Source organism: Beduini massiliensis, from assembly GCF_000829905.1.
GTDB lineage: Bacteria > Bacillota_I > Bacilli_A > Erysipelotrichales > Coprobacillaceae > Beduini > Beduini massiliensis.
Window position 1 is genome coordinate 1 of record NZ_CDPP01000003.1, and the last position, 57,671, is coordinate 57,671.

The following is a 57,671-nucleotide window of genomic DNA, read 5'->3' on the forward strand; positions in this document are numbered from 1 at the left end:
TATCATGGAGAGTTTGATCCTGGCTCAGGATGAACGCTGGCGGCGTGCCTAATACATGCAAGTCGAACGCATCACCTTGGTGATGAGTGGCGAACGGGTGAGTAAGACATAAGCAACCTGGCTGTACCAGGGGGATAACGCGTGGAAACATGCGCTAAGACCGCATAGGCTTTAACTAAGCATTTAGATAAAGTTAAATATCCTAAGGGATAGGGAACAGATGGGCTTATGGTGCATTAGCTAGTTGGTGGGGTAAAGGCCTACCAAGGCGACGATGCATAGCCGGCCTGAGAGGGTGAACGGCCACACTGGGACTGAGACACGGCCCAGACTCCTACGGGAGGCAGCAGTAGGGAATTTTCGGCAATGGGGGGAACCCTGACCGAGCAACGCCGCGTGAAGGAAGAAGGCCTTCGGGTTGTAAACTTCTGTTATAAAGGAAGAACGGCTAATACAGGGAATGGTATTAGAGTGACGGTACTTTGTGAGGAAGCCACGGCTAACTACGTGCCAGCAGCCGCGGTAATACGTAGGTGGCAAGCGTTATCCGGAATTATTGGGCGTAAAGAGGGAGCAGGCGGCAATGGAGGTCTGTGGTAAAAGGCTGAAGCTTAACTTCAGTAAGCCATGGAAACCAAATAGCTAGAGTGCAGAAGAGGATCGTGGAATTCCATGTGTAGCGGTGAAATGCGTAGATATATGGAGGAACACCAGTGGCGAAGGCGACGATCTGGTCTGTAACTGACGCTCAGTCCCGAAAGCGTGGGGAGCAAATAGGATTAGATACCCTAGTAGTCCACGCCGTAAACGATGAGTACTAAGTGTTGGGGGGACAAGCCTCAGTGCTGCAGTTAACGCAATAAGTACTCCGCCTGAGTAGTACGTTCGCAAGAATGAAACTCAAAGGAATTGACGGGGGCCCGCACAAGCGGTGGAGCATGTGGTTTAATTCGAAGCAACGCGAAGAACCTTACCAGGTCTTGACATCTGGATAAAGACTCTAGAGATAGAGGGATAGATATATCCAAGACAGGTGGTGCATGGTTGTCGTCAGCTCGTGTCGTGAGATGTTGGGTTAAGTCCCGCAACGAGCGCAACCCTTGTCGTTAGTTACCAGCAGTAAGATGGGGACTCTAACGAGACAGCCGGTGACAAGCCGGAGGAAGGCGGGGATGACGTCAAATCATCATGCCCCTTATGACCTGGGCTACACACGTGCTACAATGGACGGATCAAAGGGAAGCGAAGAGGCGACTTGGAGCGAAACTCAAAAACCCGTTCTCAGTTCGGATTGCAGGCTGCAACTCGCCTGCATGAAGATGGAATCGCTAGTAATCGCGGATCAGCATGCCGCGGTGAATACGTTCTCGGGCCTTGTACACACCGCCCGTCACACCATGAGAGTTGATAACACCCGAAGCCGGTGGCTTAACCGAAAGGAGAGAGCTGTCTAAGGTGGGATCGATGATTGGGGTGAAGTCGTAACAAGGTATCCCTACGGGAACGTGGGGATGGATCACCTCCTTTCTAAGGAGAAAAAGGTTCTGTTCAGTTTTGAGTGGAGACACTCAAGGAAAAGAGATCATTGAAAACTGGATAATAAGATGAAAAGAAATATTAGAAAGATCAGGAGAAATCAAGGATCTTTCCTAATAGTCGAAAAAACTAAGAAAAAGTAACAAAAGCAAATCTAGGATAAGAAAAGAAGAGCGTATGGAGGATGCCTAGGCACAATGAGGCGAAGAAGGACGCAGCAAACGGCGAAACGCAGCGGCGAGTGGTAAGCACACGCAAGAGCCGCTGATATCCGAATGGGGGAACCCACTATCTACGAGATAGTATCCATGCATGAATACATAATGCATAGGAAGCAAGACGCAGGGAACTGAAACATCTAAGTACCTGTAGGAGAAGAAAATAAAGAATGATTTCCTGAGTAGTGGCGAGCGAAAGGGAAGGAGCCCAAACCAAGAGTTATCTTGGGGTTATAGGACAGTCAAGAAAGGCAAGACACTTTACAGAAGAAATACATGGGAAGGTATGCGAGACAGGGTGAGAGCCCCGTATTCGAAGTAGAGCGAAGCCAAGACTGATCCTGAGTACGGCGGGACACGAGAAATCCTGTCGGAAGGATCGAGGACCATCTCGAAAGGCTAAATACTCCATTGTGACCGATAGTGAACCAGTACCGTGAGGGAAAGGTGAAAAGAACCCCGGGAGGGGAGTGAAAGAGAACCTGAAACCATATGCTTACAAGAAGTCAGAGCCCGTTAAGGGGTGATGGCGTGCCTTTTGTAGAATGAACCGGCGAGTTATGATAGTCAGCGAGGTTAAGCAGGAGATGCGGAGCCGAAGCGAAAGCGAGTCTGAAAAGGGCGAATAGTTGGATGTCATAGACCCGAAACCGAGTGATCTAGCCATGACCAGGTTGAAGTTGGGGTAAAACCCGATGGAGGACCGAACCGACCCCCGTTGAAACGTTGGCGGATGAGTTGTGGCTAGGGGTGAAATTCCAAACGAACTCGGAGATAGCTGGTTCTCCCCGAAATAGCTTTAGGGCTAGCGTCAGGGTAAAGTAGCGTGAAGGTAGAGCACTGAATATGTGATGGCCCCATCCCGGGGTACTGAACATAATCAAACTCCGAATGTCACGAAAACATACCTGGCAGTCAGACAGTGGGTGATAAGGTCCATTGTCAAAAGGGAAACAGCCCAGACCATCAGCTAAGGTCCCAAAATTATTGCTAAGTGGAAAAGGATGTGGAGATGTCCAGACAACTAGGAGGTTGGCTCAGAAGCAGCCACCCTTTAAAGAGTGCGTAACAGCTCACTAGTCGAATGACTCTGCGCCGAAAATTTACCGGGGCTAAGCAATATACCGAAGCTATGGATTGACATTGAAAAATGTGAGTGGTAGGGGAGCGTTCTATCATCGGAGAAGCATGATCGTAAGGACATGTGGAGAGGATAGAAGAGAGAATGCCGGTGTGAGTAGCGGAACGTGGGTGAGAATCCCACGCACCGAAAACCCAAGGTTTCCAGAGGAAGGTTCGTCCGCTCTGGGTAAGTCGGGACCTAAGGCGAGGCCGAAAGGCGTAGTCGATGGACAACAGGTGGAGATTCCTGTACCTAATAAAGAGTGATGGAGTGACGGAGAAGGCTAGACAGGTCCGGCGGATGGAAGAGCCGGAGCAAGCGGGATATCTGGTGTGTAGAAAAATGCGCATACCGCAAGGAGAAGACGTGAAGCGTATGGAAAGGGGCGACCCAAGTACAGAAGCTGTCGAAGCAAGCTTCCAAGAAAAGCTTCTAGCAAATTTTTATTAGCCCGTACCGATAATGGACACACATGGGTGAGGAGAGAATCCTAAGGTGAGCGAGAGAACTATGGCCAAGGAACTCTGCAAAATGACTCCGTAACTTCGGGAGAAGGAGTGCTTATGAAAATAAGCCGCAGTAAAACGGCCCAAGCGACTGTTTATCAAAAACACAGCTCTATGCGAAGCCGCAAGGCGAAGTATATGGGGTGACGCCTGCCCGGTGCTGGAAGGTTAAGAGGAGTTGTAAGATCGTAAGGTCGAAGCAATGAATTGAAGCCCCAGTAAACGGCGGCCGTAACTATAACGGTCCTAAGGTAGCGAAATTCCTTGTCAGGTAAGTTCTGACCCGCACGAAAGGCGTAACGATTTGGGCGCTGTCTCGGCTGTAGACTCGGTGAAATCTTAGTACCTGTGAAGATGCAGGTTACCCGCGACTAGACGGAAAGACCCCATGGAGCTTTACTGTAGCTTGATATTGGACTTTGATGAAGGATGTACAGAATAGGTAGGAGACAGGGATACATGCACGCCAGTGTGTGAGGAGTCGACGTTGGGATACTACCCTTCCTTGATTGGGGTTCTAACCGGATGCTTTGAAGCAAGCAACGGGACAGTGTCAGGTGGGCAGTTTGACTGGGGCGGTCGCCTCCCAAAGAGTAACGGAGGCGCCCAAAGATACCCTCAGCTTGGATGGAAATCAAGCGCAGAGTGCAAAGGCAAAAGGGTGTTTGACTGCGAGACAGACAAGTCGAGCAGGGACGAAAGTCGGGCTTAGTGATCCGGCGGTACCGAATGGAAGGGCCGTCGCTCAACGGATAAAAGCTACCCTGGGGATAACAGGCTGATCTCCCCCAAGAGTTCACATCGACGGGGAGGTTTGGCACCTCGATGTCGGCTCATCGCATCCTGGAGCTGAAGTCGGTTCCAAGGGTTGGGCTGTTCGCCCATTAAAGCGGTACGCGAGCTGGGTTCAGAACGTCGTGAGACAGTTCGGTCCCTATCTGTCGTGGGCGCAGGAAGTTTGAGAAGAGCTGTCCTTAGTACGAGAGGACCGGGATGGACACACCAATGGTGGACCAGTTGTCACGCCAGTGGCACAGCTGGGTAGCTAAGTGTGGCAGGAATAAACGCTGAAGGCATCTAAGCGTGAAATCCCCTTCAAGATGAGACTTCCGGACGCAAGTTGGAAGACCCCTTAAAGACGATAAGGTAGATAGGTCAGGAGTGGAAGTATAGTGATATATGGAGCGGACTGATACTAATAGGTCGAGAACTTAACCTAGAAGAAGAAAGAACTTATTATCCAGTTTTGAGTGAGAGCTCAGAGGAATCCGGTGATGATGGGGATATGGAGACACCTGTAACCATCTCGAACACAGAAGTTAAGCATATCAACGGCGAAGATAGTGAGCGATCGCGAAAATAGCAGATTGCCGGGTAAGAGAAGGAGGAGTTCCTCCTTTTTTTATGTATTGGAAAGAGACATGTCTATAGAGAGAGAAGAGAGATTTCTACTCTTTTTTGTGTACTATTTCTCTTTTTTTGTGTATAATAATAGTAACGAAGGGGGAATATTTATGAAACTCGTTATCGCAATTGTTAATAAGGATGATAGCTCTGCTGTTGCTTCTACTCTTAACAAAGCTGGTCATTATGTTACAAAATTGGCTTCTACCGGTGGTTTCTTAAGTAAGGGAAACGTTACATTATTGATCGGAACAGATGAAGATAAAGTAGATGCTGTTATTGAGTTAATCAAATCTGAAGCTAAACAGAGAGTAGAAAAAATGCCTACAATGAACTCTTTAGCTTTACCAGAAGTTTCTTTAGCCACTATGATTGATGTTGTCGTAGGGGGAGCTACAATCTTTGTAATTGATGTTGATCAATTCAAAAAATTCTAATAATAGACTTCTATTGGGCATATACCTTCGCGTGTATGCTCTTTTTCTTGTGCTCCATTTAAAATATAGTATAATAGGGCATATGAAGGAGGGAGTATATGCCGATAAATAGAATCAAACTCAAAGACAATGCTAAAGATTTTTTAAGAAGTCACTATATCTTCGCTACAATTATTTGTGCGATTATTCTTATTATATGTGGGAACGATACATTTTTATCGATTCGCTTTGATTGGAATACAAACCAAGTTATATATTTTTCTTTTAGCGGAATATTGTTGTTTCTTACAAGAATTATTTTTTCGATTATCACTTGGGTGATCATTTATATTTTGCGAATTTTTGTTTTTAACCCGCTTTTGGTTGGAAAAGCACGTTATTTTACAGGTGGGAATTATGACTCTGTAGGAGATCTGTTTTACGCATTTAGCGGCAGTCATTATTTCAATATTGTAAAGACGATGTTTGTCAGAGATATTATGGTCTTTGTATGGACTTTATTCTTTGTAATCCCGGGAATTTATAAAATGTACCAGTATAGAATGGTAGTATATCTGCTGGCTGAAGATCCCAGCATGGATACCTTAGAAATTCTGCGTCTTTCTAAAGAGATGACGATGGGCAGAAAGATGGAAATCTTTTATTTAGACTTATCTTTTATCGGTTGGCGCTTTGTAGGATCTTTTTTAGGTGGATTACTGTTGTTTTTTATCCAGCCATATTTCGATGCTACGTATGCCCAGCTTTACTTTGAACTGTGTGATGAGAGAGACTATATAGCTTATTAATAGAAGAAAGGATACAGGTGAACGAGATATGTTATTTATTGAATACCCAAAATGTTCGACATGCCAAAAGGCAAAGAAGTTTTTAATAAACCATGGAGCAGACTTTGATGATCGTCATATTGTAGAAAACACACCTATAGCAGCGGAATTGAAACAGTGGATCGAAAGATCAGGATTGCCAACTAAACGTTTTTTTAATACCAGTGGCAATGTTTATAAAGAAATGAATCTAAAAGAGAAAGTAGATTTGCTGACAATCGATGAAGCCTGTGAATTGCTCAGTCAAAACGGAATGTTGATTAAGCGTCCATTGTTGATTACAGAAGATACCGTCTTAGTCGGGTTTAAAGAAAGTGAATACGAAATGATCATAAAATAATAAGGGAAGTGTTTCTCTTATTATTTTTTTAAAAAAATATTACTTTTCACTTTACATCTGTAAAATTTATGATATACTAATAAATGTAATAAATAGTAATGATTACTATTAATAAAGAGGAGGAAAAAATAATGGCAAAATATGTATGTTCAGTATGTGGATATGTTCATGAAGGAGATTCAGCACCAGAACAATGTCCAATTTGTAAAGTAGGAGCTGATAAGTTCGTAAAACAAGAAAGCGGAGAAATGACTTGGGCTGCAGAACACGTATTAGGTGTAGCTGAAGGGGCTCCTGAAGATATCATCATGGGATTAAGAGCAAACTTCGAAGGAGAATGTACAGAAGTTGGTATGTACTTAGCTATGGCGAGAGTAGCACATAGAGAAGGATATCCTGAAATTGGTCTTTACTATGAAAAAGCAGCTTGGGAAGAAGCAGAACATGCTTCAAAATTCGCTGAATTATTAGGTGAATGTGTAACTAACTCAACTAAGAAAAACCTTGAATTACGTGTAGATGCTGAAAATGGAGCAACTGCCGGTAAAGTTGAATTAGCTAAACGTGCTAAAGAAGAAAACTTAGATGCAATTCATGATACAGTTCATGAAATGGCTCGTGATGAAGCACGTCATGGTAAAGCATTTGCTGGATTATTAGAAAGATATTTCGGAAAATAAAAATGTATGAAAAAAGATCGGATCTGTTAGATTCGATCTTTTTATTTATCTGCAAAGTGAGGATAAATCACTTTGCTTTTTCTGTTTCAAAGAGATATTGGATCTATAATAATGGCAAATTATTAGAGAAACAGAAAGTTAGTCTAAACTAACTGTAAATTCATATTAAAACATTATTAATATAAAGTCAATAGTTTAATTGGTAAAAAATGAACGTAATAGGTAAAATGACGTTGAATTAAAAAAATTAAAGAATATAATAAAAGTAGATAAGTATGTTTTTATGTTTGCTTAAAGTAATCATGGAGGTAAGCGAGAATGAAACGGTTTTGTCGATGGGGAATTGCGTTTGTTTTAGTGCTTAGTATACTGTTTACTCTTATAAGAGTACCGATATATGCGAATGATGCCAATATTACTGTGGAAGGCAGTACAATTTATGCAAATGGGACATCTTTTCGCTTGAAAAAAGATAATGATGGAAAAAATTATATATACGATCTTAAAGGAGAGACCAAATTATTGGACACCGCAGTAAATTGTTCAACGATTTATGGTGGGAGTAAAAACAATAGTGTAAATGGTAATATTGAAATGATTGTGGAGGGTGTCTATGTAAGTACGATTTATGGTGGTGGTTATAGTGATGGAACAGGAAATGCTGATGTGAATGGCAATGTTACAATACGTGTTATTGGAAATGTAAACGGTGGCAGCATTTATGGCGGTGGCTATGCCAATGCACTTAAAGGAAATGCTCAAGCAAATGTTACAGGGTCAGTAAAAGTAGAAGTATCTGCAACGCCGACTTCTAATCATGGGAATATTACGTGTGGCGGATATGCTTATACAAATGGCGTTTATCAGGCCGTTGCCCAGACAGGAAGCACAAATGGTTATGTGACAGAAAGAGTATATTCCATTCGTGGCGGTGGTAATGCAAGTTCTGAAGCCAGTGGCTATGCCAACGCAGATGTTAATGGCAATGTCACACTGAATGTTGACCATGCCGATATTCGTGAAGTATACAGTGGCGGATATGCATCTGGGAATGCACAGGCAAATGTTAACTTAGTGACAACGAACATTTATAATAATACGGAAATCATGATTCTCCAAGGGGGAGGACAAGCCAGCCAAGGGATAGCTAATGTGAATCAAGTTGTTTTATCATTAAACGATTGCAGCAATATATACGGCTATATTCGCGCCGGAGGGACTGCATACAGCGGAGGGCAAGCAAATACAAATTCAACGAATCTTAGTATTCAAAATTCAGTCATCCCCGCTGATACACAAGGGAGTAATATTGTCGCTGCAGGAATCTATGGCGGTGGTGCAGCCAATGGAGCAGGATCAACGGCAACAGTAGGATATGTTTCTATGGATATCGGCAATACCAGTACGGCAGGTACCTTTTACAGTGGCGGAGAGGCAAGTGATGGTGGGAATGCAGCGGTAACCTCGGCAAATGCCAGCTATCATCAATTAACCGGAAGCCTATTTAATGGTGTTACTTATTATTCAACTGTAATTGCCGCAGGAAGTGGGGCTGACGTTAATGCTATTGATATATCCGATACACAGGTAAGTGTTCAAGGCAGCGTTTTGGATAATATTTGGGGTGGAGGAGAAAACAGAGGAAATCCACTCAGTTTGAGCGGAAATGCAGATTTGATCCTCTATGATGAAATGACATTGCAGTCTGTTGCCAATTTTGATTCGATTACATTAAAAGCAGCCCTGCATGTCACTATGTTAATGGGAAAAACATTAGAGATGTCAACGCTTTTAGTTGCAGATGATGATCTGACAGTGGGGGCACCACTAGTCTATTGTGATGATACGGTGGGAATGGAAAATACGTTCTTGTTAAATAACGGCAAATTAGAGTATGTGATTGAAGAAAATAAATCTGTTTGGAAAGTAGGGATTATGACCTACACGATTGAAACGAAAGCAAACAGCGGTGGAAAGATTACGGAAACACAAAGCGTCAATAAAAATGAGTCATCCAAAATAGAATGGGTGCCTGACAATGAGTATGAAGTTATAAGCGTAATGATCGATGGTCAGCCTTATGATATCAACGAAAAATCTTATACCTTTACAACTGTCAGAGAAAATCATCATGTTGAAGTTACGTTTAGAAAGATACCGGGGATTATTAAGGAACAGGTAGAAGTAGAAAAAGGAAACAACTTGGCACTTCCTGATCTTCAAGTTCACTTAGACCAAACTTTGGCAACAGAGTTATTAGATGAAGAAGATAAAGCGGCTGTGGCTGATGGTAAGGATGTGGAATTTAACCTTAAAATGGATGAAGTCACTAAGATTCCTAATTCGGTTGTACAAGGCTTAAAAAACGTAATAGATGAAAAGAATGTATTGGTAAACTTGGATCTGACATTTTTTAAAAATGTTGCCGGCACGATTTCTTCAATACATCAGACGTTAAAACCCATCAGAATTACTATAACGATTCCCCAAACGTATTTAGACCAAAGCAATGGACGTGAATTTGCGGTGATTCGCAGTCATGCAAATGCGGATGGAACGATTATCACGGATATTCTCAAAGACCTAGATGATGATCCTGCAACGATTACTTTTGAAACTGATCGTTTTTCAATCTATACATTAATCTATGATGAGCCAAAAACGGATCAGCCTATGCAGCCATCAGAACCGGATAATAAGGAAGAAGTTCCTCATCGAAGTGGAGAAAGTGATGCAAATATGGATGTAGAAACTGATCCGACTTCTTTAAAAAATGGAGAAAATACCCTTCCTTCTTCCATTGATACTGGGGATCAAATCCAGTATAAAGGGTATATGGGGCTTTGCATTGGATCGCTTATCTTGTTTGGTCTGCTTATAGTGGGGTCTAAAAAGCGTTCGATAAAGTAAAATAGCGGTATAACAGAAATCTGTTATACCGCTTTCTTAATGATGGGCTAATTCATTTATTAAAAACTGTTTAATATATGGATTGCTTTCTTGACTTAAAGTTGGCATAAATGCCATGAAACGACACTTTTGGTATTGTTCATTGTCAAATGAAAAGGTATATCCCATCGCACACTTTTGATTGCAGTCATCCGGATTAATTAGCCGCTTGCAGATCGAAGCTTTACTAATCTCTTTTTTCATTTTCTTAGGCAGACTATTTAAAAATTCTTGATATTGTCCAATATGATCTGCATAGATACGCAGTTTGATACCACTCTTGCGAAATACAAAATTAGCTAAGGTTTTTTTAGTATTCAAGAAAACATAAGACACTAAATAACCGCTTTTAGCCGGCTTGATTTCACATTTGCATTGATTTTCTGTTAGAAGATTATGCAGGTCTTGGACAAAATCTTGATATTGTGCTTCTACACTGTTAAGAAATAAGTTAAAGTTATCATTCATCTTTCGTTCTCCTTTATTCCATGATTGGAATCCAAATTTGACTCAAATAGTTTTCATCGTAACTGTTTCCATCACTGTACCATTCCAGTTCAGGGCAATCGGCATGCTGAAAAGGGTATTTAATGACCCATTCTTCAAGCAGGTAGCGCCAGCCATTTTGAATAGCCTGTGGGGTAGGTCCCAGACAATCAAAGATCGCCCAAGTTTCTGCGGGAATGATGATTTCTTCAAATCCGTCCGGCAGTTCCTTATCAGATATGACCATGATCGCGTAATCGATGTCTTCTATCAGAGGATCGGCAGCACTAAATAAGCCAAAGATTCCTCTTTTATTTGCGGTGTCTAATGAAATCAATTTTGCAAAAACACCATTTCTTTGACACTCACTCCAAAATTCGGGAATCTTAGAATAGTGCTCATTATTTTGACGACTTACTTTGATTTTTTTACCGATTAAACGAAATGCGTTCTTTTGCTTTAGTCGCCAGGCATACTGTTGTTTCGAATGCAGCTGCATTTTAGGATATACTTTTAATTCGACATCTTTATTTCTGGCTTCTCTGGGTGATACCCCATGAAACTGCAAAAATGCTTTGGTGAAAGAAGTAGGTGAATCATAGCCGTATTTATAAGAGATATCCACCACTTTTAGATTCGTACTTTTGATATCATAACCCGCTAATGTTAATTTACGAAAGCGAATATATTCCGCAAAACTGATTTTATTCATATAGGAAAACACTTTCTGAAAAAAATCAAAGGAACATCCGGCAATCTGTGCAATTTCATCATGATCAATCGGGGCCTCATCTCTTTGTAAATGATTTTCGATATAGTCAATAATAGTTTGAAGCAATGCATTCCAGTCCATTGGATTCCTCCTTATTTGTTTGACTGATCCTATTTTAGCATTTATAAAACGGGAGTGCATCTTATTTTTGGTACTGATTGGATAGATAATAAAAAGATGACAAAATTTGTCATCTTATTTGACTTTATATTCTCTTAGATTCATTTCTCCTGAAAAGTGAGAATCAAACTCACGTTTAAATTGAAAATCTAAACTTTCATATAAATGATTCAGTTTTTCATTATGACGCCGACAATCCAAGCGCAGATAATCTTTATGTTCCTGCTTTGCATATTCTTTGATTCTTTCCATGATCTTTCCCGCATAACCACGCCCGTTAAACTGAGGCAAAACAAAGAGTTTATGAACATAATATGCATTATCCTGATTTTCTTCTATCGTCCAGTAAGAGTAGTCTTTTTCTAATAGTAGAAAGCCGCCAATCACATTCTGATCTTCATAAACAAGATAAGTTTCATACGTATCATAGACTTCTTCTAATCCCTTTATCGTTAATGACTCATCGCTCCACATTTTTTGCGGTAAGCTGTCATTTTTTATTTTAATATGTGTTAAAAAAGATTCAGGAGAGGCTAGTTTAACGATCTCCATGTTGTTCTTCCTCCTTTTTTAATAAATCATCGATACATTCACCAACACTGCCGACGAAATGATTCACATGTTTTTTTAATGCCGGTTCGATATGTTCAAAAGAATAAGCGTGATCAGTGACATCAAACATTGAAATATCGTTTAAAGAATCCCCGATTACCGCAATATCCTCTTTATCAATATTGAAATGTTCCGCAATCATCAGTACGCCGTTTCCTTTAGAACACCCCTTTGATACAACATCGACATTAATCGTATTACGGTATGCGATGATTTCATCGGAGAAGTGGGCATTGATAAAATCAACGGCTTTTTGAGCCTGATCTTCTTCCCCCTCCATAAACTTAATCGCCATAAACGAATAATCTACGTCTTCTAATTCATTAATATCTTCGATGAGTTTAAATGCACGATTGGAAACAGCACGATGAATCACAACCGCTCCTTGTTCTGTAAAGAACATATATTCCTTTGGACATTGAGTGGCATTATAAATACGAGTCACAATATCTTTGTTTAAAGGGCGATCAAAGAGGATCTGCCCGTTTTTTCCTATAAGCTTTGAACCACTGGCTAACACTAAAAAATCTAAATGAATGCCATAAGGATCAGTGACATGCAGAATGCCGTCTAAATTGCGTCCGGTTGACATTCCAAATAGATTTCCGGCTTCTTGGAATTCTTTGATTTTTTTAATATCACTTTCTTTGATTTCATTATTAAAGGCTAATGTACCATCAAAATCACTTGCTAAAAGTTTCATTTTATACCTCCATACTTGCTTATTTTATCATTTATTTGGCAGGAGCGGATAGGAGTATCAAAAAATGAAAAAAGTTTAGCTATATCGCTAAACCATGGAGACGATCTTTTTGCGTTTTATATTGATACAAGTAAATGGCACATAAAGTTTCTTTAGAAAACATTGGCATGATCCAATTGGATTCCCATAATGTTTGATCAACAAGTTTTAGATAGATGAAGCAAATCAGTTCTTCCGAACCTAAATCGGTTAAAAATTTAGTTAAACGAGTTACTGAATACCCTTTTGTCTGAAAGATATCACAACATGCTTTCAAGGTGGTTTCAAATTTTTCAACAATCATTTCATTAATAACGTTGAATTGATAAATCTGATAAGGATCTATTTTATATAATTCTGCCAAAATATCCAAAATAATCAAAGTATAATCGGGAATATCTAACGACAGTTTATTCACATGCTCTAACAGAAGATGCGTAAACGGTACGATATCAAAAATACGAATACGTTTTTTAATCGATTCACGATTAATCTTGGCTTCATAACCGAGAATACTGTAGTAGATATGCTGACACAATATGTCATCAATTTCGGGATACAAGGTATACTTGAACCCTAAATAATGCCCATACGCCTTCATCGTGTCATAATAGCCCATAAGCCGGCGATGTGCCAATACATCACTGTCAAAATCCAGAAATCCGCCATTATCATTTAGGGGAGCAATATATTTAATATTAGGACGATGTGTATATTCCTCATGAGTAAACGTTTTGGCATTCAATTCTACGGCAATGATTTCCGTCGCCCCCATCTTAAAAGCAAGATGAATGGGCAGATTATCATAATATCCGCCATCTATATAGCCATGATCATTAAAATAATGAATCGGAAATGCAGGAAAACAAGAAGCAGAAGCAATCAGGTAATCCGCTAATTGTCCCTGTGGGATTTGTTTCTTCGTTATTTCTATTGGTTTAAGGGAAGGATATTCTACTGTGACTAAACCAAAATCAATGGCAGATTGATTTAATTTATCTTGATTGGCCAGACGATGTACCATCTTAATCAAAGGTTCGATATTTGCTCCTTTAGAATTAATATAGGATTTAAAAAAAGGAACGATTAAGTTTGTATTGGAAATAAGGGAATCTAACGAAAAATCTGTACTGAATCCATCTTTTACGACTTGTTCCACCGTCATATTCTGCCATAACTCCAACAATTCATTATAATCTTTTTGAGCGATCATACACCCATTCAGCGCCCCAATCGAACTGCCGGTTACAATATCCGGATAAATCCCCAATTCATCCATCGCTTTAAGAAAACCGGCTTCATAAGCTCCTTTTGCCCCACCACCGGATAATACGAATGCTCTTTTCATAAAATCAACTCCTTAACTCCATTATACTACAAATGTTATATATTTATTTCTTAAATTCATTTCAATAGTGTGTATATAAAAAGAGAATGCAAATACATACGTACAGTACTTTGCATTTTCATGAGAAGATAGAATAAAAAAATATAAAATATTAGCACTCAATACTTGACGGTGCTAACCAGATGTATTAAAATAGCTTTAGCACATGTGATAAAAGAGTGCTAGGAGGATAATAGATATGAGTAAAAAACAATTTAAAGCCGAATCAAAACGTTTATTAGATCTAATGATCAACTCTATTTATACGCATAAAGAAATCTTTTTAAGAGAATTAATTTCAAATGCTTCAGATGCATCTGATAAACTGTATTATAAAGCCTTAACGGAAAACTTATCAGATATTAATAAAGAAGATTTGAAGATTGAAATTAAAATCGATAAGAACGAACGCAGTTTAACATTGATCGATCATGGGATCGGGATGAACAAGGAAGAATTAGAAGAAAACTTGGGTACGATTGCCAAGAGCGGCTCTTTATCATTTAAAGAAGAACTTAAGAAATCAGAAGAAAACAATAGCGATGTCGATATTATCGGTCAATTTGGAGTTGGCTTCTATGCTGCTTTTATGGTGGCCAGCAAAGTCACTGTCTTATCTAAAAAATACGGTGAAGATGAAGCCTATTTATGGAGCAGTGAAGGAGAAGAAGGGTATTCATTGGAAAAATCAATGAAGAGTGATCATGGAACTACGATTACCCTATATTTAAAATCCAATACAGATGATGAAAACTATGATGAATATTTAGATGAATATACATTACAGTCTTTAGTTAAAAAATATTCAGATTATGTTCGTTATCCGATTATGATGGATATGACAACTTCTAAAAAGAAAGAAGACAGCGATGAATATGAAGACATCATTGAAACAAAAACATTAAACTCAATGGTACCATTATGGAAACGCAGTAAATCTGATATTACCGCAGAAGAATATAATGAATTCTATAAAGACAAATTCAATGATTATACCGATCCGTTAAAAGTTATTCATACGAGTGTAGAAGGAAATGTCTCTTTTGATGCTTTATTATTTATTCCTTCAAAAGCGCCAATGAACTATTATTCTCAAGATTATGAGAAAGGATTGCAGCTTTATTCAAGAGGGGTTTTCATCATGGATAAGGCAAGTGAACTGATTCCTGAACATTTCCGTTTTGTGAAAGGGTTAGTGGATTCTCAAGACTTATCTTTAAATATTTCACGTGAGATGTTACAGCATGACCGTCAGTTAAAAGTCATTGAAGGACGTATTGAAAAGAAAATCAAATCTGAACTTGCTAATATGCTGAAAAATGACAGAGAACACTATGAAGAATTTTATAAGAACTTTGGTTTACAGTTAAAATATGGTATCTATCAGTCTTATGGAATGAAAAAAGATCTGCTTCAGGATTTATTGATGTACTATTCTGCTAATGAAGAAAAGATGATCACTTTAAAAGAATATGTTGAACATATGAAAGAAGATCAAAAACATATTTATTTTGCTTCCGGTGAATCAATCGAAAAAATCTCTAAATTACCGCAATGTGAGTTATTAAAAGATAAAGGCTATGATCTTTTATACATGGTGGATAATGTTGATGAATTCTGTATTCAGATGATGCAAGAATTTGAAGAAAAAACATTTAAAAATATCGCTCAGGGAGATTTAGATTTAGAAACGGAAGAAGAAAAGAAGGAATTAGAAAAACAAAACGAAGAAAACAAAGAAATGTTGGAATCCATCAAAACAGCATTAGGTGATAAAGTCGTTGATGTTAAAGTGTCTTCACGTTTGAAATCACATCCTGTTTGTTTAGTCAGCAGTGATGGTATCTCATTTGAAATGGAAAAAGTACTGTCACAAATGCCAGGACAGGAAGATATGCCGATGAAAGCCGGAAAGATTTTAGAAATCAATCCAAACCATCCGATTTTCAATGCTTTACAAGAAATGAAAGATGAAGAACAAATCAAAGATTATTCACAATTATTATATGATCAGGCATTATTGATCGAAGGATTTGATGTGGAAGATCCAATCGAATTCTCTAACAAGATTTGTGAATTAATGATTAAGGCAAAAGTCGCACAGTAAAAAACCTACCATTTATTAAAAAGTGTGCTATAATGTTTTCATAAGAATTTAAGGAGGATAAACACATGAAATCTACATTATTTAAAGTGGCTTCAATTGGAATCACAACGATGATCGGTGCATTTTTATCTATTAAATATCTTGAAAACGAAATGGATAAATGCTTTAACGAAAGAAGAAATTCAGGTGAATAGATGAATAAAGGACTGTAACCCATTACATTTGGGGAAGTCCTTTTTTATTACACGGAAAAGGGAGGAAAAGAGATGGATCAAAATTTAAAAACATTGATGGATCTAAAGATAGAAAAGACTAGAAATGCATTGATTAAAAATAATATGGAGGCACATATTGTAGAAAATGCAGAGGATTTAAGATCATTAATAAGCAAATTGATTAAACCGGGAACATCTGTCAGTGTGGGGGGAAGTCAGACTTTATTTGAAACAGGCATCATCGATCAGTTAAGAGGGATGCCGATTACCTTTAATGATCGCTATGAACCAAATTTATCAGCCAAACAGATCGATGAGGTGCATCGTCAGGCTTTTTTTGCGGATTACTTGATTACCAGCAGCAATGCCATCACCGAGGATGGTCTGCTTTATAATGTTGATGGAAAAGGGAATCGTACAGCTGCTTTGATTTTTGGTCCTAAACATGTCATTGTGGTGGCAGGAATGAATAAAATTGTTTCTGATTTAGAAGCCGCTATTCAGCATGTGGAAAACGTGGCGGCACCGGCAAATGCTATTCGTTTAAATAAGGAGACACCTTGTACAAATTTTGGTCACTGCGCTCATTGCAAATCAAAAGACCGTATCTGTTCTCACTATGTGGTGACTGGGCGTCAAGGGACTCCCGGACGTATCAGTGTGATTTTAGTAAAAGAAAGTTTAGGCTACTAACCTGAACTTTTTTTATAAACACGCAGATGGGATTTATGGTATAATGGAACAAATCAGTGTGAAGACAAGCATTATGCAAACCGATGATCCTAATCATACTGAAAGAAATAACAAAACAACTAAAATGCTGACCTCGTGATCATCTCACTAATGAGGAAAAGCAGGTATAAAAATGATTTAAAGGAGAAGAAGTATGTTGAAGTTAGAAGAAGAAATCTGTAAAAGAGGAAAGATCATGAATGGAGAAATATTGAAAGTCGATTCTTTCTTAAATCATCAGGTTGATCCGAAGCTGATGGAAGCGATCGGAGAAGAATTCTATCATTATTTTAAAAAATATCCAATTACAAAAGTAGTGACGATTGAAACAAGCGGGATTGCGCCGGCTTTGATGTGTGCTTTAAAATTAGAAGTTCCGATGATTTTTATCAAGAAAGCACAACCTTCGACGATGCAGGAAGCGTATGTATCCCATGTTTTTTCATTTACAAAAAATAAATCTTACACAATTTGCTTATCTAAGCATTTAATTGATAAAGAGGATCATATACTATTTATAGATGACTTTTTAGCAAACGGTCAAGCATTTTTAGGGGTAGAACAAATCATCCGTGAAGCTGGGGCTGTTATCGATGGGGTTGGAATTGTCATTGATAAAACGTTCCAAGATGGTCATCTGCTGATTAAAGAAAAAGGATACGATCTGTATTCGTTAGCTAAAATAAAAAGCTTAGATGAAAATGGGGTAATATTTGATGAATCATTATAAAACATTATTGTTTGATTTAGATGGGGTAATCTTTGATTTTAAAAAAGCCGAGGAACACTCTTTCATTGAAACCTTTAAGAAAATTGGCATTGAGGTTGATGAGACGCTGTTTAAACGTTATCATCAGATTAACGATCAGTTATGGAAAGCATTTGAACTGGGGCAGGTGACAAAGGATGAAGTGACGATTGGGCGCTTTAAACAACTGTTTGAACAGTTAGGCGTGGACTATCCTTATGACCGTTTTGCCAATGCGTATCAAGAGGGTTTGGCAGATGGCTATTTTTTAATACCACACGCTAAAGCAACATTGGAAACCTTATCTTCTTCTTATCGTTTATTTGCAGTGACCAATGGGGTATCGAAAACAGCTTTTAAGCGTTTGAAAGGAACAGAGACGTTACAGTATTTTCAAGATGTTTTTGTGTCAGAAGATCTGCATGCACAAAAGCCAAGCATGGACTATTTTAATCAAGTCTTTTCAAGAATCGAAGCATTTGATCCCAAGACAACATTATTGATTGGCGATTCACTGACATCCGATATACAGGGCGCAAATAATGCCGGATTAGACAGTTGCTGGATCAATACCACTCAACAACCGTTGACGGGGACTGCGATTCCAACCTATCAAATCACACATATCGAAGATATATTTGAAATATTAGTTAAACGCGCCTAAAACAGTTTGAAGCGTTTAACTTTTTTTGCTATAATAGGGCAAAGGGGTGAAATTATGACGTTAGATTTAGTACAGCCGGGAACAAGTGCGACCGTCGAAGCCGTCGGGGGAGAAGGCTTATTGAGAAAAAGATTACTTGAGATGGGATTGACTCCGAATACTTTAGTAAAGGTGAGAAAAATAGCACCGATGGGAGATCCGATCGAAGTTTATTTAAGAAGCTATGTATTAACAATCAGAAAAGAAGATGCAGCTAAGATCACAGTGAAGGGGGTAAAATAGTGGAACATTTGATTGCTTTAGTCGGAAATCAAAACTGTGGGAAAACCACTTTATTTAACCAACTGACCGGATCAAATCAGCATGTGGGGAACTTTCCGGGAGTTACCGTTGAAAAAAAGATGGGAACGATGAAGCGTCATAAAGACATTACGATCGTCGATCTTCCGGGGATTTATTCTTTAACTCCCTATACATCAGAAGAGATTGTAACAACGGACTTTTTATTGAAAGATCGTCCTGAATTGATTATTGATATTATCGATGCGACCAATATCGAAAGAAACTTATATCTGACTTTACAGATGATGGAGTTAAACATACCGATGGTCATAGCATTAAATATGATGGATGAAGTTGTGGGAAGTGGCAACAGCATTGATGTTTCCGGTTTATCCGAAGCGTTGGGAATACCGGTTTATCCGATTTCAGCCAGCAAGGGAGACGGGATTATTGATTTAGTGAATCAAGTGAATGCAATGCTCAAGAATCAGCCGCCGGTTCATCATGTGGATTTCTGTTCGGGTGAAATTCATCGTGCAATCCACGCTATTCGCCATTTAATTGAAGACCATACCGAGCGTTTGCGTTTGCCTAATCGTTATGTGGTGACACGTTTAATTGAAGGAAATGAACAGCTGGAACAGGAATTAGGGCTAACCGATGAAGAATGCCATATTATTCATCATATAGTCGAAGAAATGGAAAAAAATTTGCAAACCGATCGTGAAGCTGCGGTCGTGGATATGCGTTATAATTATATTGAGAAAGTTTGTCAGCAATGCGTCTTTAAAGAGGGCGAAACAAATGAACAGATTCGTTCGGAAAAGATTGATAAATTACTGACCAATAAATATTTAGCAATTCCGATCTTCATTGGGATCATGTTCCTAATCTTTTATTTGACTTTCAGTGTGATAGGCGGACCGCTTCAGGAACTGTTAGAAAGTGGTATTGATCAATTCAATCAAATGCTATCAGGATTACTGCAAACTTGGCAGGTGAATGAGCTGCTTCAATCATTGATTATTGATGGAATTTGCAGTGGGGTAGGAAGTGTCTTATCTTTCATGCCGATCATTGTAGTCTTGTTTTTCTTCTTATCCTTGTTAGAGGATAGTGGCTATATGGCACGTGTTGCTTTTGTCATGGATAAGTTTTTAAGAAAACTGGGATTATCGGGACGTTCGTTCGTTCCCATGCTGATCGGATTTGGCTGCAGTGTACCGGCAATCATGGCGACACGTACTTTATCCTCTGAACGTGATCGTAAAATGACTATTGTGCTGACACCTTTTCTTTCATGCAGTGCTAAACTGCCAATCTATGGAATGATTACAGCGGCATTCTTTTCACAAAAAGCAGCCCTTGTTATGATTACGATCTATTGCATTGGCATCTTTGTCGCAATCCTATCCGGATTACTATTAAAAAATACTGTGTTAAAAGGGGAACCGGTTCCTTTCGTACTGGAACTGCCGGCATATCGTATTCCCTCATATAAAAGTGTTTTGATGCATATGTGGGAAAAAGCAAAAGACTTCATCAAAAAAGCATTTACGATCATTTTTATTGCTTCGATGGTAATTTGGTTCCTACAGTCTTTTTCATGGAATCTTACTTTGGTAGCCGATAGTTCAAACAGTATTTTAGCTTCTATCGGAAATTTCGTTGCCCCGATCTTTAAACCGATGGGCTTTGACGACTGGCGTGCTTCTACGGCGCTGATTACCGGGATTACGGCAAAAGAATCGGTTGTATCGACGCTGACTGTTCTGCTTGGAAGCGACAATTCAATGATGTTAAGTCAAATGCTGCAAACGATCTTTACCCCTCAGAGTGCCTTTGCTTTTTTAGTGTTTACGGTTCTCTATATGCCTTGTGTCGCAGCCTTTGCGGCTACTAAAAAAGAACTGGGATCCTTAAAGGAAGCCCTGTATTGTGCCTTGTTTCAAACCGGTACAGCCTATGTGGTTTCACTCGTCGTTTATCAGCTTTCATCCCTGTTGATGTAGCTTTCTAGTTTAGAAAAAATGACAAAATAATAAAAATATATGTTACATTGTACTTGCTAACATAAGTATATAAAAAAGAGATGCCAGTGCATCTCTTTTACTTTATGATTCTTGTCCACTGATATGGATCTTCTATTTTTCCCCATTGAATACCTGTTAATGTATCATACAAACGTTGTGTCAACGGTCCGGTTTTAAAATCGTTAATAGTGACGATATCCCCTTGGTAATTCAGTTCGCCAACCGGAGAAATAACGGCTGCGGTTCCGGTTCCGAACACTTCTTTTAAAGTGCCGTTATGTCCGGCTTCCATAAGGTCATCGATGCTTAATTCTCTTTCAGAGACTTTGTATCCCCAGTCTTTAAGCAGTCTCAGCATAGAATCACGTGTTACTCCCGGAAGTACCGAACCATCGATTGGAGCAGTGATAATCTCATCACCGATATAAAACATAATATTCATCGTTCCGACTTCTTCTACATATTTACGATGAACACCATCCAGCCATAATACCTGCGTATAACCGTTTTGTTCTGCTTTGACTTGTGCTGCTACGCTGGCCGCATAGTTCCCACCGCATTTTGTAAAGCCGGTTCCGCCTTTGACCGCGCGTACATACTCATCTTCTACCCAGATTTTAATTGGATTGACCCCTTCTGGATAATAAGCACCTACCGGTGAAAGGATAATGATGAATTTATAGCTGTTTGCCGGATGCACACCGACACTTGGCTGAGCGGCATACATAAATGGACGAATGTAAAGTGATGTATCCGGTGCGGTAGGAATCCAGTCCTGTTCATATTTAACGATTGCTTCAACCGCTTCAATAAACATTTCCTCCGGTAAAGCCGGCATACACAAACGAGCATTGGAATTAATCATTCTTCGTGCATTCATTTCCGGTCTAAACAGTAAGATATCGCCGTTTGGATTACGATAAGCTTTTAATCCTTCAAAAGTTTCCTGTGCATAATGCAGCACCATAGCGGCAGGGTCCATAGCGATCGGTTCATAAGGCGTAATTCTGGCATCGTGCCAGCCTTGTCCCTCATCCCAATCAATCGTCAGCATATGATCGGTAAAATAATTTCCAAAACCAAGATGATTCTGATCTGGTTTATCTTTTAAATGTGTACTGCGTGTTATCTTGATATCCATATATAATCCCCTTTTTTAATGATTATAAGTAATAATACGCTTTTTTATTAGACTTTTCAATAGTTTATTCCTATTATCTAAATATTTTTATAATATTTCGCTTTCTCACAAAAAATATCTGTTTTAATTAATTTAAAAGCTTGCTATAATGGGAAGTAGGGGTGAAGATATGGACAAAGAATTACGTCAGGCAAAAGTTTTAGAATTGATTAGAGAGACAAAAGCACCTTTAAGTGCCGGAAAACTAGGAAAAATGCTGGGAGTCAGCCGTCAATTGATTGTTGGGGATATTGCTTTGCTGCGAGCAAGCGGAGAAAAGATTTTTGCGACCCCACGCGGCTACTTATTAGAAGAAGTTAAAGAAGAAGGAATTACCGCTCAAATTGCCTGTATTCATACTCGTGATGAAATGGAAGAAGAATTAAATATTATTGTCGATGAGGGCGGAGAAGTGGTCGATGTTCTTATCGAACATGCCCTATATGGCGAACTGCGTGGTAATCTTCATTTAGTGACACGTCATGATGTCCGAGAATTTATTGAAAGCTGTCAGGCTCAGGAAGCACCGCTTCTTTCCAATTTGTCTAATGGGGTTCATCTTCATACGATCCGTGCCAAAGACATAGAAACACTTCAGCGTATTGAAACCCATTTGCGCCAATCCCATTTGCTCTATGAAAAAGAGGAATAGTGAAACATTTTTTCGATTAATTTAGAGATCATATTATTAAACGGCATGATGGCAATGATGGATACCAGATTGAATAGGGCATGAAAGATGGCCAACTGCATTTTCACGGGAACAACAAAGGTTAAGATATAGTTATAGATCGGAATATAGAAGATAATAAAGACAACTGCGCCGATCAAGTTAAAGAGAAAATGGTACATTGCTGCCATTTTGCTTTCTTTGCTGCCGCCAAGACTGGCAATATAGGCGGTGATGGTCGTTCCTACATTGCTGCCGGTAATCATGAATAATGCGATCGGTAAATTAATGATATTCAAAAAACATAACTGCTGAATTAACGCAACAAACGCACTTGATGACTGAATGCACGTTGTCAGCAGAATACCGAAAATGAATGAAAATAACTTATGTTGAGACATCAATAGAATTAATCCTTGAATTTGAGGAAATTCAAGAATCTTAACGAGTTCACTTTCCATCAATGTGATTCCAAAAAATAAAAGACCAAAATAGAAGATTCCTAACGCAAGTTTGGAGTCTTTTTTTATCATATAAAAAGCGATGCCTAAAATCAAACAAAGCGGAGCTAAACCTTGAATCTCGATACCGGTGATAAATGCTGTCACTGTTGTTCCCAGATTGGCTCCCATGATAAAACCTATGCTTTGCTTAAAGGTAACGATATCAGCACGAATCAAAGAAATAATGATTGCCGTTGTCCCCGAACTGGATTGAATTGTGCCTGTTAATACAGTTCCCGCTAATAATGACAAGAAAGGATTATCAGCATATTTTGAAATTTTTAATTTGGCAGAATCTGTTACACAACTTTTTAAGAGTGATGAAATTTGAGTAATACTAAATAAAAATAACGCTAACCCGGATAAAATAGATAAAATAAACATAGGGCACCTCCTTTATTCATTATATGTGAGAGGTACCTAAATATTTTGTGAGGTTATGTTGATATTTGCTTTAAAATCTTGTAAAATGTATCCAGTAAACAGGGGAGGGAAAAATGTGAAGAAATTTAAGAAATTTATCTCTTATTATCGACCATATAAAGCTTTATTTATCGCTGATATGATATGTGCCAGTATTGCCGCAGGCGTGACCTTGGTATTCCCAATGGTCACACGCTATATTACCGGAACCATCTTGCAGACAGAGCCAATCGAATTCAATACCATCTATAAACTTGGTATCTTTATGATTGTTTTAGTAGCTGTAGAGTATATTTGTAACTACTTTATCGCATATCAAGGACATGTCATGGGGGCTAAAATGGAACGTGATCTGCGTTCCGAATTGTTTGCTCATTATCAGAAACTATCTTTTAGTTTCTATGATGATCAAAAAACCGGGCAGTTGATGTCACGTTTAACTAATGACTTATTCTCATTGACAGAGCTGTATCATCATGGACCGGAAGACTTACTGATCTCATTGATTAAATTTATCGGGGCATTCATTATCTTGATGACTATCGATGTTCAATTAACACTGATCGTCTTTGCTTTCTTGCCGATCATGGTCATCTTTGCTTCTTATTTTAATAAGAAGATGAATCAAGCCTTTACCAACAATAAACGTAAGATTGGGGATATCAATGCCCGTATTGAAGATAATCTTTCCGGGATACGTGTCGTACAGTCTTTTGCGAATGAGGAAAAGGAAAAAGAAAAATTCGCTTACAACAATAATCAGTACGTATTAAGCAAGAAAAACAGTTATAAGTATATGGGTGGCTATCATTCAGGGCTAAGTGCTTTTATCAGTATGATTACAGTCACTGTGATTATTGTCGGGTCTGTTTTAATTGGGAAACAACAGATGTCGACGCCGGACTTGATTGCTTTCATTTTATATATCAATAACTTGATCGATCCGGTAAAAAAACTGATTAACTTTACTGAACAGTTTGCTGAAGGGATCACTGGATTCAATCGTTTCTTGGAAATGTTGGAAATTGAACCAGATATTCAAGATCAGCCGAATGCAATCGAATTAAAACAAGTCAAAGGTGAAGTCACTTTTGAACATGTCGGATTCAAATATAAAGAGGGATTGGACTATGTTTTAAAAGATATCAATCTGCATGTTGAGTGTGGAGAATACATTGCCTTAGTAGGATCTTCCGGAGCCGGGAAAACAACAATCTGCAGTTTGATTCCACGTTTCTATGAAGTGAGTGAAGGACAAATTTTGATCGATCATCAAAATATTAAAGACGTCACTTTAAAATCCCTGAGACAAAATATCGGAATCGTTCAGCAGGATGTATATTTGTTTGCTGGAACAATCATGGATAACATTCGCTATGGTAAACCGGATGCAACTGATGAAGAAATCATTCAAGCCGCTAAAAATGCAAATGCACATGATTTCATTATGGAACTGCCGGAAGGATATAATACGGACTGTGGTCAGCGTGGCGTAAAATTATCCGGCGGACAAAAACAGCGTTTATCGATTGCCCGTGTATTCTTGAAGAATCCACCGATCTTAATTTTTGATGAAGCAACCAGTGCTTTGGATAATGAAAGCGAAAGAGTAGTACAGGAATCATTGGAAAAACTGGCACAGAATCGTACAACATTTGTAATTGCCCATCGTTTGTCAACGATTAAAAACGCCAAACGTATTATCGTATTGACAGAAGACGGTATCGCTGAACAAGGCGATCATGAAACACTGCTGGCTAAAGACGGGGAATATGCTAAATTGTATAATATGCAGTTTAAAGATTAAAGCGGATCAATGAATCCGTTTTTTTGCTTTTATACTAATGGCTGTCATACTTCAATACAATACGATGTGTATGTATTAAATATCAGTTAAAGTTTTGATTTATTGATACTAAATAGTGCTCTAATCTATATGTTTACATTCATTATTTTTCTCATAATCATCGATCTTATGTTTAAATAAGAAGAAAACAGCCACGCTAAAAAGGGAGATGATAACATGATTAAAACGATTTCAAAAATTACATTATATGTACATGATCAAGAAGAAGCAGAACGCTTCTGGGTAGAAAAATTAGATTTTAAAGTGAAGATGAAACAACCGATGGGAGAAAATCATTATTGGCTGGAAGTTTGTCCAAAGGATGCGCAAACCAGTTTTGTTCTTTATGATAAGGACATGATGAAACAACAAAACCCAGATACCAACCTTGGACATCCATCCATTTTACTTTCAAGTCCTGATGTGATGTTTACCTTTCAAATGCTGACAGACCGTGGGGTAAAGGTTGATCCGGTAGTCGATATGCCTTATGGAAAGATGTTTACCTTCTATGATCAAGATGGAAATGCCTATTTGTTAAGAGAAGACAAATAAGCATTTCTTTTTTTAATGATTTATGATAGAATATGACGAAAAGAAACGGAGGCATAAAGATGAACACAATTTTATTTGATTTGGATGGAACATTAACGGATCCCGCACTCGGGATTACGAACGCTGTAAGCTATGCATTAAAACATTATGGAATTGAGGAAGAATATCAAAATTTACTGCGCTTTATCGGACCTCCGTTAGTTGACAGCTTTATGGATTATTATGGATTTGATCAGGAAAAAGCACAAGAAGCCGTTGGATATTATCGTGAATATTTCAGTGAAAAAGGTCTGTTTGAAAATGTAGTATATGAAGGGATGGATCAATTTCTCGCTGCGTTGAAAAACGAAGGGTATATATTAGCCGTCGCAACAAGTAAACCCGAAACATTCGCTGAAAAGATCTTGGAGCATTTTCACTTATCCCATTATTTTACTAAGATCTGCGGTGCTACGATGGACAGCAGTCGTTCTAAAAAGGGAGATGTCATTGCCTATGCATTAGATCAATTAAAGATTACGGATCCCAATACGGCTGTGATGATAGGGGATCGTCAGCATGATATTGTCGGAGCACATCAAAATAAATTGAAAGCGGTCGGCGTTTTATATGGTTATGGTGATTTAGAGGAAATGAAAGAATACCAAGCAGATTATATCGCGAAAGATTTGAATGAATTAATGGCTGTTCTGCATGCATTATAAACTTCACATAGTCGGTATATGTGTATAAAAATTTGTAATATTTCCCAGGAAAATGTCAATTCTATGATATGATAATTCCTTAAATTACAATGAACTTATTTTTTATTGACAAACCTTTGATTAAATTTTATACTTTCTATGGGAATGAAGTTCTCCCATAGTGATGAAACTAAAACTGCTTAAAAGCTAATGACTTCTACATTTTATAATGTAGGGTGCATTAGCTTTTTTTGTCGAAGGAGGAGATTATATGCTGTTAAGTATTGCTTATATTTTAATGTTTGGGATGTTTATGGGGTGGCTCTGTAAACGGATGAGATTACCTAGTTTGATGGGAATGCTTTTCACCGGGGTATTCCTTGGACCTTATATGTTGAATGGCATTGATAGTTCGATTCTTAGTATGTCTTCAGATTTAAGAAGAATTGCCTTAATCATTATTTTGATGAGGGCAGGATTATCATTAGATCTCGATGATTTAAAGAAAGTTGGAAGACCCGCAATATTGATGTGCTTCATCCCGGCTTGTTTTGAAATGTTGGGCATGATGGTCTTAGCACCAAAATTATTAGGTATCTCTTTATTAGATGCGGCTATTATGGGAGCCGTTGTAGCGGCTGTTTCTCCTGCTGTCATCGTCCCTAAGATGCTCAAACTGATGGAGGAGGGCTATGGGGCTAAAAATAGGATTCCTCAGCTGATCCTAGCCGGGGCATCGGTAGATGATGTTTTTGTGATTGTTATATTTTCGGCTTTTACGAGTCTTGCTCAAGGAGAAGCAGTATCCATCATGCATCTCATTCATATACCTGTTTCCATCGTTATAGGCGCATGGATCGGTATGATGGTCGGCAGAATCCTTACTAAATATTTTAAAATTATTCATATCCGTGATACAGTAAAAGTAATGATATTGTTATGTCTTGCCTTTATATTGGTGAGTCTTGAGGATCGATTTTCAAAGGTTATTCCTTTTTCAGCTTTGATTGCGATTATGAGTATGGGAACTACTTTACAAAATCGTTATAGTCAGGTTGCTTTACGATTATCCGCAAAATTTAATAAGCTATGGGTAGTGTCGGAAATTATGCTTTTTGTTTTAGTAGGCGCAACGGTTGATCTAAAATATGCATTGTCAGCGGGGAAAATGGCGATAATTCTAATTTTGGCTGTCCTTATCTTTAGAATGTTCGGGGTTTGGCTCTGTTTGATAAAAACCAAATTAAATAAAAAAGAACGCTTATTTTGTATGATTGCGTATACACCAAAAGCAACAGTACAAGCCGCTATTGGCGGTGTGCCTTTGGCTATGGGATTAGGGTGTGGCAATATTGTATTCACTGTTGCCGTTTTGGCTATTCTCATTACAGCTCCGCTTGGTGCATTTTTCATTGATTACACGTATCCACGTTTATTGGATAAAGGTTAAACTATGTATTTACTTACCAATCTAATGGATATAAAAGAACTGACCTTAAAAAATCAGTTCTTTTATATGGTTTATCCTAGTAAGATATCGAGAGCCATCATAATAATAAATCCCATCATACAGGTAAGCGATCCTAGGATTGTTGCGTCATTCTTTTTGCTTTCGGGAATTAACTCTTCAACGACCACAAACAACATAGCACCACCGGCAAAGGCTAGGGCGTAAGGAAGAATTGAACTGAAAATAGTTGCGGCTAAATATCCCAGCAATGCGGCCGGTACCTCGACCATTGCTGAATATTGCCCATACATCATGGCCTTAAATTTTGAGGTTCCGGCTTGATGCATCGGTAAAGAAATGGCTAATCCTTCAGGGAAGTTCTGAATTCCGATCCCAATAGAGAGGATCAATGCGGCGATTCGTGCTTCCGGATTAGGGTTTGCAAAAGCTACGCCTACTGCAAGACCCTCGGGAATATTGTGCAGTGTCATGGCAAACATTAACAGCTTTGCTCTGGAAAAATGTGATGATCTTCCTTCCGTTTCGTGGGTCAAAAGATGTTCATGCGGCAAATAACGATCCATCAAACCGACAAAGATCGCACCGACCATAAAAGCGACCGGTAAAAAACCTAGAAAATATTTTGGCTGTCCTTCTAATAAATCGATTGCAGGCATTAATAAAGAAAAGAAAGTAGCGGCAATCATGATACCCGATGAACTTCCCAAAGCAATTTCATTAAGCTTGTGATGATGTTCATTCACTAAATAGACCAGGGTTGAGCCAAGAAAAGTCGAAAACCAGTTAAATAATGAGCATAGAAATACAATCAGTAAAGCGGGTAAAGCAAGTAGTTGTCCCATATTTTCCTCCGTTCCCTATAGAATATGCCATAAATAAAAAAAGAGTGAAACTTGTAGAACGTTTAAAAATATGGTATTCTAAGCACAAGGAGTGATATTATGGGCGAAATTACAATCGCAATGGAAAATTATTTGGAAATCATCTATGAGTTCCAGCAAAACGGCAAAAAAGCCAGAGTCAGTGATATTGCTAAAAAGAAAAATGTAAGCAAAGCAAGCGTGAATAATGCCATGAACGTATTAGCTGAATATGGGCTTGTGATTAATGAGAAATATCATGATATCCTACTTACTCCTGCGGGTGAAGAAAAAGCTAAATTTATATGTGAAAAACACCATGTCATTCAATTATTATTTGAAAAGGTGTTGGAAATAGAAGAAGAACAGGCAAGTGAAGATGCCTGCTTGATCGAACATGTCATTAGCGATTATTCGGTAAGTAAGATGAAAGCATTTTTAATAAAAAATAATTACTATAAATAAAAGAAGGGGTGGGCCCCTTCTTTTTAGTCTGAATATTCAAGTGTCAATAACACTGCACGACTTGTTTGTTCATCTTTTTTACGGTCATATGCCGGTATTACCGTATACTCCACAACATCATATTTTTGTACTTCTTCATCATATATATAATCTGCTTGTCTAAAGAAAATCGTATCATCTTGAGGTGTCTTGATGTTTCCGAATTGTTTTTCTTTATTGTAGTAAATGACTTTACCTTGAACACGTTCCACAAGCTTATCTAAATGAGCTGTCAATTCTTCCATCATACGATCATAAATGATTCCGCTGTCTTCATTGGCATAAGGATCATTTTCAATTTCTGAGATTTTTCCTGCTTCTTTTTCCATCTTCTTTAAGAATAAAGAAACAAGATCAGCTAAAGCAGTATATTCCGCTTTCTGACATGCCTTTAATAGATTTTCAAATAAACCGATTTTGCTTACATCATAGCCGCTTTGATAGAGGTCATAAAGCAAGAATGTGTTAGCTTTCTTATCATCATTTAATGAAGAATACGTTGTGTAAAGCACTTCATAGAAATTAATATCTCTGATTTGTCCCTGCAATGCCAAGAAATCACGCTGACCTTCTTCATAGTTGCCTAAAGCGACTTGACTGCATGCACGATAATACTTGATCCATTGTAAATTACGATAATGGAAATTGTGGATCATTGCTAATGCATTATTTGCATAAGTGATACAATCCTTGTAGTTTTTCATATCATAATGGACTTTAACCATTTGGCGATACCATCTTTCTAATGGCGATTCCCCTTCCTGATTTCTTTCTTTAATCAGCAATGGCTGATCCGATAATAACTTTGGATCTAACAATTTTAATGTTTCAAGATACTTGTCATAGTTGATCGGATTTTGTGAAGTAATGTACTTAATCATACGATTGACAGTGACTTCATACGGAGAGTACTTCTCTTGTTTGCACATTCCCAAAATATCATTGGCAAAACTGAAGAATAGAAATTCATTTTCAGAAATTTTATTTACCGGGATATTGATATGTTTATTGTATAAGGCATATCCATATTGGTTGATATATCCTTTTAAGTTTGGGCACATTGAACGGAAAGTACTGCCAACTTCAATCGCTTCATCAAGCAACCCCTCGTTTTTTAATGAGCGTACATAATCTGTCGCTTCATAATCGTTGAAAGATGTCACATCATCCTCAAATTTTTTTGCATAACCACTTAAATCTACTTTTGTCATAACTTTGCCCTCCTGTACAACATTATAACACTGTTTCTTATAAAAATAAATTTTTAAAGTCATTTTATAACAGGAATTATTTACTAATATAGAAAGAAAGTTAAGGATTGAATCGTTTTTTGAAGAATTCTTGGGAATTTACTTTTGGAAAGATATGAATGAAATCGGAAAAAGAGTGAATACTGAAAGTGTAGTAAATAAGAGAAAAATTATGAATAGTGAATTAGGAGGATGATTTTATGGGTATGAATGAAGATTTATTTGAAATCAGTAAATCCCTATCTCATATTAAAGAAACAGGTATGTATGATGTTGAAAAATATTGTTGTTCACTGCTGCATTTAACCAATCAATTAGAGTATTTTTACTGTAATCTTGTCCCTAAAGGTTCGGGTGAAAGCGCCAGCACTTACTATCGTCTGCATGATCGCCCTAAGGAACATCAAATGGCATACTTCAATATTGGACGTGGATTCCCAAAAGAACTGATGGATGGTCATTGGTGCTATGTACTAAAAGATTTGGGATATAAAGCATTAGTTATTCCGAGTACATCTATAAAAAAAGATTCTAAACCGTGCCATCCTCAGTTTGAGATGGATATAGAAATTGAATATTATGGGAAAAGATTAAAAAGCAGAATACAACTTAGTGATATACGTTCTATTGATATGCAGCGATTAGATTTAAGAAAACCGTTTTGTCCTGTTTTTACCGATCGGGAAGTGATAAAAGAATTTGTGGAAAATAATTTACTGAAATAAAAAAAGAGCCAAGGCTCTTTTTATTATAAGTTTAATAAACGTTTCGTATCTCTAGCGATGACTAATTCTTCATCTGTAGGAATAACAAATACTTTAATCTTTGATTCAGGTGTACTGATCAATGCTTCTTCTCCGATGGCTTCATGGTTGATGTCTTCATTGATTTGAATACCTAAAGCTTCTTTGATTGCTTCTAAGATATCATGACGACCACTGAATGAGTTTTCACCGATTCCGGCTGTAAAAGCAATAGCATCACATCCGCCCATTTGAACGAAGTAACGTCCGATATAATCAGCGACACGTCTTACGAAAATCTGTCTTGCCAATTTAGCTCTTTCATTACCTTCCTGCATTGCCTTTTCAACATCTCTAAAGTCACTTGACACTCCGGAAACCCCTAATAGACCAGATTGTTTATTCAAAATATCAATCATTTCTTCTACAGAAATATTTGTTTGTTCACAAATATAAGAGATAATAGAAGGATCAACGTCACCAGAACGTGTTCCCATCATAATTCCCGCTAATGGGGTTAATCCCATTGAAGTATTGATTGACTTTCCATCTTTAACCGCACTTAAACTTCCGCCTGCACCTAAATGACAAACAATGATTTTTGAATGTTCTGGATTTCCTAATTTTTCAATTACTTTTTGTGATACATAGAAGTGGCTAGTCCCATGTGCCCCGTATTTTCTTACTTTGTTTTCAGTGTAATATTTATATGGAATTGGATAGATATATGAACTTGGCTCCATCGTTTGGTGGAACGCTGTATCAAATACCGCAACTGCTCCAGCAGTTGGAATGGCTTCTTTAAATGCATAATAACCAGTTAAATGTGCTGGGTTATGTAAAGGTGCCAACGCTCTGATCGCATCGATCTTATCAGCTGTATCTTGATCAAAGATAGCAGAAGAACTGAAGTATTCTCCACCATGAACGACACGGTGACCTACCCCTTTGATTTCGTCTAATGAATTTACAATTTTTTTATCAATCAAAGCTTCCAATAACAACTGTACGGCTACTTTATGATCTTTGATTGGTAAGGTTTTTACGTCTTTTTCACCGTTATATTTGATTGTGAAGATCGCATCGTCAAATCCGATTCTTTCGATAACCCCAGAAGTGATCGGAGTTTCGTCATCCATTTCAAATAAACGGAATTTTAATGATGAACTTCCTGCATTAACAGAAATAATTTTTGCCATAAATACACCCCTTTTTTTAAAATCAATTCTATTATATGCCTATTTATAAGAAAAGACCATACTAAAATGTGTTAATTATTTAACAAGCCGCCTATAAAAAAGCAATCTATTAAGTTTTTATTTTTTCTATCATTTTTATTAAACGTATAGGAAATATGGATGAAGGGAGAGCGTTTTAATCTTGTTTGTTTTAGAATGAGCGGCGGGCGATTCCATAAAGATTTAGGCAGCAATATGAAAATACATGAATATCTTGACAGCATTGGCAGATTGAAGTTAGAGTATAGAAAAGGCTGTTCATTTTTGGCGGATGAGGGGCAGTGGAAGAGTGTAATATAATGAATGGAGGTATTTTTTTGGAAACAGTAGAATTAAAATTTCAATATACTCAAAAAGAATATGTACAAGCGGAAAGGCAATATTTGATCGCTGATAAAATCTTACATAAATATGATCTTGCTTTAGCAGCTTTATTTTTGGTGTTTTCGATCGTATACATGTTGGTTTCTTCGTTTAGCCTGTTTAGTATTATCCTATTTGGGACAGTCATTATTGTAACGGCAATGGGATGCTATGTATATTTTTTATTGCCTATCCTTAGATTCAAACAAACGAAGAAATATCATGAAGAATATACGCTGACATTCTCAAAAGATTCTCTTTATTTTAAAACCCCAAGCATTGCATCGGAAATGAAGTGGAACATTTATTCTGTGCTAAAGGAGAACGATGATTTTTATTACTTAATTCAAAGACCACGAATATATACGTTAATTCCCAAAAGAGTCTTTAAAAGCCAAAATGAAAGACAAACTTTTGAGGAAATTGTACAGTTCAACTTAAACACCATTGAACATATTTAATGTGCATTATGATCATTTCTCTTGAATTACAGTGTTTCTAGTCTGCATCGAATTCAGCTTTATTTTATCAATAATCAAAGAACGTTCCTTCTTAGTAAGGGGACAGGCATGACAGTATACCTGTTGTGCTTTTTTTAGTTTTGGAATTTGTGATATCCTATTGGTGTTTATATGATGCAATGGCAAACTTAACGATGAATACTTACCTATTCAGATAAGTTGATTTCTCTTTATCATTTGAATAAAAAAACTTGCTATTTTGGTTCATTGGCTCTATCATAATACGTGCCAGGGGTGCATCTGCTGAGAGAACTATGTTCAACCCTTAGAATCTGATACTGGATAATACCAGCGTAGAGAGAGCTAAATAGGATCTATTGGCTTTCCCATGGTGGAAAGCTTTTTTATTTGGCGATGGCATTATTTAAAGATAGGAGAGAAAGTATGAAAAACAAAAAAGTATTATGGATGAGCTATATTGCAATGTTCATCGCCTTAGAAGTCGCTATGGAATTTGTCAATCGCGCAATACCGGGAATGCCTTTTGGCGGAAATGTTTCATTTTCGTTGATCGCAATCTTTTTAGCGTCGTACCTTTTAGGGGTTAAAGGCGGCATCATTGTCGGTATCGGGTCTTCGGTTGTTTTATTCGCAGTCGGTATCGCCACTTTTTGGGGATGGTGGTCTGTTGCTTTAGATTATGTTATTCCTTTTGGCGTATGCGGATTAGCCGCCATCATTAAAAATGTACGTTTAAAAAATGGCTGGGAGCTGCCAATCGGAATTGGTTTTGCAATGGTACTGAAATTTTTATCCCATTATTTTTCCGGAGTATTCCTTTTTTATCAAAATACTCCAGCCGGTATGAGTAAATATTGGTATTCTTTTATCTATAATTTACCTTATAATCTGGCAACTTTAGCGGTTTGTTTCGTTTTAGTGATGATTTTATTACCAAAATTAAAGAAGGTTGTCAAGCTGTAGTGTTTATACACACCTGCCACTATCATTCATAGTGAGATTTGCTATAATGAGGGGGTAATGGAAATAAGTAATGAAATTTAGGGGATTTATGCAGTAAACAGTGGGTCAAACGGAGTAAAAATGTGAAATTCAAAATCTGCTTCCCTAAATGAGTTGAAAAAGCAACTTTATCATAAAGTTGCTTTTTTTAATACATAAATAAATTTTTTAGACATAATCTGACAAGATATTCAAATAAAAACACAAATAAGGAAGAAATGTGTAGACACACTTACCTATTTATCGAAACATAAACTTCTGTTAGAATGATACCGTGGAGGTGAGAGGGACAAAACTAATAATAAAGTCTTTTTTTAGTAGGGAATCATGGGGATGAAAACTAAAAGAAGCACAAAGGCAGAAAACGGGATAAGAGGAAATAACCTAAGGAATACTAAAAACGTATTAAATTTATCAAATATCTTTGAATTGTTACGTTGTTTCGACAGTTTTTTCATTTTGCCTTTGTTAAAATAAGCGTGTATTCGAGTTATTACACGAATTTAAAACAAAAAATGGAAGAAGATATGCAGAAAATAAAGAATATAAAAGAAAAGGAAAGTTCCGACTATCGGCAAATGGTGGAATACACCTTGATGAAACTGTATATCCGGGACCATTTTTTTGTTTTTTAAGAACCATCTTCGATAAATAAAATTGAGACTATCTATTTATCTGTAAATTGTGTATAATATTTACGTTATAGAAAGAAGGCAGGTCATGAATAAACCTAAATTAGGGGATGAAGTGCTTATCCACAGTTATAAACATGATGGAAAGATTCATCGCAGTTGGTCTAAAGGTTTAGTTCTTGATGCAAATGAGGATCATACGATTGTCATCAATGTCAAAACATTGGTGACAGAAGCGGATGGTAGAGTCTGGTGTACGAGGGAACCAGCAATCTGTTATTTTCCTAACCATGAATGGTATAATGTAATTTGTATGATAAGGAATAATGGAGTATATTTCTATTGTAATTTAGCCAGTCCCAGTCTTTGGGATGGAGAAGCAATAAAATATATTGACTATGATCTGGATCTAAAAGTTTTTCCTGATTGTAAATACAAAGTGCTGGATGAAGAGGAGTACCGTCAACATCAGCGCAAAATGCATTATCCTGATGAATTAGATATTATTTTGAGGTCACAGTTAGAAGAGCTGATCGAGATGGCAAAAACATCCAGTGGGCCTTTCAAGCATGGATTTAGTGAACATTGGTATCATGTGTATCAGGAATTTAAACGGAAGGAAAAGTAGTGGTATTCTACTTTTTTTCTTTTATAAAACTTGTTAAAATGAGGTGGGTGATAATATGTATAAAGTAACTCTCAATAGTGTAGAAGAGACAAATAGTATCGCATTAAAATTAGGACAGGCAATCAACGGACATGCTGTCATCTTATTAACAGGAGATCTCGGTGCCGGCAAAACCACCTTTACAAAGGGACTTGCGAAAGGCTTAGGAGTAAAAGAGATTGTCAATTCTCCTACTTTTACGATATTAAAAGAGTATCACAGCGGACGTCTTCCGTTGTATCATTTTGATGCTTATCGCTTGGAAGATGGCTATGAAGATTTGGGATTTGGAGAATATATTGACAGTGATGCCCTTAGTGTCATTGAATGGCCAATATATATGCAGGAAGATATTCCAGAAGAATATTTGGAGATCAACCTTCAATATATAGACGAACAAACACGAACTATTGAATTTATCCCACATGGATTGGCTTATGAAACATTATGTAAGGAGGTGCTCGCATGAGAACGATCGTGATGGATACATCGAATCATTATTTAGCGATTGCATTATATGAAGATGGCATGCTGAGAGCCTGTCGTCAGTTGGAAGCATTGAAACAGCAGTCTGAACTTGCGATTCCGGTATTAAAGGATTTGATGGACGGACAGCATTGGCAAATGAAAGATATCGGTGAAATGGTTGTTTCTTTAGGCCCGGGCTCTTATACCGGAGTTCGTATTGCAATGACTATAGCGAAAACATTAAGTGCAGTCATGCCAATTCGTTTAAAGGCAATCTCTTCTTTAGCGATGCTTGCGGGTGATCAAAAGGCAATCTCAATCATTGATGCCAGAGGAAATAAATTCTATGTAGGCATGTATGAAAACGGAGAACCGTTAATGGAAGATACTTTAATGGAAGCAGAAGTTTTTGAAACATTTAAAAATGAACATCCTGATTTTCCTATAGTAGCTTTAGTCGATGAGATTCCTTTATGTGACAATCTCTATTTATTAAGCAGAAAAGCACCTTATATTGAAGATTGTGACTGTTTAGTTCCAACTTATATCAAAGGGGTGGAGGCAAAGAAACAATGTTGAGGAAGATGCAGGCGGAAGATTTACCTTTGATCTTGGCATTAGAAAAAGAACTGTTCAGCAGTCCTTGGAAAGAAGAAGACTTCTTATTTGAACTTACTCAAAATCCATTCGCTACCTATGTTGTTTTAAGTATAGAGGATGAAATCGTAGGCTATATTGGCTATTGGATCAAAAATCCTTATGTCGAGATTACCAATGTAGCAGTCGGAAAACGATATCAGCGCTGTGGGTATGCCAAACAGCTCGTTGCATATTGTTTAGAAGATGGAGTGAAGAATAATGCTCCTATCTTTACCTTAGAAGTTCGTTTCAGCAATATACCGGCTATTTCATTATATGAATCTTTTGGCTTTAAGCAGGTATCAGTGAGAAAGAATTATTATACAGATCCTATTGAGGATGCACATTTAATGATGAAAGAGGTGAAACAATAATGGCGATTATCCTTGCGATTGAATCAAGCTGTGATGAAACCGCAGCAGCTATTTTAAAAGATAAAAAAGAATTACTGGCAAATGTTGTCTCCACCCAAATTGCCACTCATAAACTTTATGGAGGAGTTGTGCCTGAATTAGCCAGTCGTATGCACGTTGAAAATATTTCTTATGTTATTAAAGAAGCATTGGCTAAAGCAGAGGTGACGATGGAGCAAATCGATGCGATTGCAGTTACTCGCGGACCGGGATTGATCGGCTCTTTACATGTTGGGATGCAAGCTGCAAAAACGTTAGCTTATGCCTTTGACAAGCCTTTAATTGGGGTTCATCATATTGCCGGGCATATCTATGCTAATCAGTTAGTCAGTGAATTGAAATTCCCATTGATGGCACTGGTTGTTTCCGGGGGACATACTGAACTTGTCTACATGCGTGACCATCTTCAGTTTGAGATTATCGGAACAACTTTGGATGATGCTATTGGAGAAGCCTATGATAAGGTTGGCCGTGTCATTCATGTGCCGTATCCGGGCGGACCGGAAATTGATCGTTTAGCTAAACATGGCAAGCCGATTTATCCATTGCCTAGACCATTAGATGACGATACCTATAATTTTTCTTACAGCGGATTAAAGTCAGCGGTAATCAATCTGGTACATAAAATGGATCAGCGCCATGAAGAAGTGAACAAAGAAGATTTATCATGTTCTTTTCAAGAAGCGGCACTGGGAATATTAGTCAGTAAGACATTACGTGCCGCCAAGGCTTATGATGTTAAACAGGTCATTGTTGCCGGTGGGGTAAGTGCTAACTCTAAATTAAGAGCCGATTTGACCACGGCTTTTGAAAAAGAACCTATTGAACTTATTTTGCCGCCATTATGGTGCTGTACGGATAACGCTGCCATGATCGCTATGGCAGGAAGCTATATGTACGATCAAAAGTGCTTTGCAGACCTAAAGCTGAGTGCAAGACCAAGTTTGGTGTTGTAAGAACTATAGAATTTAGGTAAAATAGAGGAAGAAAGGATGATTTGATGGATAAAAAAATGCCAAAAATATCGAAAGCCACCATGTCAAGATATCCTATTTATCTAAAAGCACTGCGTAAAATGCAGCATGAAGGAAAAGAAGTGTTTCTATCAAGTGAACTTTATGAAGCCACAGGGATTCAAGATACAACGATCCGACGTGATTTTACGTATCTCTCTAAAACAGAGAATTTAGGACGCCGAGGAAAAGGGTATGATGTCAAGCATTTGATCGATATCTTTAACGAAGTGTTAGGATTAGGATTACATGAACCTATTATCTTAATAGGGGTAGGAAATTTAGGAAGTGCCATTTTAAAGTATAATCGCTGGCAGTACACAGTGGGACAAATTGTATGTGCTTTTGATTTAGATCCAAATAAAATGGGAGAAAGATTCGGAGTAAAACTTTATAATATTGATGATTTGGAAGGAAACTTCCCTAAAGGATGTAAAATTGCGATCTTGGCAATTTCACAAAATGTACAAGAAACAGTCAATCGTTTGATGGATTTGGGAATTAAAGGAATCGTTGATTTCACACATACACATTTTACTGTGCGTCCCGGAGTTGAGGTGCAAACAGTGGATGTGGTTGTCGCTATTCAGGAATTAGCAATCAAAATGCATCTAAACGATGAAGCAGAAGAGGAATTGTAAAAAAAGTATTGATAAATATTTAGGAAGATGGTAATAATATAGGTACAAGTAATGATTTGAGAGCATACATCAACTTTTATTAAGCGAGTTTTGGATGGTGAAAGCAAAACACTTAGATGCTATGTAACACTCAATGAACTAGGTAGGAGAAATGTGAGTAGACTATCTCGCTTAGCGGCGTTAAAGCTTAGAGAGCATCTTATTCAAAGATGAAGTAAGGATGGTACCGCGCTTAGTCGTTCCTTTTTAGGAGCGACTTTTTTATTTACAAAGGAGGAAGAAACCATGTTTGAGTTTGAAACAATCAGAGAGTTATATGAAATGGTCATTTCAGGAAATATCGTAGAAAGTGAATCATTGGAATACGTTGAAATCGAAGGATGGGTACGTACAAATCGTGATAATGGGAAAGTAGGATTTATTGCATTAAATGATGGAACATATTTTAAAAATGCACAAATTGTTTATTTAGAAGAAAGTTTAAAAAACTTTGATGAAATTAAAAAAGTAAAAACCGGAGCAGCTTTAAAAGTTTTAGGTAAATTCAAGCTGACACCGGACGCAAAACAACCATTCGAAATCGAAGCTACTGAAATCACGATCGAAGGAGATTGTGATGAAGATTATCCGCTGCAAAAGAAACGCCATAGTATGGAGTATTTAAGAGAGATGCCACATTTAAGACCTCGTACCAATACATTTATGGCTGTGTTTAGAATCCGTTCATTACTTGCAATGGCAATCCACGAATTTTTCCAAGATCAAGGATTTGTCTATATTCACGCTCCAATTATTACCGGAAACGATGCTGAAGGAGCAGGAGAAACTTTCACCGTGACAACTCGAAATGATGGTAACTATGAAGATGATTTCTTTGGAAAGAAAGCCTCTTTAACAGTTTCAGGACAATTACATGTCGAATCTTTTGCCTTAGCATTTAGAGATGTTTATACATTCGGACCAACTTTCAGAGCAGAAATCTCTAATACCAGCCGCCATGCCAGTGAATTCTGGATGATTGAACCGGAAATTGCGTTTGCTGATTTGGATGATGATATGGATCTTATTGAAGATATGGTAAAATATTGTATTCAATATGTATTGGACAACGGAGCCGCAGAAATGGAATTCTTAAACCAATTTATCGATAAGACATTATTGGATCGCTTGACCCATGTTTTAAACTCTGAATTTAAACGTTTAAGCTATAGTGATGCAGTAGATATTTTAATTAAATCTGGTAAGAAATTTGAATATCCAGTAGAATGGGGAATTGATCTTGCCAGTGAACATGAAGTATATTTATGCAGTGAAGTTGTTAAAGGTCCGGTATTCTTAAAAGATTATCCAAAAGATATCAAAGCTTTCTATATGCGTGTCAACGATGATGGAAAGACAGTGGCGGCAGCGGATTTATTAGTTCCGGGTATCGGAGAATTAGTTGGCGGAAGTCAAAGAGAAGAACGCTACGACGTTTTAGCTGCACGTATGGATGAAATGGGTGTAGATCAGGAATCATTACAATGGTATATGGATTTAAGAAGATACGGTGGGGTTAAACATGCCGGATTCGGATTAGGGTTTGAACGTTTAGTGATGTATATTACCGGAGTTCAAAACATTCGTGATGTACTGCCTTATCCACGTACACCAAGAAACTTAAAATTCTAAGCGGTTCATTTTAAATGACCGCTTTTTTTAAAAGGAGAAGAGGATGAAAATCGGAATTATAACCGCTTTAACTATTGAAGCAATCGATTATATTAAACACTTTGGGTTAGTTGAACAAAGTGATAACCATGGATTAAAGATTTATTTTGGATACTATAAAAAATATGAAATTTATCTTGCAATCACAAGTTGTGGTAAAGTCAATGCTGCTTACTGTACAAAACATTTGATTGATACGAAGCAGCCTCAGTGCATTCTCCACAGCGGGATTGCCGGAGGAATTGGAAACAATATACATCCCCTGGATCTTGTTGTTGCAAAAGAGGTAACTTATCATGATGTTGATCCCCAGCAAATGATTGAATTTCCGCCCTATTTAAGCGTTTTTCAATGTGATAAGGGATTAGTGGATAAAACCTTGAAACATATCGAAACAATGGGAATTACTGCCAAAACGGGACGTATTATAAGCGGAGACAGTTTTATTGCTGATGAAGCAAAAGCCAATCTTTTGGCAAAAACTTATCAGGCAGAAATGGTTGATATGGAAAGTGCGGCGATCGGACAAGTATGTCAATTAGAAGATATTCCGTTATTAATTATTCGTTGTGCCAGTGATGAAGCAGGAAATGAAGCTGTTGACACTTATGAAGAAAACGAAGAAAAAGCCTCAAGTCAGGCTGCACAGGTTATTTTATCTTTGTTAGATAATGAATTGTTATAAAGATTTAAGCACAGCAATGTGCTTTTTTAGTGTGTAAACGTATGATAAAACATAAATTACTGGCAGTTTATATTAAAATACGCTAAAATTTAAGTAGATTGAATATAAAGGAGAGCAGATCATGAAAACAATTTATATCAATGGAGAGGTCTATACCGTTACTCAAGGTTTCTGTGAAGCCTTTGTCGTACAGGATGATCAATTCCTTTACGCTGGAACTAATGAAGAAGCTTTGCGTCATGCTGATGAAGCCTCAGCCGTTATTGATCTTAAAAATAAATTTGTCACTGCAGGATTTAATGACAGTCATATGCATGTTTTGAATTTTGGATATACATTGAATATGGCAAACTTAGCCAATGCGACTACATCGCTTAGTGACGTATTAGAATGTTTAAAGACTTATATTGAAAAGAACCATATTCCTGAAGGCAACTGGGTGAAAGGGAGAGGGTGGAATCATGATTTCTTTAGTGATGTTCATCGTTTTCCCACTCGCTATGATCTTGATTTAGTGTCTACACAACACCCTATTTTAATCACTCGTGCCTGTGGTCATGTTTTAGTATGCAATTCAAAAGCAATTGAACTTTTAGGATTAACACCAGATATGGAACCTGTTGTTGGAGGAGAGTTTGAAGTCGTTGATAATCAGTTGAATGGTGTGTTTAAAGAAAATGCTTTAAATCTTATTTACAGTAAAGTACCACAACCTACAGTAGAAGAAATAAAAACAATGCTTGTTAAAGCGTTTCATGCATTGAACACATATGGCATTACATCTGCACAATCCGATGATTTAATTGTTTTTGAAAACTATAAAGATATTCTTCAGGCATTTAAAGAATTAGATGAAGAAAACAAGATGACAATAAAACTTTATGAACAATCCCATTTTACTAAACTTGACACCTTAAAAGAATTTTTAAATGACGGCTATAATACCGGAATAGGGACAGAATACTTCAAAATTGGTCCATTAAAGCTGATGGCTGACGGTTCCTTAGGTGCTAGGACTGCCTTAATGTCTGTTCCTTATGCAGATGATCCCTCACGTACCGGAGTTCAGGTATTTACTCAAGATGAATTAAATGAAATGGTAGATTATGCATCAAGTCATGGAATGCAGGTTGCCATCCATTCAATTGGAGATAAATCAGCAGATATGATTATTGAAGCATATGAAAGAACTTTGACAAGACATCCGCGAACAGATCATCGTCATGGTATTGTTCATTGTCAAATTACTCGACCTGATATTTTAGATAAATTTAAAGAATTGGAACTTCAGGCGTATATACAATCCATCTTCTTAGATTACGATATTATGATCGTAGAAGATCGTGTAGGACATGAACGTGCACAAACAAGCTATGCATTCAAAACGTTATTTGATGTCAGTCATGCTTCAAACGGTTCAGATTGTCCGGTAGAACTGCCTGACGTGTTAAAAGGGATGCAGTGTGCTGTTACTCGTTGTTCAACTCATGGACAAGGGCCTTATATTCCCGATCAAGCTTTGAATGTCGAAGAAGCAATACAATCTTTCACAATTCATGGAGCCTATGCCTCTTTTGAAGAAAATTTAAAAGGGTCAATAGAAGCCGGAAAAGCAGCTGATTTCGTTGTTTTAGAACAGTCTCCATTTAAGACAGATGCTTTTAAAATTAAAGATATAAAAGTACTTGCAACTTATCTGAATGGACGTTGTATATACAAGAGTTAACCTAAAATAGTTTCTAAAATATAACCAAAATAAGGGGTGAAATGATTTCCAATCATTAACCTCTTATTTTATTTGTTGATATTGTTAAACAAAACTTGATCTCATTTAATAGTTTTTGATTTTATCGTTGCACTTTTGTCAAGTTTCTACAATAAGCTATAGATAAATTTTTGGTTATAATATATAATCTAGTCGTAAAATTATTTTGAGGAGGAAAATGATATGAAGAAATTATTGAGAAATCTAGCAGTCGTAGCTTTAGTATTGGGAGTATGTAGTTTTGATCCTATCCGTGGTATTCCATGTGATCATCAACATGATGCTGAATGTGGATACAACGAAGAAACAGGAGCAGGATGTACACATACACATGATGACGGTACTATTAAGCCACTTGACAATGGAGAAGGACCTTTAGGTTAATAATGAGAAATTTAACTTTTAACGAAAGACTCTTAATTATATTTAAAAGAAGAGAGTGTGGATTGACCGTTAGTCAGTTAGCAGATCAACTCCATATGAGTAAAAGTAATCTCAGTAGAATAGAGAATGGCAAAATAATGGTTTCTGATGAAAATGAGAAATTATTAGAGGAGCGATTCTCTATTAACTTTTCATTGGGAGAAAGATATTTAAACGAATACAATGTGGTAGCTGATAGAATCATAAATATGTTGATTTTTTATAAACTTTTTGATGAATATTCTAAGGATAAATTAGAATGTACACATAATAATGTGCTTAAGTCAGTTGCATACCCTTATTTTATGTTAATTAGATTATTTGTTTATTCAGTAAAAAATATTGAGCATAAATTTGTTGGTAAATATTTAGATGTATTTGAAAGGCTGACACCTTATCTTGATGAAAAACATTGTAGATTATTTTATATGTCAAAGGTGAATTTTGAGTATTTTAATAAAAATTATGAAGATGCAATATTATTGTGTGACTTTATAGAAGAAAATTATAGCCATGATGAATTGCTAGATTCATATTTATATCATATTAAAGCCATAACTTATGGATGCCTTGGAAAAAAGATAATGACATTAAAAACGTTGGACGAAGCAATATTTTATTCAATGAAAACAAATAATATTGTTAGAAAAATTGCATTAAATATTACAAAAGCAAATTATAAACGTTTAAGAGGTGAGTATAAACAAGCACTGATCATTGATCAGGAAACTATTGAATATAGTGATGGTCATAATGTTCATATATATGATTATATTCTAAATAGAAATATTGCTTGGACATATTATTTATTAAAAGATTATGTAAGTGCATTAAAATATTATAGTATTGCTGAGACATATGATATAGATAATGATTTATGTTTTATGAAAGCACTTTGTAGTTATCGTTTAGGCTTAAGAAAGCAATGTGAGGAATATTTATTGAGGGGAAGGCGGGCTAAAAATTCAGGAGTATCTTTTCCCTATTTGTTAGATTGGCTTGAACTTATGCTTAATAAGAGATATAGTAAAAAAGCTGAACAGAAATTATTGTATTGTTTACGAAAATTTAAAGAAACAATGCATATAGACAGTATAAAGAATATTTATATTTTGCTGATTGACCATTATTCTGTTCATCAAGAATGGGATAAAGTATCTTTTTATGAAGAAAAATTAACTTTATTATTATCTGATGATTAAGAGTTGCATAAATAATAATTGCAGTTTGTTGTATAGATAAGTTTCTCTAAATAATATATAATATAACTATATATGAGTTAAACATACTGTATGTTTTAACATTAAATTGTTAAATTATTTGATAATATCAAATATAAAAAAGGAAGAAACCAATGAGAACTTTAACTTATAACGAACGAATTTTTATTATATTTAAACGAAGGGAAGCGGGGTTAACCGGCTTAGCATTATCAAATCAAATTTTAATGAGTAAAAGTAATTTGAGTAGAATCGAAAATGGAATAATAATGGCTTCAGAGGATAATATAAAATTATTGGAAGAGCGTTTCGATATTGATTTATCTTTAGGTGAGGAGCCATTAAATGACTTTATAGAGTTATCAAAAGAACTGGTATATTTATTGATTTTTTATAGAATATTTGAAGAGTATCCTAAAGAATGGTTTGAAACACCGTCTAGTAAGATTGTCAAATCTGTTGCTTATCCAATGTTTATGCTAATCAAATTATTTGTATACTCTGTGAAAAATATTGAAATGGAATTTGTTAAGAAATATATTAATGTCTTTGAAAAAATAATCAAATATTTTAGTCCTTACTATCAGAAAATATTTTACATATCTAAGATGAACTATTTTTATTTTCTCAAAAAATACAATGAGGCTTTAGATATTTGTGAATTTATTGAAAGTGAATTTGAACAAAATGATTTAATCGATTCATTTTTATTTCATGTCAAAGCTATTATATATGGTTGTTTTGGGAAAACAGAAACAGTAATTAAAACTTTGGATCAAGCTATCGTTTATTCTAATAATTCTAATAATAAGGTTCGTTTAATTGCTTTATTTATAACTAAAGCAAACTGTAGACGATTAATGAAAGATTATGAATTGGCTCTTGAACAAGATTTAAACACTTTAGAATATGCCAAAGAACATAATGTACATATTTACGATTATATCTTGCTACGCAACATTGCATGGACATATTATCTGATGAATGATTATGAAAATGCAATCAAACGTTATAAGATTGCTGAGAAATTAGATATTGACGATGATTTATGTTTCATTACAGCTTATTGCTGTTTTAAGCTGGCAATGGATTGTGAAAGTCCTAGTCGCAAACTTGACCTAAGAAATCAATGTAAAGAATATTTGGATAAAGGAAGAAGGGCTAAGAATTCTGGTATTGCCTTTCCATACTTAATTGACTGGTTAGAATTAATGTTGAATAAGAAATACAGTGTTAAAGCTGAACAAAAGCTATTATATTGCTTGAAGAAGCATGAGACAACGATGCATGTTGACAGCAGAAATAATATTTATAAATTTCTGATTGAGCATTACGAATATCATCAAGACTATAAAAATGCGGATTATTATCGTAAAAAATTGCAAAATGGGTAGAGGGTATTGAATAGAATACCCTTTTTTAATAAAATAATTAAAAAAAGTTGAGTAAATTTTATAAAGAAATAGAATAGATAAGTAAGAGAGAGTTTGTTGAAAAGTTTCTTAAAAAATATCCTATTTTTTAGTGAATTATAAAATCATTCTTTTTACTTTTTAATTCGACGGTTTTTGCGTTTCCTGTTGCAACGACCTGCCAAATTGTTGAGTTATCGAAAAGATGATGATATTATCGTAGTCAAGAAGTGGGCATTTATTTTATAAGACAATTCATAACTCTAAGGGAAAAGAGTCTTCATAGTAATTGTAATGATTACCCTTATTTTATACCTAATGACACTTAAAAACTTATTCTTTTCCCAAACCTATTCGCACTTATATTGTTTGTTCTGTCTTGTGAAGTAATAACCTACTTCTTTTTTTATTTATATGAATATACAGCTTTGTATGTTGGGATAAACAGAATCTTTTTAATTATTAGATATAAAAAAATGAGCAGTGATCTGCTCTTTTTGTTTACTCTTTACTAAATACACTCCAAATGACACAACATAGTATAAATACGACCGGTTTTAAAAATAAATGCAATAAGCTGCTGACACCATTACATGCCAAATAGCTGATGATGAGATAAATAATCCCAAATACAACGGTATGAATCAGTGGCTTTGACGGCACAAAGTGAATAAACAGATAACTTCCGGCAATAATAACAATATAAGACGTCACTAAGATGATCATATTATATGTGGCGCTGCTTAATGGCAACAGATAGGTAATGGTTACCATCAATAGTGATATGATCATAAATAATCCAAAAATAAATGTTAAAGTAAAAAGATATGGGGTCAAGTATTTTTTCATAACGATCCTCCTTAGGGGTGTGCCAATGGAATATATAATTATTATATTAAAGAGTATATTTGTTTATGTGTATTTAATTTGTTTACTGCGATTTTTAGGAAAGAAAGAGTTTAGTCAGCTTTCGGTCTTTGATTTTGTAGTCTTTTTAATTATTGCAGAATTGATGACAATGTCATTTGATGAGACATTGCCGGAAATGGTGGATTCCGTCATTGCGACATTATCTTTGGTGATCCTTGATAAAATAAGTTCTTCTTTATCATTGACGAGCAAGAAGTTGAGAGATTTTTTAGATGGAACACCGTCTTATATTATCACCAACGGAAAAGTGAATCAGAAAATGATGCGTAAACTTAAATATAATGTTGATGCCTTATGTCAGCAGTTAAGACAGCAACAGATTGGCAGTATTTCAGAAGTGGAATTTGCCATATTAGAGACAAATGGTACTCTGTCTACCTTATTAAAGAAAGACTGTCAGGTTGCGCATCCGGAACCCGTCATTATTGATGGGGAAATCATCAAAGACGTATTAACGACTTTGAATAAAGATGAAAACTGGTTAGTCAACGAATTAAAGCGTCACCATGTTCAAGATTATCACGATGTATTTTATTGTGTGGTTGAAAAGGAACGCCTATTCTTTATTATGAAATAAAGATTTGTTTTATACCTTGGTTGATGAAATTACAGGCACAAAGATGTGCCTGTTTTTTAGTGGAATAAAGCACGATAGACATTCCATGCACTTAAAATCAAAGTGATGCAGATTCCAATCAATAAGGTAATCCCCATTGCCAAAATCTTAAATTGCGGCGTTAACACAATGAGCAAGATGACTTCCATGACACATTCCGCAACACTGATATAAAACATTGTCTTGTTTTTATCTAAAGCCTGAAGCAGAGCGCTTAATGGCGTTTGCAGATAGAATAAGATAAAAGGAATACTGAGGTATTTTAAATATTGCCAGCCGGAAGTGGTATTATAAAGGAAAGACAGGCATTGCTGAGGGAAAAAGTAAAAAATGAAAGTAAATGGCAAAGCAATTAAAAAGCAGACAAACAGACCGGTATAGAGATATTTCAACGTGGTTTTGCGGTTATCCAGATGTTCCAAAAAGATAGGAAGCAAGATGCGGTAAATGACAGTTGTAAAAAAGGTGGGAATCGTAATTAAACTCATGACATAGCCGCTCATCATTCCGTATTCGATCTGAATCTGAGTGGATTGATAACCGATTGATAATAAGATCGTCGTAATGATGATCGGTTCTAAGAAACCGGCAACCGAGTGAAGCAGGCGGCTTCCGGTCATCGGTAAACTGATTCTGAAAAAATCATAATATAAATGTGGTTCGCTGAAATCAAACATTTCACGTTTTCTTCTTGGCTTGACATAAAAGAGAAGATGCAGAACAGAAGCCAGTTCCCCTAAGCTCATTGCGACAAATGCCAAGGTGACTAAAATAGGCATTGAATAATCAGTGAAGATCATTAAAAAGGCAATAGTAAAAGCTAAACGGGACACTTCTTCGGTAATCTGTGTTTTAGCAATGACCTTATGCTGTTGTCTGCCTAAAAAATAATTTTTAATAACCGCACTTAAACTTGTTAAAGGGATAAACAGGATCAACGATTTAAGCGGCAGCAAGGTATCCGCATTTTTAAGCATATTGGTGGCGATAAATGGAGAAAAAATAGTAAACAGCAGCATCATTAAACAAGTGGTAATGGTAGTGATAAAAAAACCGGTGGTCATGACTTTCTTATTCTTATATTGCGGATCAGCTATCAATTTAAAAATCGCACTGGGAATGCTTAGTTGAGATAAGGTAATCCACAAGCCTAAAGTCGGCATAATCAGCATATAGAGACCAAATCCTTCGCCGCCTAATAAACGGGATAAGATGATTCGGTTAATGATGTTGAAGATTTTTGAAAGAGCAGTCGTAAAGGATAAAATAAAAAAAGCTTGAATTGTTTTCTTTTTCATAAAGCAAGACCTGTATTTTGGTACATATTAAGGACCACCTTTCCGTATGATTGTAAAAGATACATTACATAGGTATTCGGCTTGATAATTAAATATACATGAAGAAGACGAATAAAAAGGCAATCGGTTATGAGGTTAGAAACATTTAAAAGTCACGTAAGCTGTGATAAGATAGAATTAAGGGAAATAAAGAAAGTTAGTGAAACAAATTGACGAAAGAGGGGGAACAATATGAAAAAAAGATATGGGAAGTATTCGATTATTGTTCTTATGGTTCTCATTTTGATGTTGGGTGGTTGTTCCATAGAAGGAAAAGTACGTTTTTTAAGAGTCAGTATTACGGAAACGATTTTAAACCTGCACTCTGCTAAGCAAGTATGGGTCAATGATATGGTTAATGAACAGCATTATCAGATTGATCAGTTCAACTTAGAAGTGGAAGAGGGAGACCTTGAAAAGGTTGAAAATAATGATGGGTATGATTTGATCTTAGAATTCTCTGCTTACTATTTTGGACGTTATTATCATTTACAGCTCTTTAAGCAGGGAGAATCCTATATTATCGGGACGGTATGCTTTATGGCAGGAAAAAGCATTCCCCTCACTTACAGCAATCAGACCTATTATGCAGCTTCTGCAAAAATGGTCGAACAACTAATGAGAAACTGTAAAACTTTTGAGGAAGATAGAGAGTAAAAGTAAAGGAATAATGGTCATTTTTTATAATCAAAGCATAAACTAACGAAAATAAACCTTTCCATATGTCGAAATATCATTTATAATATCATTTATAAGAGTTTAGTGAGTGAAAGTGGTGGTTTTGAAAATGATTTTGTCAGAAAAGCAAATCGAAGATTTGGATGTTCTACTGGCATTAAAAGTTAGAGAATTTAGAAAAGAAAATATAAAATCGATTGATAAGAGTCAAATTAAAGATTATCTTTTTTCAATCAAATGGAAAGCGAAAAAAAGACTGGAAACATGTGATCTGGTAGATGATGTTTTTGCAGTTAGTTCTGCCCAGATATTTGAATATATGAGTCGTAAAGCGATTCAGGATGCAGCCACTTTAAAAATTGATGATTTTATGGATTTAATTGCGAAATAGCTGAGTAAAATCAGCTATTTTTTTTGGAGGATAATATGGAATGGAAAAAATTTAGAAGTGAAAACTATCATCACTATCAAGACCGTTATCAGACTAATAGTCTGTTAAGCAAAGTGCTGGATCAACGCCAAATGAGTGAAGAACAGATCAAGCAGCTTGGTAAGATGGTGTTTCATGATTATGAATTGTTTGCGGAAAGCCAAGAAGTGATTGAACGTATCTTAGAGGCGATTGAACAAGATGAATCAATCTGTATTTACGGAGATTATGACTGTGATGGTATTTTAGCGACAACAATTCTAGTCAAAGCCTTTAAAATGTTAGGAAAAGAGGTAGGTTATCATATTCCGAATCGTTTTGTGGATGGCTATGGATTAAATGAAGCCAGAGTGCAACAAATGTATGAAAAAGGGTATACTTTGATTATTACTGTGGACAATGGTATCAAAGCTATGGAAGCGATTGACCTTGCAAATGAATTAGGGATTGACGTGATTGTGACAGACCATCATGCATTTAGCGATGATCTGCCTAATGCTTATGCATTCTTACATACAAAACTATCACCGTCTTATCCTTTTAAAGAGATTTCCGGTGGAGTGGTTGCTTATAAATTGGCGTATCGTCTATTGGGAAAGCATGACCGTTATTTATATTGTCTTGCGGCCATTACAACAATCAGCGATATGATGCCGCTCGTGGATGAAAATAAAGCAATGGTTAAAAAAGCCTTGATGCTGATGAAAGAATGTCACTTCCCGGCAATTGATTTGCTTTTAGGGGATAACATCGTCTACAGTTCGACTTCCATCGGTTTCAATTTAGCCCCAAAGATTAATTCGTTTGGGCGATTACCAGAAGAAGTCAACCCGGCGAACTGTGTTAAATATTTTTTGATAGGAGAACACCCGAATCCTTCACAGCTTGCTTTCCTGCAAACATTTGCCAATAAGGCAAGAGCGATCAATTCCAAAAGACAGACGATGACGAATCAGTTGTATGGCATGCTGAAAGAAGAAATAAAGAAGGAAGATGATTTTATCTTTCTTTATGAACAGCCGGTTCATGAAGGCTTAATTGGGTTATTAGCCGGTAAGTTTACAAAAGAATATAATAAAGTCAGTTTTTTAATGAACTATGATGAAACCAATAATGTATATAAAGGATCAGCACGTTCACTTGGTGGTTTTAAACTCAATGAATTTTTAGAGACTGCCAGTGAAGATTTACTGTTTTATGGAGGACATGCATTAGCTGCAGGATTTACGGTTAAATTTAACTGTATTCCTTCTTTCTATGAAAAAGTCAAGAATGCTGTGGAACAGACAGAGTTTCAAGAAGAAAATAAAGAATGCATCGTTTTAGATGAAGAAGATATCACTTTGAAAAATGTTGCTTCTTTACGTTTGCTGGAACCTTTTGGCAGCTGCAATGAAGAACCGATCTTCTGTATTGAAGATGTTTTGGTAGCAAGAAAGAATGTGCTTAGCGGCGGTAAACATTTAAAGATCAGCTGTATCAAGGATCATGTGAGCTTTGATGCTATCTGCTTTAACTGCAAAGATTTGATCGAACAGGTTAATGAAGGAGAAAAACGCACTGTCATTGGTCAAATTGCGATTAATGAATACCAAAATCGACAGTATATTCAAATAATTTTAAAGGATATACTTTAAACAAACGATTGGGTTTGATATAATTTTAAGTATACTAGGAGGAAAAAATATGGACTTCAAACAATATATTGCAGATATACAAGATTTCCCTATCGAAGGGGTTTTATTTAGAGATGTGACACCATTAATGAAAGATCCAAAAGCATATCATGAGGTGATTGACCAAATGAAAGCTTATGCCATCAGCAAAGAGGCAGATATTATTGCCGGACCGGAAGCCAGAGGGTTTTTATTCGGCTGTCCTGTGGCTTATGCGATGGAAGCAGGTTTTGTACCGGTTAGAAAACCGGGAAAACTGCCTCGTGAAACGATTAAAGCAACATATGAATTAGAATATGGACACAATACGTTAGAAATGCATAAAGATGCGATCAAAAAAGGACAAAAAGTCGTTTTGATCGATGATTTATTGGCAACCGGAGGAACTATTGAAGCCAGCTGTAAGATGATTGAAGAATTAGGCGGGGTTGTGACCGGAATTTGTTTCTTAATCGAATTAGAAGCTTTAAAAGGCAGAGAAAAATTAAAAGATTATGATGTGTATTCTATTTTAAAATATTAGTTCTGACATATTTTTAAACTAGGCATAAGATAGAAGGGGTGAGTATCATGGTGAAAATCAAACAAGCAGGAGATCCGATGAGTTTTGATGATGTCTTGGAATTAGTTTCGACATATATCAAAAATGATGAAAGCATTGATCTGATTAAACGTGCATATGCGTATATTATGGAAAAACATGCCGGTCAAACAAGAAAAAGCGGAGAACCGTATACGATTCATTTGATTTGGGTTGCTTATATTTTGGCGAGCCTGCAAACCGGACCAATGACCATTGCCGCCGGATTACTTCATGATGTGATGGAAGACTGTGACGTTTCGCAAGCGGAGATGATTGAGCGTTTTGGATCTGAAATCACAACGTTGGTTGAAGGAGTAACGAAGATCACCAAGATGCAGTTTAAAGATGAAGCGGATGTTTATGCTGAAAATCACCGTAAGATTTATATTGCGATGGCAAAAGACATTCGAGTCATCTTAATCAAATTTGCCGATCGTCTGCATAATATGCGTACTTTGCAATATATGCCGGAGCATAAGCAAAAGCGTATTGCCAAAGAGACATTGGAAGTTTATGCACCGATTGCTCATCGCTTAGGGATCAACGATATCCGCATTGAGCTGGAAGATTTAAGTTTATACTACCTAGATCCTGTGCCTTATCATGAGATTTCCGAATTATTGGAGATTAAGCGTGATGAAAGAAAAGAAGCCGTCGAAGCGATGATGGAAAAAGTCAGAGAACTGCTTGACCAGCATCATATTCAATATCGTATCTTAGGACGTGCTAAACATATTTACAGTATTTATAAAAAGATGGTCATCAAGCATAAACGTTTTGATGAACTGTATGACTTGAATGCCTTACGTATTATTACTGATAATGATAAGATGAAATGTTATGAAGTATTGGGAATTATTCATGAATACTATCGTCCGTTGCCGGGACGTTTTAAAGATTACATTGCCATGCCAAAGCCAAACATGTATCAGTCTTTACATACGGCCATTATCGGCGAAATGGGGCAAATCTTTGAAATTCAAATTCGTACCGAAGAAATGGATGCGATTGCCGAAAGAGGGATTGCAGCCCATTGGCGTTATAAAGAAAACGGACAGTATTCAAGTAAGATGGAACAAAAAGAAATTGGTGAGAAGCTGCAATGGCTGCGTGAATTCATCAGTTTATCTGAAGATATCAAAGATGGTGATGCTAAAGAATATTATGATTCCTTAAGACAGGATATCTTTGAAGCGAATGTTTATGTATTATCCCCACAAGGGAAGATCATCGAACTGCCAAACGGTTCAACGCCGATTGACTTTGCCTATCGTATTCATACAGAAGTAGGTCATCATGCGGTCGGAGCTATCGTAAATGGCGTTATCGTTCCAATCAATACGGCTTTAAAAACCGGGGATGTTGTCGAAATCAAGACCAATAAGAATTCTTCCGGACCGAGTGAGGACTGGCTGAAAGTGGTGCATACTGCCGGAGCCAGAAACAAGATTCGTCAGTTCCTTTCTCAAAAGGAAGCAGAAAGCAGAAAAGTTTTTATTGAAACCGGCAAAAAATTGCTAAGAGAAGAAGTAAAAAAACGTGAACTTGACGAAAAAGTGTATTTAGACGGAGAAATCTATAAATCTTATTATAGTTCTTTTGGAGCAAAATCCTTTGACGAACTGCTTTATCAGATCGGCAGAAAAGCAATCACCGCTTATGCGTTATTAGATCGTGCTAATCCGAAGCGAAGCAGCTTTATCGACAGTATTTCCAAAATGCTTCAAAAAAACAATACAAACAACGATCGTGACAAAATGGCAAATGCTACCGGTGTAGTAGTCAGCGGCATGAGCGGATTGAAAATTCAGCTGAGCAAATGTTGTAACCCGATTCCGGGCGATGAGATTATCGGTTTCGTTTCAAAAGGTCAGGGAATCAAAGTGCATCGAAAAGACTGTCCGAATGTCAAAGGTCCGGATATGAAAAAGCGTTTGATCGATGTTTACTGGGATTATGCTTCTTTAATGGCGAAAAAATATGAAGTGGAATTTACCATTGATGCGACCGATCGAACAAATTTACTGACAGATATCATTAACACGTTAGGACAATCTAAAATTAATATCTTGAACATTCATGCGGATGTGGTGGATACCAGAGCGATCATTAATTTGAAAGTAACGGTAGAAAATGGCGAACATTTAAAAACTGCCTTTGATAATCTGCATAAGGTTCAGGGGATTTACGGGATTGAAAGAACGATTCATTAGCACTTCTTTTGAAGTGCTTTTTCATAACTTGGCATGAATTATGAAATAATGATTATACTAAAAGAGAGGTCTTAAAATGAAAAAAATAGTGATGGGTTTAATTGCTCTTTCAGGGGTTGTTATCGTGGCTTTTGCTTTTCTTTATAATAAGAAAGGAACGGAAATTGTGCCCTTAAAAGATACGGCAGTTATGGTTGAATTGCCAAAGAAATATCAGAATGATTTTTCCAATGTATCGACACCTGCCACTTCCGTTCCAGTCTTTATGTACCATTATTTTTATGATGAAACGACTGAAACTCCGGAAAACGGAAATTTCTACAGTATTCAAAAATTTGAACAGCAGCTGGCTCATTTTAAAGAAGAAGGCTATAAAACATTGACTATGGAAGAACTATACGATTGGCTGGAAGGAAAGATCGAAGTACCGGAAAATTCAGTCGTGATTACGATGGATGATGGATATCATTATACGTATGATATGGCATTGCCGTTATTAGAAAAATATGGTTTTGTGGGAATCAGCTTTGAGATTACCTCCGCTCCTGAAGATTATGCATCACGCTTGTCGCATCTTAATCTGGAATTAGAGAGCCATACGCATAATATGCATCAAGGAACTTGCCCGGGTATGAAACCAATTCAATATGGGGCCATTCAATGTCAGGATTTTGACTCTGCAGTAGCGGATATGAAAACTTCAGCTGAAACAATCGATCAGCCGATTGCCATGGCTTATCCTTTTGGAGGATATGACGGACAAGCTAAAGCTGTATTGAGAGCTGCCGGATATAAATTAGCATTTACCACCCAATATGGAAGAGTGGAAAGAGGCATGGACTATTTGGAATTGCCAAGAGTCAGGATGTCAACAGATTCGTTTTATTATTAATTCATTCTGATTGACAAGATATTAGAAGTATGATATAAAATGATTAATATCAATCCAATGAAAAAGAGAGCGTTATTATAAAGTGGTAAGAGACGGGTATCAAGGCTGAAAGTACCTGCATGGTTAATGACGGAGACACTTTGGAGGAGCTATTAAAAGCATAGCCGTTTGTCGCGTTAAGACCTTAAGTGCATGAGAGATCATGAATTAAGGTGGCAACGCGTGTAATACGTCCTTATTTATAAGGGCGTATTTTTTATTTAAAGGAGGAGAAAGAAATGGCATACAGCGCACCAAGAGGAACAGTGGACTTGCTTCCACAACAAACAAAAAATTGGCAGTATTTAGAACAACTATTACGTACGATTGCCTTTAACTACAACGTCAAGGAAATTCGTGTTCCAATCTTTGAACATACCGAATTATTTAACCGAGCAGTAGGCGATACGACGGATGTTGTATCAAAAGAAATGTACACCTTTAAAGACCGTGGAGACCGTTCTTTGACTCTGCGTCCCGAAGGAACAGCCGGAGTGGTCAGAGCGTTCGTTGAAAATAAACTTTATGTGAATCCCGATAAATTAACAAAGCTTTACTACATGGGACCAATGTTTCGCTACGAACGTCCGCAAAAAGGGAGACAACGTCAATTCCACCAATTTGGAGTGGAAATGTTGGGACTGGAAAATCCCGAAGTGGATGTAGAATGCATGGTTATGGCAGTGACGATCATTGAATCGTTAGGATTGCAGAACGTTAAACTGCATATCAATACATTAGGTGATGAAACCAGCCGCGAAAATTATCGTCAGGCATTGATGAATCACTTTAAACCGGGATTGAATGAATTGTGCGGAGATTGTCAGGCTCGCTTTGAAAAAAATCCTTTGCGTATTTTAGACTGCAAAGTAGATAAAGCACATCCGTTGATAAAGACAGCCCCTAAGACGATTGATTATTTAACTTTGGAAGCAAAAGCGCATTTTGAAAAAGTATGTGCTTTGTTAGATGATCTGGAAATTGATTATCTGGTGGATACTAATTTAGTCAGAGGATTGGATTACTACTGTCATACTGTTTTTGAGGTAATCAGTGAAGATCCGACTTTCGGCAATGCCGCTACTTTAGGCGGAGGCGGTCGCTACAATAAATTAGTTCAGGAAATGGGCGGACCGGAAACACCGGGTGTCGGGTTTGCCTTTGGAATGGAACGTTTAGCCTTAGCGTTAGATCAGATGGAACCGGAGGAAGAAGATGCCTTGGATATTTACATCATGCCGCTAGGACAAGAGGCCAGAGACTTATCTTTGCAGATCGTTACAATGTTAAGAGCTAATGGATTTAGCTGCGATATGGATTATGCCAATCGATCAATGAAAGCAATGTTTAAAACAGTCGATCGCTTACAGGCACACTTTGCGATAATTATCGGAGAAGAAGAAGTCAAAAATGAAGTCGTCAACATTAAATGTACGCATGATAAAGTACAGGAAACAGTACCGTTAGAAGATATTGTTGCTTATATTGAACATCATTTAGAAGGGGGACATGAGCATGAATAGAACACACCATAATGGGGAATTAAGAATTGAAAATGTAGGAGAAATCGTTGAATTAAAAGGATGGGTCGCAAAAAAGAGAAACCTTGGGGCCTTAGTCTTTATTGATCTGAGAGACCGTTATGGCATTACTCAGGTTATTTGTGATGAATCCATGGAGACGGTTACAAAAGAAGTGAAAAATGAATTTGTGATTCATGTGGTAGGAAAAGTGGTGGAAAGAAGTTCAAAGAACCCTAAGATGCCAACCGGAGATATTGAAATTGAAGCGACGAAGCTGGATATCATTTCCCCTGCCGCATTGACACCCATGATCATTGCCGATGAAACAGACGCTTTGGAAGAAACACGTTTAGTCTATCGTTATTTAGATTTA

General features: G+C 36.9%; 55 protein-coding genes, 3 rRNA genes, 1 riboswitch and 1 other annotated feature (1 of these 60 running past the window's edge). Of the genes, 46 read left to right on the forward strand and 12 right to left on the reverse strand.

What is annotated here, in order from left to right; translation table 11 throughout:
• Position 1 precedes the first annotated feature (1 nt).
• From BN1225_RS01720 to BN1225_RS13960, 8 genes are all read left to right on the forward strand, one after another.
• Positions 2-1,527 (forward strand): 16S ribosomal RNA (locus BN1225_RS01720).
• 166 nt (positions 1,528-1,693) lie between these two features.
• A 23S ribosomal RNA gene (locus BN1225_RS01725) occupies positions 1,694-4,602 on the forward strand.
• Positions 4,603-4,650: 48 nt separating this feature from the next.
• A 5S ribosomal RNA gene (gene rrf / locus BN1225_RS01730) occupies positions 4,651-4,759 on the forward strand.
• The 16S, 23S and 5S rRNA genes sit together here, the layout of an rRNA operon.
• Before the next feature lie 138 nt (positions 4,760-4,897).
• Positions 4,898-5,224, forward strand: coding sequence for a cyclic-di-AMP receptor (locus tag BN1225_RS01735; protein WP_041138124.1), 327 nt, complete (start codon positions 4,898-4,900; stop codon positions 5,222-5,224).
• A gap of 98 nt (positions 5,225-5,322) precedes the next feature.
• The gene (locus BN1225_RS01740; protein WP_052466209.1) at positions 5,323-6,012 is read left to right on the forward strand and encodes a DUF975 family protein; all 690 of its coding nucleotides are present in this window, start codon (positions 5,323-5,325) and stop codon (positions 6,010-6,012) included.
• 28 nt (positions 6,013-6,040) lie between these two features.
• Entirely contained in the window at positions 6,041-6,391 is a 351-nt protein-coding gene (locus BN1225_RS01745) for an arsenate reductase family protein (protein ID WP_041138125.1), read from the forward strand.
• Positions 6,392-6,522: 131 nt separating this feature from the next.
• A complete protein-coding gene (locus BN1225_RS01750) occupies positions 6,523-7,071 on the forward strand; it encodes an NADH peroxidase (RefSeq protein ID WP_041138126.1) in 549 nt (182 codons plus the stop codon).
• Positions 7,072-7,389: 318 nt separating this feature from the next.
• Positions 7,390-9,981, forward strand: a complete 2,592-nt coding sequence (locus tag BN1225_RS13960; protein ID WP_052466212.1) for an autotransporter outer membrane beta-barrel domain-containing protein — start codon at positions 7,390-7,392, stop codon at positions 9,979-9,981.
• A gap of 36 nt (positions 9,982-10,017) precedes the next feature.
• Here the strand turns inward: BN1225_RS13960 and BN1225_RS01760 are convergent, their stop codons facing one another.
• From BN1225_RS01760 to BN1225_RS13970, 5 genes are all read right to left on the reverse strand, one after another.
• Positions 10,018-10,488, reverse strand: coding sequence for a hypothetical protein (locus BN1225_RS01760; protein WP_041138127.1), 471 nt, complete (start codon positions 10,486-10,488; stop codon positions 10,018-10,020).
• 13 nt (positions 10,489-10,501) lie between these two features.
• Complete coding sequence (locus BN1225_RS01765; protein ID WP_041138128.1) at positions 10,502-11,359, reverse strand: AraC family transcriptional regulator; 858 nt, start codon at positions 11,357-11,359, stop codon at positions 10,502-10,504.
• A gap of 114 nt (positions 11,360-11,473) precedes the next feature.
• Complete coding sequence (locus BN1225_RS13965) at positions 11,474-11,950, reverse strand: GNAT family N-acetyltransferase (RefSeq protein ID WP_052466215.1); 477 nt, start codon at positions 11,948-11,950, stop codon at positions 11,474-11,476.
• Complete coding sequence (locus BN1225_RS01775; RefSeq protein ID WP_041138129.1) at positions 11,937-12,713, reverse strand: HAD-IIB family hydrolase; 777 nt, start codon at positions 12,711-12,713, stop codon at positions 11,937-11,939. The genes BN1225_RS13965 and BN1225_RS01775 overlap by 14 nt, the downstream gene beginning before the upstream one ends.
• Positions 12,714-12,792: 79 nt before the next feature.
• On the reverse strand, positions 12,793-14,100 hold the full coding sequence (locus BN1225_RS13970; RefSeq protein WP_052466217.1) for a patatin-like phospholipase family protein: 1,308 nt from the start codon (positions 14,098-14,100) through the stop codon (positions 12,793-12,795).
• A 238-nt stretch (positions 14,101-14,338) separates the two neighbouring features.
• On the opposite strand from BN1225_RS13970, the gene htpG reads away from it, so the two are divergent.
• From htpG to feoB, 7 genes are all read left to right on the forward strand, one after another.
• Positions 14,339-16,246 (forward strand): molecular chaperone HtpG, encoded by a 1,908-nt coding sequence (gene htpG, locus BN1225_RS01785; RefSeq protein WP_041138130.1) that lies wholly within the window; start codon positions 14,339-14,341, stop codon positions 16,244-16,246.
• Positions 16,247-16,311: 65 nt separating this feature from the next.
• Positions 16,312-16,440, forward strand: a complete 129-nt coding sequence (locus BN1225_RS15030; protein ID WP_278247256.1) for a hypothetical protein — start codon at positions 16,312-16,314, stop codon at positions 16,438-16,440.
• A 72-nt stretch (positions 16,441-16,512) separates the two neighbouring features.
• On the forward strand, positions 16,513-17,154 hold the full coding sequence (locus tag BN1225_RS01790; RefSeq protein ID WP_041138131.1) for a lactate utilization protein: 642 nt from the start codon (positions 16,513-16,515) through the stop codon (positions 17,152-17,154).
• Positions 17,155-17,347: 193 nt separating this feature from the next.
• Positions 17,348-17,923: a xanthine phosphoribosyltransferase gene (locus BN1225_RS01795; protein WP_041138132.1), complete on the forward strand. Its 576-nt coding sequence runs from the start codon at positions 17,348-17,350 to the stop codon at positions 17,921-17,923.
• Positions 17,910-18,605, forward strand: coding sequence for a YjjG family noncanonical pyrimidine nucleotidase (locus BN1225_RS01800; protein WP_041138133.1), 696 nt, complete (start codon positions 17,910-17,912; stop codon positions 18,603-18,605). The genes BN1225_RS01795 and BN1225_RS01800 overlap by 14 nt, the downstream gene beginning before the upstream one ends.
• Before the next feature lie 54 nt (positions 18,606-18,659).
• A complete protein-coding gene (locus tag BN1225_RS01805; protein WP_041138134.1) occupies positions 18,660-18,887 on the forward strand; it encodes a FeoA family protein in 228 nt (75 codons plus the stop codon).
• Positions 18,884-20,899 carry a ferrous iron transport protein B gene (gene feoB / locus BN1225_RS01810; RefSeq protein WP_041138135.1) on the forward strand — a complete coding sequence of 672 codons (2,016 nt, stop codon included), beginning with the start codon at positions 18,884-18,886 and terminating at the stop codon, positions 20,897-20,899. The genes BN1225_RS01805 and feoB overlap by 4 nt, the downstream gene beginning before the upstream one ends.
• Positions 20,900-20,996: 97 nt before the next feature.
• Here the strand turns inward: feoB and BN1225_RS01815 are convergent, their stop codons facing one another.
• Positions 20,997-22,061, reverse strand: a complete 1,065-nt coding sequence (locus BN1225_RS01815; RefSeq protein ID WP_041138136.1) for a branched-chain amino acid aminotransferase — start codon at positions 22,059-22,061, stop codon at positions 20,997-20,999.
• A gap of 169 nt (positions 22,062-22,230) precedes the next feature.
• Between BN1225_RS01815 and BN1225_RS01820 the strand changes: the two genes are divergently transcribed.
• Positions 22,231-22,752 carry a transcription repressor NadR gene (locus tag BN1225_RS01820; RefSeq protein WP_041138137.1) on the forward strand — a complete coding sequence of 174 codons (522 nt, stop codon included), beginning with the start codon at positions 22,231-22,233 and terminating at the stop codon, positions 22,750-22,752.
• Here the strand turns inward: BN1225_RS01820 and BN1225_RS01825 are convergent.
• A complete protein-coding gene (locus tag BN1225_RS01825; RefSeq protein WP_052466219.1) occupies positions 22,734-23,657 on the reverse strand; it encodes a Na/Pi cotransporter family protein in 924 nt (307 codons plus the stop codon). The genes BN1225_RS01820 and BN1225_RS01825 overlap by 19 nt on opposite strands.
• A gap of 85 nt (positions 23,658-23,742) precedes the next feature.
• Between BN1225_RS01825 and BN1225_RS01830 the strand changes: the two genes are divergently transcribed.
• The 4 genes from BN1225_RS01830 (at position 23,743) to BN1225_RS01845 (ending at position 28,230) form a co-directional block, all read left to right on the forward strand.
• A complete protein-coding gene (locus BN1225_RS01830; protein ID WP_052466310.1) occupies positions 23,743-25,503 on the forward strand; it encodes an ABC transporter ATP-binding protein in 1,761 nt (586 codons plus the stop codon).
• Positions 25,504-25,719: 216 nt separating this feature from the next.
• Complete coding sequence (locus BN1225_RS01835) at positions 25,720-26,097, forward strand: VOC family protein (RefSeq protein ID WP_041138139.1); 378 nt, start codon at positions 25,720-25,722, stop codon at positions 26,095-26,097.
• A 59-nt stretch (positions 26,098-26,156) separates the two neighbouring features.
• The gene (locus BN1225_RS01840) at positions 26,157-26,801 is read left to right on the forward strand and encodes an HAD family hydrolase (protein WP_041138140.1); all 645 of its coding nucleotides are present in this window, start codon (positions 26,157-26,159) and stop codon (positions 26,799-26,801) included.
• Positions 26,802-26,932: 131 nt separating this feature from the next.
• Positions 26,933-27,007, forward strand: a riboswitch (Fluoride riboswitch).
• A gap of 44 nt (positions 27,008-27,051) precedes the next feature.
• Positions 27,052-28,230: a cation:proton antiporter gene (locus BN1225_RS01845; RefSeq protein ID WP_041138141.1), complete on the forward strand. Its 1,179-nt coding sequence runs from the start codon at positions 27,052-27,054 to the stop codon at positions 28,228-28,230.
• 71 nt (positions 28,231-28,301) lie between these two features.
• On the opposite strand, the gene BN1225_RS01850 is transcribed toward BN1225_RS01845, so the two are convergent.
• Positions 28,302-29,093 carry a ZIP family metal transporter gene (locus tag BN1225_RS01850; protein ID WP_041138142.1) on the reverse strand — a complete coding sequence of 264 codons (792 nt, stop codon included), beginning with the start codon at positions 29,091-29,093 and terminating at the stop codon, positions 28,302-28,304.
• A 99-nt stretch (positions 29,094-29,192) separates the two neighbouring features.
• Here BN1225_RS01850 and BN1225_RS01855 point away from each other — a divergent pair, with 99 nt between their 5' ends.
• Entirely contained in the window at positions 29,193-29,576 is a 384-nt protein-coding gene (locus BN1225_RS01855) for a metal-dependent transcriptional regulator (protein WP_041138143.1), read from the forward strand.
• Between the two features lie 23 nt (positions 29,577-29,599).
• Here the strand turns inward: BN1225_RS01855 and BN1225_RS01860 are convergent, their stop codons facing one another.
• Positions 29,600-30,826 (reverse strand): hypothetical protein, encoded by a 1,227-nt coding sequence (locus BN1225_RS01860; RefSeq protein ID WP_041138144.1) that lies wholly within the window; start codon positions 30,824-30,826, stop codon positions 29,600-29,602.
• A 239-nt stretch (positions 30,827-31,065) separates the two neighbouring features.
• Between BN1225_RS01860 and BN1225_RS01865 the strand changes: the two genes are divergently transcribed.
• On the forward strand, positions 31,066-31,590 hold the full coding sequence (locus BN1225_RS01865; protein ID WP_041138145.1) for a hypothetical protein: 525 nt from the start codon (positions 31,066-31,068) through the stop codon (positions 31,588-31,590).
• Between the two features lie 23 nt (positions 31,591-31,613).
• On the opposite strand, the gene BN1225_RS01870 is transcribed toward BN1225_RS01865, so the two are convergent.
• Positions 31,614-32,807, reverse strand: a complete 1,194-nt coding sequence (locus tag BN1225_RS01870) for an acetate/propionate family kinase (protein WP_041138146.1) — start codon at positions 32,805-32,807, stop codon at positions 31,614-31,616.
• Between the two features lie 159 nt (positions 32,808-32,966).
• Here BN1225_RS01870 and BN1225_RS01875 point away from each other — a divergent pair, with 159 nt between their 5' ends.
• The 15 genes from BN1225_RS01875 (at position 32,967) to BN1225_RS01945 (ending at position 46,363) form a co-directional block, all read left to right on the forward strand.
• The gene (locus tag BN1225_RS01875; protein WP_041138147.1) at positions 32,967-33,146 is read left to right on the forward strand and encodes a hypothetical protein; all 180 of its coding nucleotides are present in this window, start codon (positions 32,967-32,969) and stop codon (positions 33,144-33,146) included.
• A 17-nt stretch (positions 33,147-33,163) separates the two neighbouring features.
• Positions 33,164-33,670: a YcxB family protein gene (locus tag BN1225_RS01880; protein ID WP_041138457.1), complete on the forward strand. Its 507-nt coding sequence runs from the start codon at positions 33,164-33,166 to the stop codon at positions 33,668-33,670.
• A 444-nt stretch (positions 33,671-34,114) separates the two neighbouring features.
• Entirely contained in the window at positions 34,115-34,654 is a 540-nt protein-coding gene (locus BN1225_RS01885) for an energy-coupled thiamine transporter ThiT (RefSeq protein ID WP_041138148.1), read from the forward strand.
• A gap of 759 nt (positions 34,655-35,413) precedes the next feature.
• Positions 35,414-35,953 (forward strand): DUF402 domain-containing protein, encoded by a 540-nt coding sequence (locus BN1225_RS01890; protein ID WP_041138149.1) that lies wholly within the window; start codon positions 35,414-35,416, stop codon positions 35,951-35,953.
• A gap of 55 nt (positions 35,954-36,008) precedes the next feature.
• Positions 36,009-36,461, forward strand: a complete 453-nt coding sequence (gene tsaE / locus BN1225_RS01895) for a tRNA (adenosine(37)-N6)-threonylcarbamoyltransferase complex ATPase subunit type 1 TsaE (RefSeq protein ID WP_041138150.1) — start codon at positions 36,009-36,011, stop codon at positions 36,459-36,461.
• A complete protein-coding gene (gene tsaB / locus BN1225_RS01900; RefSeq protein WP_041138151.1) occupies positions 36,458-37,039 on the forward strand; it encodes a tRNA (adenosine(37)-N6)-threonylcarbamoyltransferase complex dimerization subunit type 1 TsaB in 582 nt (193 codons plus the stop codon). Before tsaE ends, tsaB begins: the two co-directional genes overlap by 4 nt.
• Positions 37,033-37,473 carry a ribosomal protein S18-alanine N-acetyltransferase gene (gene rimI / locus BN1225_RS01905; protein ID WP_041138152.1) on the forward strand — a complete coding sequence of 147 codons (441 nt, stop codon included), beginning with the start codon at positions 37,033-37,035 and terminating at the stop codon, positions 37,471-37,473. Before tsaB ends, rimI begins: the two co-directional genes overlap by 7 nt.
• A complete protein-coding gene (gene tsaD / locus BN1225_RS01910; protein ID WP_041138153.1) occupies positions 37,473-38,468 on the forward strand; it encodes a tRNA (adenosine(37)-N6)-threonylcarbamoyltransferase complex transferase subunit TsaD in 996 nt (331 codons plus the stop codon). The genes rimI and tsaD overlap by 1 nt, the downstream gene beginning before the upstream one ends.
• A gap of 44 nt (positions 38,469-38,512) precedes the next feature.
• Positions 38,513-39,166: a redox-sensing transcriptional repressor Rex gene (locus tag BN1225_RS01915; RefSeq protein WP_041138154.1), complete on the forward strand. Its 654-nt coding sequence runs from the start codon at positions 38,513-38,515 to the stop codon at positions 39,164-39,166.
• 285 nt (positions 39,167-39,451) lie between these two features.
• Positions 39,452-40,837, forward strand: a complete 1,386-nt coding sequence (gene asnS, locus BN1225_RS01920; protein ID WP_041138155.1) for an asparagine--tRNA ligase — start codon at positions 39,452-39,454, stop codon at positions 40,835-40,837.
• Between the two features lie 43 nt (positions 40,838-40,880).
• Entirely contained in the window at positions 40,881-41,561 is a 681-nt protein-coding gene (locus BN1225_RS01925; RefSeq protein WP_052466221.1) for a 5'-methylthioadenosine/adenosylhomocysteine nucleosidase, read from the forward strand.
• Between the two features lie 121 nt (positions 41,562-41,682).
• Positions 41,683-43,287 carry an amidohydrolase gene (locus BN1225_RS01930; RefSeq protein WP_041138156.1) on the forward strand — a complete coding sequence of 535 codons (1,605 nt, stop codon included), beginning with the start codon at positions 41,683-41,685 and terminating at the stop codon, positions 43,285-43,287.
• A 222-nt stretch (positions 43,288-43,509) separates the two neighbouring features.
• The gene (locus BN1225_RS01935; RefSeq protein ID WP_041138157.1) at positions 43,510-43,710 is read left to right on the forward strand and encodes a hypothetical protein; all 201 of its coding nucleotides are present in this window, start codon (positions 43,510-43,512) and stop codon (positions 43,708-43,710) included.
• Between the two features lie 2 nt (positions 43,711-43,712).
• Positions 43,713-44,951, forward strand: coding sequence for a helix-turn-helix domain-containing protein (locus BN1225_RS01940; RefSeq protein WP_074434785.1), 1,239 nt, complete (start codon positions 43,713-43,715; stop codon positions 44,949-44,951).
• Positions 44,952-45,103: 152 nt separating this feature from the next.
• A complete protein-coding gene (locus BN1225_RS01945) occupies positions 45,104-46,363 on the forward strand; it encodes a helix-turn-helix transcriptional regulator (RefSeq protein WP_041138159.1) in 1,260 nt (419 codons plus the stop codon).
• 519 nt (positions 46,364-46,882) lie between these two features.
• On the opposite strand, the gene BN1225_RS01950 is transcribed toward BN1225_RS01945, so the two are convergent.
• Positions 46,883-47,230 (reverse strand): hypothetical protein, encoded by a 348-nt coding sequence (locus BN1225_RS01950; RefSeq protein ID WP_041138160.1) that lies wholly within the window; start codon positions 47,228-47,230, stop codon positions 46,883-46,885.
• Positions 47,231-47,255: 25 nt separating this feature from the next.
• Here BN1225_RS01950 and BN1225_RS01955 point away from each other — a divergent pair, with 25 nt between their 5' ends.
• A complete protein-coding gene (locus BN1225_RS01955; RefSeq protein ID WP_041138161.1) occupies positions 47,256-47,888 on the forward strand; it encodes a DUF421 domain-containing protein in 633 nt (210 codons plus the stop codon).
• A gap of 56 nt (positions 47,889-47,944) precedes the next feature.
• Here the strand turns inward: BN1225_RS01955 and BN1225_RS01960 are convergent, their stop codons facing one another.
• Positions 47,945-49,225 (reverse strand): oligosaccharide flippase family protein, encoded by a 1,281-nt coding sequence (locus BN1225_RS01960; protein ID WP_041138162.1) that lies wholly within the window; start codon positions 49,223-49,225, stop codon positions 47,945-47,947.
• Positions 49,226-49,456: 231 nt separating this feature from the next.
• On the opposite strand from BN1225_RS01960, the gene BN1225_RS01965 reads away from it, so the two are divergent.
• The 8 genes from BN1225_RS01965 to aspS form a co-directional block, all read left to right on the forward strand.
• Positions 49,457-49,921 (forward strand): hypothetical protein, encoded by a 465-nt coding sequence (locus tag BN1225_RS01965; RefSeq protein WP_041138163.1) that lies wholly within the window; start codon positions 49,457-49,459, stop codon positions 49,919-49,921.
• Positions 49,922-50,051: 130 nt separating this feature from the next.
• The gene (locus tag BN1225_RS01970) at positions 50,052-50,333 is read left to right on the forward strand and encodes a post-transcriptional regulator (protein ID WP_041138164.1); all 282 of its coding nucleotides are present in this window, start codon (positions 50,052-50,054) and stop codon (positions 50,331-50,333) included.
• Between the two features lie 35 nt (positions 50,334-50,368).
• Positions 50,369-52,009, forward strand: coding sequence for a single-stranded-DNA-specific exonuclease RecJ (gene recJ / locus BN1225_RS01975; RefSeq protein ID WP_041138165.1), 1,641 nt, complete (start codon positions 50,369-50,371; stop codon positions 52,007-52,009).
• 49 nt (positions 52,010-52,058) lie between these two features.
• The gene (locus tag BN1225_RS01980; RefSeq protein WP_041138166.1) at positions 52,059-52,571 is read left to right on the forward strand and encodes an adenine phosphoribosyltransferase; all 513 of its coding nucleotides are present in this window, start codon (positions 52,059-52,061) and stop codon (positions 52,569-52,571) included.
• 47 nt (positions 52,572-52,618) lie between these two features.
• Positions 52,619-54,844 carry a RelA/SpoT family protein gene (locus BN1225_RS01985; protein ID WP_041138167.1) on the forward strand — a complete coding sequence of 742 codons (2,226 nt, stop codon included), beginning with the start codon at positions 52,619-52,621 and terminating at the stop codon, positions 54,842-54,844.
• 76 nt (positions 54,845-54,920) lie between these two features.
• Positions 54,921-55,736, forward strand: coding sequence for a polysaccharide deacetylase family protein (locus tag BN1225_RS01990; protein ID WP_052466223.1), 816 nt, complete (start codon positions 54,921-54,923; stop codon positions 55,734-55,736).
• A 48-nt stretch (positions 55,737-55,784) separates the two neighbouring features.
• Positions 55,785-55,976, forward strand: a binding site (T-box leader).
• A 38-nt stretch (positions 55,977-56,014) separates the two neighbouring features.
• Positions 56,015-57,298 (forward strand): histidine--tRNA ligase, encoded by a 1,284-nt coding sequence (gene hisS, locus BN1225_RS01995; protein ID WP_041138168.1) that lies wholly within the window; start codon positions 56,015-56,017, stop codon positions 57,296-57,298.
• A protein-coding gene (gene aspS, locus BN1225_RS02000; protein ID WP_041138169.1) for an aspartate--tRNA ligase crosses the window boundary here: on the forward strand, positions 57,291-57,671 show its beginning. 1,377 nt of this gene lie beyond the right edge of the window; only the first 381 of its 1,758 coding nucleotides appear in the window; its start codon is at positions 57,291-57,293; its stop codon lies off the right edge, out of view. Before hisS ends, aspS begins: the two co-directional genes overlap by 8 nt.

What these genes read in the sequence shown, in the direction of transcription:
- BN1225_RS01775 (WP_041138129.1), bottom strand. Translation starts at nt 12,713, where the DNA reads ATGAAACTTTTAGCAAGTGATTTTGATGGTACATTAGCCTTTAATAAT.
- htpG (WP_041138130.1), top strand. Translation starts at nt 14,339, where the DNA reads ATGAGTAAAAAACAATTTAAAGCCGAATCAAAACGTTTATTAGATCTA.
- BN1225_RS01960 (WP_041138162.1), bottom strand. Translation starts at nt 49,225, where the DNA reads ATGAAAAAGAAAACAATTCAAGCTTTTTTTATTTTATCCTTTACGACT.
- BN1225_RS01990 (WP_052466223.1), top strand. Translation starts at nt 54,921, where the DNA reads ATGAAAAAAATAGTGATGGGTTTAATTGCTCTTTCAGGGGTTGTTATC.
- BN1225_RS01935 (WP_041138157.1), top strand. Translation starts at nt 43,510, where the DNA reads ATGAAGAAATTATTGAGAAATCTAGCAGTCGTAGCTTTAGTATTGGGA.
- BN1225_RS01820 (WP_041138137.1), top strand. Translation starts at nt 22,231, where the DNA reads ATGGACAAAGAATTACGTCAGGCAAAAGTTTTAGAATTGATTAGAGAG.
- BN1225_RS01795 (WP_041138132.1), top strand. Translation starts at nt 17,348, where the DNA reads ATGTTGAAGTTAGAAGAAGAAATCTGTAAAAGAGGAAAGATCATGAAT.
- BN1225_RS01860 (WP_041138144.1), bottom strand. Translation starts at nt 30,826, where the DNA reads ATGACAAAAGTAGATTTAAGTGGTTATGCAAAAAAATTTGAGGATGAT.
- BN1225_RS01760 (WP_041138127.1), bottom strand. Translation starts at nt 10,488, where the DNA reads ATGAATGATAACTTTAACTTATTTCTTAACAGTGTAGAAGCACAATAT.
- BN1225_RS01835 (WP_041138139.1), top strand. Translation starts at nt 25,720, where the DNA reads ATGATTAAAACGATTTCAAAAATTACATTATATGTACATGATCAAGAA.
- BN1225_RS01745 (WP_041138125.1), top strand. Translation starts at nt 6,041, where the DNA reads ATGTTATTTATTGAATACCCAAAATGTTCGACATGCCAAAAGGCAAAG.
- BN1225_RS01980 (WP_041138166.1), top strand. Translation starts at nt 52,059, where the DNA reads ATGGACTTCAAACAATATATTGCAGATATACAAGATTTCCCTATCGAA.
- BN1225_RS01815 (WP_041138136.1), bottom strand. Translation starts at nt 22,061, where the DNA reads ATGGATATCAAGATAACACGCAGTACACATTTAAAAGATAAACCAGAT.
- BN1225_RS01765 (WP_041138128.1), bottom strand. Translation starts at nt 11,359, where the DNA reads ATGGACTGGAATGCATTGCTTCAAACTATTATTGACTATATCGAAAAT.
- recJ (WP_041138165.1), top strand. Translation starts at nt 50,369, where the DNA reads ATGGAATGGAAAAAATTTAGAAGTGAAAACTATCATCACTATCAAGAC.
- BN1225_RS01845 (WP_041138141.1), top strand. Translation starts at nt 27,052, where the DNA reads ATGCTGTTAAGTATTGCTTATATTTTAATGTTTGGGATGTTTATGGGG.
- BN1225_RS01850 (WP_041138142.1), bottom strand. Translation starts at nt 29,093, where the DNA reads ATGGGACAACTACTTGCTTTACCCGCTTTACTGATTGTATTTCTATGC.
- BN1225_RS01955 (WP_041138161.1), top strand. Translation starts at nt 47,256, where the DNA reads ATGGAATATATAATTATTATATTAAAGAGTATATTTGTTTATGTGTAT.
- tsaB (WP_041138151.1), top strand. Translation starts at nt 36,458, where the DNA reads ATGAGAACGATCGTGATGGATACATCGAATCATTATTTAGCGATTGCA.
- BN1225_RS01750 (WP_041138126.1), top strand. Translation starts at nt 6,523, where the DNA reads ATGGCAAAATATGTATGTTCAGTATGTGGATATGTTCATGAAGGAGAT.
- asnS (WP_041138155.1), top strand. Translation starts at nt 39,452, where the DNA reads ATGTTTGAGTTTGAAACAATCAGAGAGTTATATGAAATGGTCATTTCA.
- tsaE (WP_041138150.1), top strand. Translation starts at nt 36,009, where the DNA reads ATGTATAAAGTAACTCTCAATAGTGTAGAAGAGACAAATAGTATCGCA.
- BN1225_RS01940 (WP_074434785.1), top strand. Translation starts at nt 43,713, where the DNA reads ATGAGAAATTTAACTTTTAACGAAAGACTCTTAATTATATTTAAAAGA.
- BN1225_RS01985 (WP_041138167.1), top strand. Translation starts at nt 52,619, where the DNA reads ATGGTGAAAATCAAACAAGCAGGAGATCCGATGAGTTTTGATGATGTC.
- BN1225_RS01965 (WP_041138163.1), top strand. Translation starts at nt 49,457, where the DNA reads ATGAAAAAAAGATATGGGAAGTATTCGATTATTGTTCTTATGGTTCTC.
- BN1225_RS01875 (WP_041138147.1), top strand. Translation starts at nt 32,967, where the DNA reads ATGAAGGGAGAGCGTTTTAATCTTGTTTGTTTTAGAATGAGCGGCGGG.
- hisS (WP_041138168.1), top strand. Translation starts at nt 56,015, where the DNA reads ATGGCATACAGCGCACCAAGAGGAACAGTGGACTTGCTTCCACAACAA.
- BN1225_RS13960 (WP_052466212.1), top strand. Translation starts at nt 7,390, where the DNA reads ATGAAACGGTTTTGTCGATGGGGAATTGCGTTTGTTTTAGTGCTTAGT.
- BN1225_RS01790 (WP_041138131.1), top strand. Translation starts at nt 16,513, where the DNA reads ATGGATCAAAATTTAAAAACATTGATGGATCTAAAGATAGAAAAGACT.
- BN1225_RS01735 (WP_041138124.1), top strand. Translation starts at nt 4,898, where the DNA reads ATGAAACTCGTTATCGCAATTGTTAATAAGGATGATAGCTCTGCTGTT.
- BN1225_RS01830 (WP_052466310.1), top strand. Translation starts at nt 23,743, where the DNA reads ATGTATCCAGTAAACAGGGGAGGGAAAAATGTGAAGAAATTTAAGAAA.
- tsaD (WP_041138153.1), top strand. Translation starts at nt 37,473, where the DNA reads ATGGCGATTATCCTTGCGATTGAATCAAGCTGTGATGAAACCGCAGCA.
- BN1225_RS01805 (WP_041138134.1), top strand. Translation starts at nt 18,660, where the DNA reads ATGACGTTAGATTTAGTACAGCCGGGAACAAGTGCGACCGTCGAAGCC.
- BN1225_RS01945 (WP_041138159.1), top strand. Translation starts at nt 45,104, where the DNA reads ATGAGAACTTTAACTTATAACGAACGAATTTTTATTATATTTAAACGA.
- BN1225_RS01800 (WP_041138133.1), top strand. Translation starts at nt 17,910, where the DNA reads ATGAATCATTATAAAACATTATTGTTTGATTTAGATGGGGTAATCTTT.
- BN1225_RS13965 (WP_052466215.1), bottom strand. Translation starts at nt 11,950, where the DNA reads ATGGAGATCGTTAAACTAGCCTCTCCTGAATCTTTTTTAACACATATT.
- BN1225_RS01950 (WP_041138160.1), bottom strand. Translation starts at nt 47,230, where the DNA reads ATGAAAAAATACTTGACCCCATATCTTTTTACTTTAACATTTATTTTT.
- BN1225_RS15030 (WP_278247256.1), top strand. Translation starts at nt 16,312, where the DNA reads ATGAAATCTACATTATTTAAAGTGGCTTCAATTGGAATCACAACGATG.
- BN1225_RS01865 (WP_041138145.1), top strand. Translation starts at nt 31,066, where the DNA reads ATGGGTATGAATGAAGATTTATTTGAAATCAGTAAATCCCTATCTCAT.
- BN1225_RS01970 (WP_041138164.1), top strand. Translation starts at nt 50,052, where the DNA reads ATGATTTTGTCAGAAAAGCAAATCGAAGATTTGGATGTTCTACTGGCA.
- BN1225_RS01855 (WP_041138143.1), top strand. Translation starts at nt 29,193, where the DNA reads ATGGGCGAAATTACAATCGCAATGGAAAATTATTTGGAAATCATCTAT.
- BN1225_RS01925 (WP_052466221.1), top strand. Translation starts at nt 40,881, where the DNA reads ATGAAAATCGGAATTATAACCGCTTTAACTATTGAAGCAATCGATTAT.
- BN1225_RS01890 (WP_041138149.1), top strand. Translation starts at nt 35,414, where the DNA reads ATGAATAAACCTAAATTAGGGGATGAAGTGCTTATCCACAGTTATAAA.
- BN1225_RS13970 (WP_052466217.1), bottom strand. Translation starts at nt 14,100, where the DNA reads ATGAAAAGAGCATTCGTATTATCCGGTGGTGGGGCAAAAGGAGCTTAT.
- BN1225_RS01740 (WP_052466209.1), top strand. Translation starts at nt 5,323, where the DNA reads ATGCCGATAAATAGAATCAAACTCAAAGACAATGCTAAAGATTTTTTA.
- BN1225_RS01915 (WP_041138154.1), top strand. Translation starts at nt 38,513, where the DNA reads ATGGATAAAAAAATGCCAAAAATATCGAAAGCCACCATGTCAAGATAT.
- BN1225_RS01840 (WP_041138140.1), top strand. Translation starts at nt 26,157, where the DNA reads ATGAACACAATTTTATTTGATTTGGATGGAACATTAACGGATCCCGCA.
- BN1225_RS01885 (WP_041138148.1), top strand. Translation starts at nt 34,115, where the DNA reads ATGAAAAACAAAAAAGTATTATGGATGAGCTATATTGCAATGTTCATC.
- rimI (WP_041138152.1), top strand. Translation starts at nt 37,033, where the DNA reads ATGTTGAGGAAGATGCAGGCGGAAGATTTACCTTTGATCTTGGCATTA.
- BN1225_RS01870 (WP_041138146.1), bottom strand. Translation starts at nt 32,807, where the DNA reads ATGGCAAAAATTATTTCTGTTAATGCAGGAAGTTCATCATTAAAATTC.
- BN1225_RS01825 (WP_052466219.1), bottom strand. Translation starts at nt 23,657, where the DNA reads ATGTTTATTTTATCTATTTTATCCGGGTTAGCGTTATTTTTATTTAGT.
- BN1225_RS01930 (WP_041138156.1), top strand. Translation starts at nt 41,683, where the DNA reads ATGAAAACAATTTATATCAATGGAGAGGTCTATACCGTTACTCAAGGT.